48 protein-coding genes are annotated in these 57,671 nt (G+C 63.0%); 19 read left to right on the top strand and 29 right to left on the bottom strand.

Going from position 1 to position 57,671, the window contains the following annotated elements; all coding sequences use genetic code 11:
- Positions 1 to 573: 573 nt before the first annotated feature.
- From otsA to otsB, 3 genes are all read right to left on the bottom strand, one after another.
- Positions 574 to 2,064 carry an alpha,alpha-trehalose-phosphate synthase (UDP-forming) gene (gene otsA / locus QRN25_RS23310; RefSeq protein WP_285021708.1) on the bottom strand — a complete coding sequence of 497 codons (1,491 nt, stop codon included), beginning with the start codon at positions 2,062 to 2,064 and terminating at the stop codon, positions 574 to 576.
- Positions 2,065 to 2,153: 89 nt separating this feature from the next.
- Positions 2,154 to 3,968, bottom strand: coding sequence for a glycoside hydrolase family 15 protein (locus tag QRN25_RS23315; RefSeq protein ID WP_285021709.1), 1,815 nt, complete (start codon positions 3,966 to 3,968; stop codon positions 2,154 to 2,156).
- A complete protein-coding gene (gene otsB / locus QRN25_RS23320; protein WP_285021710.1) occupies positions 3,965 to 4,789 on the bottom strand; it encodes a trehalose-phosphatase in 825 nt (274 codons plus the stop codon). The genes QRN25_RS23315 and otsB overlap by 4 nt, the downstream gene beginning before the upstream one ends.
- A 228-nt stretch (positions 4,790 to 5,017) precedes the next feature.
- Here otsB and QRN25_RS23325 point away from each other — a divergent pair, with 228 nt between their 5' ends.
- The 5 genes from QRN25_RS23325 to QRN25_RS23345 all read left to right on the top strand — a co-directional run bounded on the left by QRN25_RS23325 (position 5,018) and on the right by QRN25_RS23345 (position 9,092).
- Entirely contained in the window at positions 5,018 to 6,064 is a 1,047-nt protein-coding gene (locus tag QRN25_RS23325; RefSeq protein ID WP_285021711.1) for a mannose-1-phosphate guanylyltransferase, read from the top strand.
- A 166-nt stretch (positions 6,065 to 6,230) separates the two neighbouring features.
- The gene (locus tag QRN25_RS23330; RefSeq protein ID WP_285021714.1) at positions 6,231 to 6,983 is read left to right on the top strand and encodes an HAD-IIB family hydrolase; all 753 of its coding nucleotides are present in this window, start codon (positions 6,231 to 6,233) and stop codon (positions 6,981 to 6,983) included.
- Between the two features lie 44 nt (positions 6,984 to 7,027).
- Positions 7,028 to 7,585, top strand: coding sequence for a hypothetical protein (locus QRN25_RS23335; protein ID WP_285021716.1), 558 nt, complete (start codon positions 7,028 to 7,030; stop codon positions 7,583 to 7,585).
- 88 nt (positions 7,586 to 7,673) lie between these two features.
- Positions 7,674 to 8,132 carry a Dps family protein gene (locus tag QRN25_RS23340; RefSeq protein ID WP_285021718.1) on the top strand — a complete coding sequence of 153 codons (459 nt, stop codon included), beginning with the start codon at positions 7,674 to 7,676 and terminating at the stop codon, positions 8,130 to 8,132.
- Between the two features lie 699 nt (positions 8,133 to 8,831).
- A complete protein-coding gene (locus QRN25_RS23345; protein WP_036526832.1) occupies positions 8,832 to 9,092 on the top strand; it encodes a hypothetical protein in 261 nt (86 codons plus the stop codon).
- A gap of 501 nt (positions 9,093 to 9,593) precedes the next feature.
- Here QRN25_RS23345 and QRN25_RS23350 read toward each other — a convergent pair.
- The 8 genes from QRN25_RS23350 to rfbA all read right to left on the bottom strand — a co-directional run bounded on the left by QRN25_RS23350 (position 9,594) and on the right by rfbA (position 17,370).
- Complete coding sequence (locus QRN25_RS23350; protein WP_285021720.1) at positions 9,594 to 11,111, bottom strand: hypothetical protein; 1,518 nt, start codon at positions 11,109 to 11,111, stop codon at positions 9,594 to 9,596.
- A gap of 6 nt (positions 11,112 to 11,117) precedes the next feature.
- On the bottom strand, positions 11,118 to 11,915 hold the full coding sequence (locus QRN25_RS23355) for a hypothetical protein (RefSeq protein ID WP_285021721.1): 798 nt from the start codon (positions 11,913 to 11,915) through the stop codon (positions 11,118 to 11,120).
- A 17-nt stretch (positions 11,916 to 11,932) separates the two neighbouring features.
- Entirely contained in the window at positions 11,933 to 12,193 is a 261-nt protein-coding gene (locus tag QRN25_RS23360) for a DUF6429 family protein (RefSeq protein ID WP_285021722.1), read from the bottom strand.
- Between the two features lie 359 nt (positions 12,194 to 12,552).
- Positions 12,553 to 13,443, bottom strand: a complete 891-nt coding sequence (locus QRN25_RS23365; RefSeq protein WP_285021723.1) for a M48 family metalloprotease — start codon at positions 13,441 to 13,443, stop codon at positions 12,553 to 12,555.
- 565 nt (positions 13,444 to 14,008) lie between these two features.
- The gene (rfbB, locus tag QRN25_RS23370) at positions 14,009 to 15,079 is read right to left on the bottom strand and encodes a dTDP-glucose 4,6-dehydratase (RefSeq protein ID WP_285021724.1); all 1,071 of its coding nucleotides are present in this window, start codon (positions 15,077 to 15,079) and stop codon (positions 14,009 to 14,011) included.
- A complete protein-coding gene (gene rfbD, locus QRN25_RS23375) occupies positions 15,072 to 15,929 on the bottom strand; it encodes a dTDP-4-dehydrorhamnose reductase (RefSeq protein WP_285021726.1) in 858 nt (285 codons plus the stop codon). Before rfbD ends, rfbB begins: the two co-directional genes overlap by 8 nt.
- Complete coding sequence (gene rfbC, locus QRN25_RS23380) at positions 15,926 to 16,471, bottom strand: dTDP-4-dehydrorhamnose 3,5-epimerase (RefSeq protein WP_285021727.1); 546 nt, start codon at positions 16,469 to 16,471, stop codon at positions 15,926 to 15,928. Before rfbC ends, rfbD begins: the two co-directional genes overlap by 4 nt.
- The gene (rfbA, locus tag QRN25_RS23385; protein ID WP_285021729.1) at positions 16,468 to 17,370 is read right to left on the bottom strand and encodes a glucose-1-phosphate thymidylyltransferase RfbA; all 903 of its coding nucleotides are present in this window, start codon (positions 17,368 to 17,370) and stop codon (positions 16,468 to 16,470) included. The genes rfbC and rfbA overlap by 4 nt, the downstream gene beginning before the upstream one ends.
- 362 nt (positions 17,371 to 17,732) lie before the next feature.
- Here rfbA and QRN25_RS23390 point away from each other — a divergent pair, with 362 nt between their 5' ends.
- The 5 genes from QRN25_RS23390 to QRN25_RS23410 all read left to right on the top strand — a co-directional run bounded on the left by QRN25_RS23390 (position 17,733) and on the right by QRN25_RS23410 (position 20,930).
- On the top strand, positions 17,733 to 17,948 hold the full coding sequence (locus QRN25_RS23390; protein WP_285021730.1) for a ferritin family protein: 216 nt from the start codon (positions 17,733 to 17,735) through the stop codon (positions 17,946 to 17,948).
- A gap of 173 nt (positions 17,949 to 18,121) precedes the next feature.
- On the top strand, positions 18,122 to 18,739 hold the full coding sequence (locus QRN25_RS23395; protein ID WP_285021732.1) for a 6-phosphogluconolactonase: 618 nt from the start codon (positions 18,122 to 18,124) through the stop codon (positions 18,737 to 18,739).
- A complete protein-coding gene (locus QRN25_RS23400) occupies positions 18,727 to 19,197 on the top strand; it encodes an NUDIX domain-containing protein (RefSeq protein WP_271181249.1) in 471 nt (156 codons plus the stop codon). Before QRN25_RS23395 ends, QRN25_RS23400 begins: the two co-directional genes overlap by 13 nt.
- Before the next feature lie 287 nt (positions 19,198 to 19,484).
- Positions 19,485 to 20,318 carry an FkbM family methyltransferase gene (locus QRN25_RS23405; RefSeq protein ID WP_285021735.1) on the top strand — a complete coding sequence of 278 codons (834 nt, stop codon included), beginning with the start codon at positions 19,485 to 19,487 and terminating at the stop codon, positions 20,316 to 20,318.
- Positions 20,319 to 20,477: 159 nt separating this feature from the next.
- Positions 20,478 to 20,930, top strand: a complete 453-nt coding sequence (locus tag QRN25_RS23410; protein WP_271181251.1) for a hypothetical protein — start codon at positions 20,478 to 20,480, stop codon at positions 20,928 to 20,930.
- An 83-nt stretch (positions 20,931 to 21,013) separates the two neighbouring features.
- Here the strand turns inward: QRN25_RS23410 and acnA are convergent, their stop codons facing one another.
- Together acnA and QRN25_RS23420 are read right to left on the bottom strand one after the other, a co-directional pair.
- Positions 21,014 to 23,689: an aconitate hydratase AcnA gene (gene acnA / locus QRN25_RS23415; RefSeq protein WP_285021738.1), complete on the bottom strand. Its 2,676-nt coding sequence runs from the start codon at positions 23,687 to 23,689 to the stop codon at positions 21,014 to 21,016.
- A 143-nt stretch (positions 23,690 to 23,832) separates the two neighbouring features.
- Positions 23,833 to 24,732 carry a DMT family transporter gene (locus tag QRN25_RS23420; RefSeq protein ID WP_285021740.1) on the bottom strand — a complete coding sequence of 300 codons (900 nt, stop codon included), beginning with the start codon at positions 24,730 to 24,732 and terminating at the stop codon, positions 23,833 to 23,835.
- A 175-nt stretch (positions 24,733 to 24,907) separates the two neighbouring features.
- Here QRN25_RS23420 and QRN25_RS23425 point away from each other — a divergent pair, with 175 nt between their 5' ends.
- The gene (locus QRN25_RS23425) at positions 24,908 to 26,359 is read left to right on the top strand and encodes a L,D-transpeptidase family protein (RefSeq protein ID WP_271181254.1); all 1,452 of its coding nucleotides are present in this window, start codon (positions 24,908 to 24,910) and stop codon (positions 26,357 to 26,359) included.
- 279 nt (positions 26,360 to 26,638) lie between these two features.
- Positions 26,639 to 27,820: a glycosyltransferase family 4 protein gene (locus QRN25_RS23430; protein WP_271181255.1), complete on the top strand. Its 1,182-nt coding sequence runs from the start codon at positions 26,639 to 26,641 to the stop codon at positions 27,818 to 27,820.
- Here QRN25_RS23430 and QRN25_RS23435 read toward each other — a convergent pair.
- The 6 genes from QRN25_RS23435 to QRN25_RS23460 form a co-directional block, all read right to left on the bottom strand.
- Positions 27,801 to 28,223, bottom strand: coding sequence for a GtrA family protein (locus tag QRN25_RS23435; protein ID WP_285021741.1), 423 nt, complete (start codon positions 28,221 to 28,223; stop codon positions 27,801 to 27,803). The two genes, QRN25_RS23430 and QRN25_RS23435, sit on opposite strands and share 20 nt — an antisense overlap.
- Positions 28,223 to 29,773, bottom strand: coding sequence for a hypothetical protein (locus QRN25_RS23440; protein WP_285021742.1), 1,551 nt, complete (start codon positions 29,771 to 29,773; stop codon positions 28,223 to 28,225). The genes QRN25_RS23435 and QRN25_RS23440 overlap by 1 nt, the downstream gene beginning before the upstream one ends.
- A 35-nt stretch (positions 29,774 to 29,808) precedes the next feature.
- Entirely contained in the window at positions 29,809 to 30,699 is an 891-nt protein-coding gene (locus QRN25_RS23445; protein WP_271181258.1) for an NAD-dependent epimerase/dehydratase family protein, read from the bottom strand.
- Positions 30,700 to 30,701: 2 nt separating this feature from the next.
- Positions 30,702 to 31,790 (bottom strand): glycosyltransferase, encoded by a 1,089-nt coding sequence (locus tag QRN25_RS23450; protein ID WP_285021743.1) that lies wholly within the window; start codon positions 31,788 to 31,790, stop codon positions 30,702 to 30,704.
- Positions 31,791 to 31,978: 188 nt separating this feature from the next.
- A complete protein-coding gene (locus QRN25_RS23455) occupies positions 31,979 to 33,364 on the bottom strand; it encodes an oligosaccharide flippase family protein (RefSeq protein ID WP_285021745.1) in 1,386 nt (461 codons plus the stop codon).
- Positions 33,365 to 33,501: 137 nt separating this feature from the next.
- A complete protein-coding gene (locus QRN25_RS23460) occupies positions 33,502 to 34,839 on the bottom strand; it encodes a glycosyltransferase family 4 protein (protein ID WP_285021746.1) in 1,338 nt (445 codons plus the stop codon).
- 506 nt (positions 34,840 to 35,345) lie between these two features.
- On the opposite strand from QRN25_RS23460, the gene QRN25_RS23465 reads away from it, so the two are divergent.
- Positions 35,346 to 36,704, top strand: coding sequence for a hypothetical protein (locus QRN25_RS23465; protein WP_285021747.1), 1,359 nt, complete (start codon positions 35,346 to 35,348; stop codon positions 36,702 to 36,704).
- Between the two features lie 101 nt (positions 36,705 to 36,805).
- Here the strand turns inward: QRN25_RS23465 and QRN25_RS23470 are convergent, their stop codons facing one another.
- On the bottom strand, positions 36,806 to 37,354 hold the full coding sequence (locus QRN25_RS23470) for a hypothetical protein (protein ID WP_285021748.1): 549 nt from the start codon (positions 37,352 to 37,354) through the stop codon (positions 36,806 to 36,808).
- A 750-nt stretch (positions 37,355 to 38,104) separates the two neighbouring features.
- Here QRN25_RS23470 and QRN25_RS23475 point away from each other — a divergent pair.
- The gene (locus tag QRN25_RS23475) at positions 38,105 to 38,392 is read left to right on the top strand and encodes a hypothetical protein (RefSeq protein ID WP_285021749.1); all 288 of its coding nucleotides are present in this window, start codon (positions 38,105 to 38,107) and stop codon (positions 38,390 to 38,392) included.
- A 17-nt stretch (positions 38,393 to 38,409) separates the two neighbouring features.
- Here the strand turns inward: QRN25_RS23475 and recQ are convergent, their stop codons facing one another.
- The 7 genes from recQ to QRN25_RS23510 form a co-directional block, all read right to left on the bottom strand.
- On the bottom strand, positions 38,410 to 40,290 hold the full coding sequence (recQ, locus tag QRN25_RS23480; RefSeq protein WP_285021751.1) for a DNA helicase RecQ: 1,881 nt from the start codon (positions 40,288 to 40,290) through the stop codon (positions 38,410 to 38,412).
- A gap of 61 nt (positions 40,291 to 40,351) precedes the next feature.
- Positions 40,352 to 40,927, bottom strand: coding sequence for an NUDIX hydrolase (locus QRN25_RS23485; RefSeq protein WP_285021753.1), 576 nt, complete (start codon positions 40,925 to 40,927; stop codon positions 40,352 to 40,354).
- Between the two features lie 67 nt (positions 40,928 to 40,994).
- On the bottom strand, positions 40,995 to 43,631 hold the full coding sequence (metH, locus tag QRN25_RS23490; protein ID WP_285021755.1) for a methionine synthase: 2,637 nt from the start codon (positions 43,629 to 43,631) through the stop codon (positions 40,995 to 40,997).
- A 19-nt stretch (positions 43,632 to 43,650) separates the two neighbouring features.
- A complete protein-coding gene (locus QRN25_RS23495) occupies positions 43,651 to 44,169 on the bottom strand; it encodes a GNAT family N-acetyltransferase (protein WP_285021757.1) in 519 nt (172 codons plus the stop codon).
- Positions 44,169 to 45,227: a homocysteine S-methyltransferase family protein gene (locus tag QRN25_RS23500; protein WP_271181282.1), complete on the bottom strand. Its 1,059-nt coding sequence runs from the start codon at positions 45,225 to 45,227 to the stop codon at positions 44,169 to 44,171. Before QRN25_RS23500 ends, QRN25_RS23495 begins: the two co-directional genes overlap by 1 nt.
- Positions 45,224 to 46,132, bottom strand: coding sequence for a methylenetetrahydrofolate reductase [NAD(P)H] (gene metF / locus QRN25_RS23505; protein WP_285021759.1), 909 nt, complete (start codon positions 46,130 to 46,132; stop codon positions 45,224 to 45,226). Before metF ends, QRN25_RS23500 begins: the two co-directional genes overlap by 4 nt.
- Complete coding sequence (locus QRN25_RS23510) at positions 46,132 to 47,115, bottom strand: ArsR/SmtB family transcription factor (RefSeq protein ID WP_271181284.1); 984 nt, start codon at positions 47,113 to 47,115, stop codon at positions 46,132 to 46,134. Before QRN25_RS23510 ends, metF begins: the two co-directional genes overlap by 1 nt.
- Before the next feature lie 168 nt (positions 47,116 to 47,283).
- On the opposite strand from QRN25_RS23510, the gene QRN25_RS23515 reads away from it, so the two are divergent.
- The gene (locus QRN25_RS23515) at positions 47,284 to 47,457 is read left to right on the top strand and encodes a hypothetical protein (RefSeq protein ID WP_170065941.1); all 174 of its coding nucleotides are present in this window, start codon (positions 47,284 to 47,286) and stop codon (positions 47,455 to 47,457) included.
- Between the two features lie 235 nt (positions 47,458 to 47,692).
- Positions 47,693 to 49,348 (top strand): NAD+ synthase, encoded by a 1,656-nt coding sequence (locus tag QRN25_RS23520; RefSeq protein ID WP_285021762.1) that lies wholly within the window; start codon positions 47,693 to 47,695, stop codon positions 49,346 to 49,348.
- Positions 49,349 to 49,455: 107 nt separating this feature from the next.
- Here the strand turns inward: QRN25_RS23520 and QRN25_RS23525 are convergent, their stop codons facing one another.
- Both QRN25_RS23525 and mqo read right to left on the bottom strand, forming a co-directional pair.
- The gene (locus QRN25_RS23525; protein WP_285021763.1) at positions 49,456 to 51,609 is read right to left on the bottom strand and encodes a TonB-dependent siderophore receptor; all 2,154 of its coding nucleotides are present in this window, start codon (positions 51,607 to 51,609) and stop codon (positions 49,456 to 49,458) included.
- 165 nt (positions 51,610 to 51,774) lie between these two features.
- Entirely contained in the window at positions 51,775 to 53,451 is a 1,677-nt protein-coding gene (mqo, locus tag QRN25_RS23530) for a malate dehydrogenase (quinone) (protein WP_285021765.1), read from the bottom strand.
- 304 nt (positions 53,452 to 53,755) lie between these two features.
- On the opposite strand from mqo, the gene QRN25_RS23535 reads away from it, so the two are divergent.
- From QRN25_RS23535 to QRN25_RS23545, 3 genes are all read left to right on the top strand, one after another.
- The gene (locus QRN25_RS23535; RefSeq protein ID WP_285021767.1) at positions 53,756 to 54,937 is read left to right on the top strand and encodes a benzoate/H(+) symporter BenE family transporter; all 1,182 of its coding nucleotides are present in this window, start codon (positions 53,756 to 53,758) and stop codon (positions 54,935 to 54,937) included.
- Between the two features lie 33 nt (positions 54,938 to 54,970).
- Complete coding sequence (gene gltX / locus QRN25_RS23540; protein ID WP_285021769.1) at positions 54,971 to 56,302, top strand: glutamate--tRNA ligase; 1,332 nt, start codon at positions 54,971 to 54,973, stop codon at positions 56,300 to 56,302.
- 331 nt (positions 56,303 to 56,633) lie between these two features.
- Positions 56,634 to 57,662, top strand: coding sequence for an aspartate-semialdehyde dehydrogenase (locus QRN25_RS23545; protein WP_271181290.1), 1,029 nt, complete (start codon positions 56,634 to 56,636; stop codon positions 57,660 to 57,662).
- The last annotated feature ends 9 nt before the right edge of the window (positions 57,663 to 57,671 follow it).

Genomic DNA, 57,671 nt, shown 5'->3' on the forward strand with positions numbered 1-57,671 from the left:
GCTGACTGCGCTTTTGCGCGCCCTCATCGCCGCCTGGCTATCCCCAGTCCTGCCCAAAATGGCCGCTGCCTGAAAGCCGCGTACCAGTTCGATAAACCCCTCACGGCACATCGGACGCAATCTACCCGCCGCCGAAACGAACATCACATTGTTCACGGCCGACTCGCTACTCAGTCCTCTCGCGATATGAAACCAGAACGACTTACGCTCATCACGGGCCGCAGCACTAGGCCGGCCAGGGGACCGTAACGGCGGTCGCCCACTTCGATCTGCACCTTGCCTTCGCTTCCCCATCGCAACCTCCAATTTGTTTGGTGTTGCGACGACCGGTGAAGTCCGCTCTGGCTACCCTGATCGGTATTGAAGATATTCGGCTTGCCAATCCTCTTTACAAGCCCACGGCGCCAGACGATCTTATGGCCAAAGTCGACGACGTCCTATATTATGCCAATGATGTGTCGCAACCAGACAACTAATAGCTTAACGACGCCTTCTTTCACCAGTGTCGCGCGCAGGCGCACCAGTTTGTCAGTCACACCCTTGGCCGACGAGCCGTGCATCCTCGGTGTCAGGTTAATGGCTGCCGGCTATCTCGGTGGCACCTAACGTGGCCGATTCCTCTTGCGCGGCGAGTTCTGGGTCAGCGGAACTCGGTCCGCCGTCCGACTTAAGCGCACCGCTGCCCTTTTCCACGCCGGACAATGCAAGAACGTACTGCTTCAGCCAGTGCAGGACGTCCATTTCCTTCACGGAAGCGAGCAGCGCCGCATGCCGGCGCTTACGTTCCTTCAACGGCATATCCAAGGCGCGGCTGATCGTCTCGGCGACATGTTCCACCGAGTGCGGGTTGACCAGCAGGGCGTCCTTGAGTTGGGTGGCCGCGCCGGCAAACTGTGAAAGGATCAGCACGCCGGGATCCTCTGGATCCTGGGCTGCCACGTATTCCTTTGCCACAAGGTTCATGCCGTCGCGCAGTGGAGTCACCAACCCGACATTTGCTGCGCGATAGAACCCTGCAAGTTCAGCCCGGGGATAGCCCCGGTTAACGTACCGGATGGGTACGAAATCGACATTGGCATGAGCGCCGTTGATGTGCCCTGTCTTTCGCTCGAGGTCCTCGCGAATCTGCTGATAGCTTTCAACGTCGCCCCGACTTGGCGGCGCGATCTGAAGAAGGACTGCCTTTCCGGCCATATCGGGGTGATCGGAAAGAAAACGGCTGAAGCTCTCGAAGCGCTCACCGAGCCCCTTGGAGTAGTCCAGTCTATCCACGCCGATAAGAATTTTCCGGCCCCTGACGCTATCCCTGAGCCGCTGGTGCGCTTCCTTGGCAACGTCGCTCTTCGCCGCCTCCGAGAATTCGGCGTAGTCGATCCCTATCGGAAAAGCGCGGGCGATCACGCGGCGGCCTTGATAGTCGATTGAATTGTCGAGGTTGACCGTCAGACCCATTTCCTTCTGGACATAATGAAGGAAGCTTTCGAGCCATTCGGTCGTTTGCAGGCCAATCACGTCGTATTCGAGCATCGATGCGACGAGGCGCTCATGGAAGGGCAGCGACGCCAAAAGCCGGGTTGGCGGCCACGGGGTGTGCAGGAACAGGCCGATGCGGTTCTTGATGCCCTTGCGGCGCAAGATTGAGCCCAACGGAAGCAGATGGTAGTCATGCACCCAGACGAGATCATCGTCGGCGATCAAAGGGTAGACCGAATCCGCAAATCGCTCATTGACGCGCTCGTAACCTTCACCGAAATTGCGATCATATTCTGTTAGATCAATTCGGTAGTGAAATAACGGCCAAAGAGTTCTGTTGGCGTAGCCATTATAGTACTCTTCCACATCTTGTGCTTCGAGGTCGATTGTCGCTGTTGTCACGCCCTCATTGCGTTGCATATCGAGGTGGCCCGTAAATTCCTCTGTTTCCTGACCGGACCAGCCAAACCAGATGCCGCCATGTTCGCGAAGCGCCGAATTCAAGGCGACAGCAAGACCACCTTGCGCCCCCGCCGCGCCTGCGGCGCTTGGCACGCTTACGCGGTTCGAGATGACGATCAATCGGCCCATGTTCTGTCCTTCGTATTACGCGTCGCACCTTTCACACGTTCCCATCGAACGCTTGAGGGCTCGCAGCAGCTGCGGGTAGTTTGTGCGCGTTAACGCCAGTCCCGCCACGACCGGGACAATTGCCCGGCGCAATTTATGATACCTACCAGCGAGTAGGTTTGGGGAAAGTTCCCCCAAAGCTCTGAGGTTTCAAAATCCATATCCTCGGAAAGGAGGCCGGAGCGCGTGCGGTGAGCCAGCATCGCTTCGAAGAGTCGCCGGGCCTCCTCATCCTCTCCGCTGCGGTGAAGCGCCTCGATCAACCAGAAGGTGCAGATGTTGAAAGCTGTCTCGGGAAGCCCGAAATCGTCTTCGCTATCATAGCGAAGCATGTGCTCGCCTCGGCGCAACGCCTTCTGAACGGATTTCAGGGTCGCACGAAATCGGGGATCCTCAGGCGGCAGATAGCGCAATTCCACCATCTGCAGGAGGCTTGCGTCGAGTTGCGACCCGCCGAAACTGGCCGCATAATGCCCGCCTGCGTCATGACCTTCCACTTCGTGCCAAGCACCCGCATCAATGTTGGCACGTATGGTGTCCGCCCGGTCGCGCCAAAAGGCAGCGCGCTCGTCCAGACCGAGATACTGCGCGGCGTTGGACAGGCGGTCGCACGCGGCCCAGCTCATGACGCTGGAATAGGTGTGGACCGCAGTTCGGGTGCGCAATTCCCACAGGCCGGCGTCGGGCATATCGTGAGTCTTCCATGCCATTTCGCCGACCTGCTCGAGGCTGCGAAAATCGTCCTCGTTGGCGATGCGCAGCAGGCGTTGGTCGAGGAAGCTTTGAATCGAAGGCAGCACGATCTGGCCGTAGCAGTCGTTCTGCACCTGGTAATAGGCCGCGTTGCCGACGCGGACGGGTCCGGTGTTGCGATAGCCCGGTAGGTCGGCGGCCTCCCACTCGATGATCTCCTTGGCGCCGCTGACCGCATAAAGGGGCTGGATGACCCCGTCAGGTGCATCGGCAACGATGTTGCGCAGATAGGCAAGGTACTTCTCAAGGACGTCCAGGGCACCGAGATGGTTGAGGGCCTGAACGGTGTAGTAGGCATCGCGTATCCAGCAGTACCGGTAGTCCCAGTTCCGCTGGCTGCCAGGCGCTTCGGGGATGGAGGTCGTCAAGGCCGCGACGATCGCGCCGGTTTCCTCGTGCTGGCACAGCTTGAGCGTGATGGCTGCCCGGATTACCGCATCCTGCCAGTCGAGCGGAGTGGCAAGGCCGCGCACCCACAGGCGCCAGTAATTGCCGGTCCGCTGGAGCATCGTCTCAAGATCATGCTCGACGTTTCCGGCAAACGGCTCGTCCGGGCCAAGAAAGAAGTGCAGCGGCTTTTCCAGGCGGAACCAGCGCTCGTCGAGCACGTAGCCGACCGGCGCATCGGTGGTCAGGCGCAGGGAATTGCGCTCGACCAAATAACGAATGTGGTTCGAACCCTGCGTGATCGGGGCGAGTTTCGCGCCATATCCGCTCATCGGCGTGAGGATAGTGCGAATGCGCGGGGCTCCGGATACGGGCCGGACTATGCGCGCGAAGGCAACCGGGCGGTACATGCGGCCAGATCGTTCAAAGCGGGGCGCGAAATCGTAGATTTCCACCGCTCCTCCGCTCGCGTCTTCAAGCCGGGTCACGAGGATGGGTGTATTGCGCAGATAGTGTTGCTGGACGGAGACTTGGTTCTCCAGTTCAAAGCGCCACGTGCCAGCATCCTGCCCCCCGTCTCCGCGAAGCAGGGCGCAGAAAGTGGGATCTCCGTCGACGCGCGGAACGCAGCCCCAGACGATGGCGCCGGACTCGTTGATGAGAGCGCTGACCTGGCAGTTGCCGATCGGCCAGAGTTCCAGCGAAGTCGGTACGGGCGACGTCATGGGCGGAAATCTCCTTTATGAACGGCCTCGAGGCCGGCTTGCAGCCATCTGTGCACTTCGGCGACGCCGTCGAGGCGAGAAGTGGCTGCGGTGGGTCGAGGGGCGCCAACCAGCACGCCATGGCCATCGTACCGGCGCACGGCCGCAAATGCGTCCTCGTCGGTCACGTCGTCTCCTATGAAGATCGGGATGGCGCCATCGAACGCCGGAAGGGCCATGAAGCGCTCTACGGCCGAACCTTTGTCCGACCCGGGCATCGTCACTTCGATCACCTTTTTGCCGTGCTTGATGGCCAGGCCGAATTTGGCAGCCAGGTTTTCTGTGCAGGCACGAAGATCAGGCAGCACTTCAGGATGATGGCGGTAATGGATTGCCGCGCTGAATGGCTTGGGTTCAACAAGAAGTCCGCCGCTTGCCCGGGCGAAGCGGTTGAGCTCGTCAATAACGGCGCCAGGCAGCGGGGCGGCGAGGGGCTCGATCTCGGCATCTGCCGCGGGCCGGAATTCGCCGCCGTGCGATCCTGCGATAGCCAGGCCGATCGGCCCCAGCAAAGCCTCGAGGGCAGCGATAGACCGGCCGGTGACGATCGCCAGACGGCCGTCGAGCTTGCGGGAAAGCTGCACGAGAAGCGCAGGCAGGAATTCCGAAACGACGACGTCGTCCGGGTGATCGGCGATTTCGACCAAGGTTCCGTCGAAATCGAGGAAAAGGGCTGTCGATTGCGAAAGGCGCAGGCGTGGAGGCCGGCCGAGGACAGTATCTGTGGAGAAAAAACAGTCTCGATGCGCCGCCTGTGACGGACCGTCGCTCGAATTGGTCATTTATATTTCAGCCTTGCACCAAGTTCATGCCCTTCTCAAAGGGCTGCCAGATGGTTCAATCACATGCTGCGCCGCAATTGCTCACCGGTCAACGGACAACAAGCCGTTCTGTTCCAGTCCGATATGGCAGCGCAGGAGTTATTTAGCACTTCCCTGTTGCATCGCAGCACGTGGCAGCTATTACCGGTTTTCCCAAAGTACCCCGCATCCGTGAGTGACCTTTCGGCCATGTCTATAATCGTACCGGTGATCCTCTGCGGCGGTAGCGGCACGCGGTTGTGGCCGCGCAGCCGGGCCGCGATGCCCAAGCCGTTCCTGCCGCTGGTCGGCGACAGCACCCTGTTCGAAGCGGCGCTGGCGCGGTGCCCCGGTTCCGAGGGTTTCGCGGCCCCGGTCGTGGTGACCGGTCACAAGCACCTGGCCCATGTCGAAGCGCAGCTCGGCGCGGTCGAGGGGGCGCAGGTCATCGTCGAACCCTCGGCGCGCAACACCGCCGCCGCCATTGCGCTCGCCGCCTGTCGCCTGCCCGAAGATGCGGTCATGCTCGTGTGCCCGAGCGACCACCACATCGGCAATACCGAAGCCTTCGCCGTCGCCGCAGCCGCTGCGGCGGGGCTGGCGCAGCAGGGGTGGCTGGTATCCTTCGGCATCGAGGCGACGCGGCCCGAGACCGGCTTCGGTTACCTCAAGCGCGGCGAGGCGATCCCCGAGCACGGGGCCTATCGCACCGCGCAGTTTGTCGAGAAGCCGGACCTCGAACGCGCCAAGGCGTTTCTCGCCGAGGGGATCTACGCCTGGAACGGCGGAATTTTCGCGTTCCGGGTGAAGGATTTCCTCGCCGAACTCTCGGAGCACCGGCCTGACGTTGCCGCCAGCGTCGCCGAGGCGGTGGTGAAGGGCGCCGAGGACGGCCAGCGCTTCCATCCCGACGTGGCAACCTTCGCCGAGGTGCCCAGCGTCTCGGTCGACTACGCGGTGATGGAGAACACCAACCGTGCAGCGATGGTGCCCGCCGACATGGACTGGTCGGATATCGGCAACTGGCAGGCGTTGCACGAGGCGCTGGAGACTGACGCGGACGGCAATTCGGTGCGCGGTTCGGGCGCGGTCGAGATGGTCGACTGCCGGGGCGTGCTGGTCGACAGCGACGGCCCGCGCGTCTCGGTGATCGGGCTGGAGAACGTGATCGTCGTCGTCGATGGCGACGACATCATGATCACCACGATTGCGGGCGTGCAGAAAGTGGGCAAGCTCGCCGGTGCAGTCAACCAGTAGGCGCTGACCGAACGGCGCTTGTGCCTGATCTCAATCTTTCCCAATGACCGGGCATGGCAGTGTACGGCCGATTGGTTATCACAAGGTCGGTTTCGGCGATACCACGGAGGCCGAACCATGAACCTTCTGATCATCGGGTTTCTCGCCGGTTCTTAAAGGATGTGGAATGAAGAAAATCGTTGCGTTCGATCTCGACGGTACCCTGGCGCTGAGCAAGCAGCCGCTGACGGAGGAGATGGCGGAGCTTCTCGCGCAGTTGCTCACCGTTGCGCAGGTGGCCGTCATTTCGGGCGGTGACTGGCCGCAGTTCGACAAGCAGGTCGCCAGTCGTCTCCCCGCGCATGCCGATCTCTCGCGCTTGTGGATGATGCCGACCAGCGGCGCCAAGCTCTACCTGCACAGCGACGGCGCGTGGTCGCCGGTCTATGCGGAACTGTTCACCGAGGAGCAGAAGCGGGAAATCCTCGATGCCTTCGACGCCTCGCTGGCCGCGACCGGTTTCACGCCCGAGGAGACCTGGGGTGAGCGTATCGAGGACCGCGGCAGCCAGATTACCTTCTCGGCACTGGGCCAGCAGGCCCCGCTGGAGGCGAAGGAATACTGGGATCCGGACTTCGCCAAGCGCAAGGTGATCCAGGCTGATCTCATCAAGCGCCTTCCGGGCGTGTCGATCAACCTCGGCGGTGCGACTTCGGTGGATGTCACTCAGCCCGGCGTTGACAAGGCGTGGGGTCTGCGCCGCCTTGCCGAGCGCAGCGGGGTGGCGGAAGCGGACATGCTGTTCATCGGCGATGCGATCTTCCCGGGCGGCAACGACTATCCGGCCAAGGCGATGGGCCTCGACACCGTCTGCGTGCGTGATCCGGCCGATACCGCCAATGTGATCACCGCGATCGTCGCCTGCCAGAAGGCGGGCTGAGAGGGCTCGCCCGGAGTGCCGGACGCGGGCATGGTACAGGCCTGATGCCCGCTTTCTACCTCACCTTTCTGGCCGTCCTGCTGGCGGGGCTCGGCGCGCGTGACCAAGTCACGATCGCCGGGCTCGCGCTCGGTCAGGGACGGCGTCCGGCCGTTCTGGTCGTGGCAATCCTCACCAGCATCGCGACCGCGACGCTGGCGGCCTATGCGGCTGCGCTCATGCTCGTCCAGTTACCGCCGCCCGCGCGCACCATTTTCGCGGCCATCGCCCTCGGCATGGCCGGGCTTGAATCCATGGTGCTGGCGCCCCGCCGCGATCCGCGCGAGCCGACCAACTCGCTTGGCGCGCTCGCACTGGTATTGCTGGCGCATCAGGTCACAGATACGCCGCGCTTTCTCGTTTTTGGCATGGGTGTGGGACTTGCCGGTCCGTGGCCGGCAGGAGCCGCCGGAGCTATAGGAGGCACGGTGCTTGTCGCTTTTGCGTGGGCGAGGCCCGGCCTTCTGGCGACGCCGGTGGCGCACGGGATGCGCCGGGTGGTCGGCGCCCTACTGCTGGTCACGGCGATCACCGTGTTCCTCCGGCAAATCGGCATTCTGTGATCGATTTTTGCAATCGAACCTATGCTTTCCAATCGCGTTTCTTGGGCTTAGTTCTGTTCACAACACGACAAATCGAGGGAAACCAAACATGACGTCCAAGGACAACTCGCAGGCCGCGCTCATTGACAGCCTCAACGGGCTGCTGGCGGACACTTTCGCGCTCTACGTGAAGACCAAGAATTTTCACTGGCATGTTCGTGGCCCGCAGTTCCACGACCTGCATCTGCTGTTCGATGCCCATGCGACCGAGATCTTCGGCCTGACCGACCTTATCGCCGAGCGGGTGCGCAAGCTCGGTGGCAAGACCCTGACCTCGATCGGGGCGATCGGTGCCAAGGCCACCATCAAGGACGAGGACGACACCAGCCTCGACGCTACGGCGATGGTCAAGGCGTTGTTCGAGGACAACACCGCCTATGTCGCGACCCTGAAGGCGACCAAGGAACTGGCCGGTGAAGCCGGCGACAACGCCACCGACGGGATCATCGACGACTGGACTGACCAGGCCGAGCAGCGCGCCTGGTTCCTGCGCGAGATTCTCGCCTAACCCATTCCGCAGTGGGACGGGAGCGCCAGGGCGCTCCCCGCGCTCAGAGCGAAATGATCGAAGGCGCAGGCGGCGTCGCTATTGCCATGCGGTTCGCCGAGGGCGTGAGCGCGGCGGCGGGCGTCCCGGATGATATCGCCGGCCACGGCCGTGCGCGCTCCTCGCCCATCTGAGATATTTTACCTGCTTGTTGCAGAAGCACTGTGGTCGCGGCTGCGTCAGTAGCCAATAGGCTGCCGCTGAAGCTTCAATACACAAATGGGCGCATTTTCTTCGGTGCAACATGGGTGTGGCTATGTGCTGGAGCCCCAACAACGCCCACATCCGGCACAATAGTGGCTTTACGAATTTTTGGGATTTACCGCCGGCGCGACTTTCACACATATCCTTCTTCGGCGAAAACGCGCAGCTGTTATGCCAAATTACGCAGAATCCCATTTTTCCTTTGATCGAGGATCTACTGTCTCACGCTAACTTTGCAGTGATCTTTAGCTAATTCAAATTATCCAAAGCGATTCATCGCTGGCAGAGCACGCTTCGTCCATCCCCGCTTGAGTTGCGATGGACCTTTCCGCACCCATTGTGCACTGCAGCGAATAGTGTCCGATCCTCCCGGCCAACTTGAACGTATGCTGCAGGTCACTTCGGTGAAATCAGGGCGGCAGTGAGGATCCCTTTCTCGACGTCGAAAGGATATTTATGATCAAGAAAACTCTGCTCTCTCTGAGCGTCGCGGCTATGGTTGCCGCTCCTGTGGCGGCCCAGGCTGGCACCACCGCTTCGGCTTCGGTTGGTAAGATTTCCAACCTCAGCGGCGTTGGCGCTCGTCAGTCGTCCGTTGTTAAGAAGAAGAACAACGCTGAATCCGGCACCATCATTCTCGCCGCTGTTGGCGTGGCTGCGGTAGGCGCTGGCATCTACGTCATCGCTGACGATGATAACAAGTCGAACGGCTCCTGATCTTCTTCGGAACCTCAGACTAAGAGTGGGATGGCCGGGGCGGCATACCGCCCCGGCCATTTCGTTTTGTGAAGGCTTTCGTACCGAGCAGACAAGTCGGCACGTAGGTCACTGGCCTGGGCATTGGCTGGAATTGTGAGGGAATCCAGGCGGGGCCCCGTCAGGCGCGCACCAGACGAGCCGGAAGGAGAGGGGGCGGGTGGTGGAACACCTCAACGAGTAAGGGCCCGCTACTTCGAGATGCGCCTGTCGCCGTTGACCCCCGGCTGTGACGTACCCCTGTCTCACGGCACCCGCGCCGTCAGATGTACTGGTACCGGCGCCGGACATCAACATCGCCGCGCAGGCAATATTCGCCGAATGGGGTACGCCCAGATCCGTTGGGGCGAGGCGCAAGACACTTTGCCTCACAGACGATCCCCGCCGCACCTTTAATGCCCGACGCCGGGGCAGCAACGTCTGATCCGCACGCTCGACGGCGGTGGCTCGGCGCGCGGCGCTTCACGAGCGCGAGCGTAAAGATCTGAGAAAGCCCATCAGCCTGTGCTTGCGTCGATGCGTCGTCATCAATTCGTCGAGATAGTGATGCCACTCGGCGGTTTTGCCAAGCGTTATGAACCCGCACGCAGCCCGCTCGAGCCAGAAAGCGGCAAGGTCGTATCGGCTCGAGCGCCCGCTCTCGATGATGGGGGATGCCATCTTCACCGCAAAACCGGCAGCCCATTCAGGGCGCGCCTTGAGCGCGGCATTCGTTAGCCTGACGAGCGCTTCGTCGCGCGCATAATGCAGTCGTGGATTGTTTTGTTCGATGCTCGCGATCGCGTCATCGAGCCTGGCTTCATCAAGCAGGATGTCGATGCGGTCGACGGCGTAAGCGGCGGCGATCAGGCGACCGAGCAGTTCTTCTCGCACTGTGTCCCACTGATGGGGCTCGCAGATTTTCGCAGCCGCCCTAAAATCCTCGCGGGCCAGGCTCGTTTCAAACGCGCCGATGGCGGCTGACAGCGCCATTGCGGGCTGACCTGCGAGCGCTGCCCGATCTCGCACCCAGCGACACAGCGTCAGCCATTCGTGAGCGCTTGTGTGGGCCGCCGTATCGGGATCAGGCGGCATCGATATGCCCCAGCCGCCCAGATCGAGCGCGGCGTCACACCGCCCGGTGTCCCACACGGCGTTGGCAAGTCCGAGAACATCTTCGGGCGCACGCAAATGGGTTCTGGCAACGTCCATGGCGTCCACGATCCGGTCAAGGCGTACCAGCATTCCTGCATGCGCTGGGAAATGCTTCGCGGCGAATGAAAAACGCAGGAACTCCTGATGGCGATCCATCACGTCCAGCGCCGATAGCCGGGCTGCGGTAAGCCGCTCCTCATCGGCATCGCTGCTGCCGATCAGCGGCCAGGTCGAGCCGCGACCGGCCAGGAGATCCTCGAGGCCGGGGTCGTCCCATCGGCGCGAAGCAGCGGCAATGGCGAGTTCGAATGCACCGCTATCGCTGTATTTGGCAATTTCGTGCTGGCAGCGGCTGAGCGAGTCGCACGCATCGTCGCAGGACTCCCGGGTGACGCTCTCGAGAAGAACGGCGACCGCAATCCGCTCGTTGAGAATCGCCAGCAGGTCCTCGAAGCAGCCATCGCGCTCGTCGCAATGGCCTACGACCTCGGCAAGCCCTCGTGCCAAAGGGATCAGGATCGCCAGAGCACTGACACCGTCTTTCGCGGTAAGCAATGTGTTCGCCTGCGCAACCAGTTCATCGAGTGCTTCGTAGTCGACTTCCAACAGGGTATCGTGGCGATAGCCTCCTCGGAACCCTACGAACGGAGGCGCGAGTAATGCGGCAATCCGGGCTTCGAACGGTGCCGGATCCAGCCCGGCACCGTCATTCAGCGAGGTCTGGATAGCCAGTTGCGCCGCGAGCCAGGCCTTGAAGCGGTCGTCGTCACGGGCGTGACGGTCAATGAGGTCAATCAGCGCTGCGTGGCTGAGCCTCTCGAGCTCGGTCCTGATATCGCTGCTCAAGCGGGTTCACCTGTCGTTGGCGTTCTTGTTGTCGGCCTGCCCACCGGCGCGCCGCAAAGGGAAGACCGGTGCCAGGGATTTCATGGCCGCGTCGAAATCCTCTTCCATGTCGATGCCCATCGCGATGGCGGAGATCATGGGTTCAACGGCGCGCATGACCAGATCCTCACCCATCAGGTGCGACTGGTAAATCAGTTCATGCAGATCGTGACGCTTCTCCTCGATCTCGTCGGGATCGCCATCACTTGCGGAAAGTGCGAGCATGATCGCAAGGCTTTCACTTTTGCGCAAAGGAACGATGATCCCGAAGCCGACATACCAGGGGCCAAGATCCACGAAGCGACCCGCTATCAGCACTTCGCCGATCACCTGTACCTGCTGGGCTAGCGCATGATCCATGATATGGATGGGGCGCTGGCGATCCAGCAAATCCAGTGCGTGTACACCCCCGTCCTTGTGGAGACCGATCACGCGAAAGATCGAGAAAATGGCTGCAGGCAGGCGCGCAGCGATCGCGGATTTGAGCGGATCGCGCTTGACCGGCAGCTTGCCGGCGATCCTGTCGATAGCGCGGCGCGCGCGTAGCGGGTCGCGCCGCGAGAATAGAGCGGTGTCGCTCAGCATTTCTATGGCCGCCGTGTCATCTTCATCGAGGCCGGCGAGATCGAGGACCTCCCACGCGAACCTGCGATCAGCCTGCGTCAGCTTGACGACACACAAGTCAAGAACATCGTTGAAAGCCTCCCGCACTGCCGCATAGCCGGTCACTGCGATGACCTCGCTCTCGGTCTCCAAAGCCGCCATTGGGTGCCTTTCCTCGACTACGGCGTCGTTCTTGACCCGGAAGTCTCGTCATTTCCAGAGCTGAACAGCGATCTAAACGCTTTTTCCGCAGCGGCATCACCCTCCTCGGTGAACCACACCGACTTGCGTCGCCGTGCGGGGTCGGAAATGAGCCCGCGCTCGTGAAGCCGGTTCATCGTTGCCCAGTCGAAGCCTTTCCACGCCACTCCCGTTACGTGCTGGTTGAGCCACAGCAATGCGAGTATGGCTTCATCCACCTTGTCCTTGGCAATCTCCATGCTTCTCGTCCTGGCGCGCGTATGGCTAAAGGCCGCATTGCCGCTCGTGCCTGATCGCGCGAACTTGGCGGCCACAAGACTCCGTCGTCTGGCAATGGGACGATAGCATGACGAGGTCAGGAGGGGAAACCTCGGTCCTGACGATTGCCGGAGCATCACGTGGCGCGGGAGCTCGTAGCTGGGGCGGCGAGGCGATGCATGATCGCTACCGGTAAGCATTACAACGAACTGTGCCAGGCCGGATCCGATCAAGCCGCGCATGCGACCAGATGTCAGGAGCTTCGCGAGGGTGCCGCGCGGCTTGCAGGGGAATCAGAAAGGGCGGGGTAGCGGCGTCAGGACCAGCGGCTGTGAGCACCTCACAAGCGAACCGGACAGTGAACTTTCGGTATCTCCGCCTTCATGAGTTCGACGCGCGCCTTGCGCGAGCGGTGCGTCGGGTCGCGCAGCAGTCGCAGCATGTCCTGCTTGTCCCGGCGTAACCAGAACTGCAGTCCGATTTCGGGATCAAAGCCGGCGCATGTCGCAAGCTGCAAGCCCAGGGCATCCGCGCGATCTTCCATTCGGCGACGTTCGGCAATGTTCGGCGCGGTGCCGTCCTGATAGGCAACGTGTCCAAGCTCGTGTCCCGCAACAAGCGCCAGTTCGTCGTCGTTGATGGTAAAGTCGATGAGTCTGCTCGAAATCGCGACATTGTTGCCGTCCGAGAAAGCGGTGATCCCCTGACCGGTCTTGATGACGAAACGAGCCGCGCAGGTACGCTCGGGCCGCACTTGCGCTTGGACGTCCTTTCCGTCGCGGCGCAGGCCGAGCGTGAGAGGCGCGGTGGCGGGAAACTGCGCGAGCCGCTGCTCGAGTTCGTCGGCGATCAGCGCTTTGTCAGGTGATGAGGCGATAATGTCGCGGACCGCACGGCCATCGATGGAAACCAGTGCATCGCCGGCATGGACTCCCGCGATATCGGCAGGCCCGCCTTTGACGACGACCGCGATCTGAGGATCCTCGCCCATGTCCAGAAGCTGGGAAATCGCGGAGCGATCGCTTTGTTCATAGGCGCCGAGATCATCGATTGCCACACCGATCGTAGAAGCCTGCTTCTCGCAGATGCCGACAGCAGCGCGGTCCAGCCGGTATCCAATCGAAGTTACCCGCGCCATCTGCTGTCGCAAGGTAATGGGCCACGGCTCATCGCGCGCTGCCGCGACGGCCGGGGATGACAGCGCTTCGCTGCCAAGGACGAATGACAGCACGGCCCAGCCACAGAGCCGGAGTATGAAACAATTCGTTCTGCGTACCCGCAAGCGGTCTGGCCTCATTTCTCATGCCCATCGCCAGCAAGGCGACTTACGGCTACGGTCCAGTTGGATGTAACACTACTGCTTTGCATCCAGCCAGGAAATACCATCTCCTGTCGCACCCTGCTAGAGCGGTTTGTGATCCGATTCTATCAGATGGAACGCTATAAGATTTTGATGTACATGATTTTTTAGCTCTCAGGTGATTCAGCCTGTTGAGACAATGCGTTAGCTGCCTTTTTGCTCATTGACCATTTTGGTTCGTTTTATCGGGCCTTTACCGCCCGTGTCTTTGTTTCAATCAGCAAGCAGCTGCGACATGCGGTTCACGGATGTCGGCGCATGCCGGATGGTTCGTCGTCCTTTCCGATCATGAGGCATCCGGTGTCGCCGCCCGCCGACCAGAATTGGCACGATGCTGTATCAAGCATCCGCTCGGCGCGACACTGATGAGGCGGTGTGCGCCGAATTGGACGAACATATGCGTTGATGTCAGCTCGGATCGCTGACGCGGGAAGGATCAGCGAATGATGGCTGCCCTTTCGAGGAGCGGCTGCCACCAGTCCTGGCGCGCAAGGAACCAGGACAGCGTCTCCGTGAAGCCCTGCGGGAAATCGCGTGCGGGGGCGTATCCGAGTTCATTGCGAGCCTTGGTCTCGTCAATCGCGTAGCGACGGTCATGACCCTTGCGATCGGTTACGAAGGCCTTGAGTTCCTCGCTCCTGCGCCCCCGTGCGGCCGGGGCATTGGGAAACCGCTCGGCCAGCGAGGGGTCTGCGGCGAAGGCATTGTCTACCGCGCGGCAGATTTCCTCAATCACTTTCAGATTCGGCAGTTCCTGCCCGCCGCCGATGTTGTAGACTTCACCCGGCTTGCCATTCTGAAGGCAGGCCTCGATGCCCCGGCAGTGATCCTCGACGTGCAGCCAGTCGCGCACGTTCATGCCGTCGCCGTAGATCGGCAGGGACTTGCCGTTCAGCGCGTTGAGGGTGAAAAGCGGGATCAGCTTCTCGGGAAACTGGAAAGGGCCGTAATTGTTCGAGCAGTTGCTGGTCGTGGTTTCAAGCCCGTAGGTATGGTAGTAGGCGCGTACGAGATGGTCACTGCCTGCCTTGGACGCAGAGTAGGGCGAATTGGGTGCATAGGCAGTGGTCTCGCTGAAGGCCGGATCGTTCGGGCCGAGCGAGCCGTAGACTTCGTCCGTGGAGACGTGGTGGAAGCGATGTGGTTTTCCGCTGCCTGTGTCGAGCCACGCCGTCTTTGCCGCCTTGAGCAGGCTGTGCGTGCCGATCACGTTTGTCGTGACGAAAGCATCGGGGCCGGTGATCGAGCGATCGACGTGGCTTTCCGCCGCGAAGTGGACGATGGTGTCGATGTCATGGTCATCGATGATCGACGAAACGAGATCGGTGTCGCAGATATCGCCTTCGACCAGGAGGACATCGTCCAGTCCGTCGAGGTTGGACTTGTTACCCGCATAAGTCAGCAGGTCGAGGACGACGATTTTGTCCTGCGGCGCGATGCGATTGCGGTAATGGACGTAGTTTGCGCCGATGAAGCCTGCGCCGCCGGTGACGATAAGATTAGCCATTGGTCCTGATCTCGGTAATCATCTTGCGAAGGTTGATGCGCCAATGCAGCGTGGGGCCGCCAAGGGCGGTGAACGTCGAGGTCTTGTCCAACACGGAATAGTGTGGACGGCGCGCGGGCGTGGGATATTCGATTGCGTTGATCGGAATCACCGGTACTGCCGTGTCCAGAAGCCCGGCCGCGAGTGCCTCTTCCTGGATTGCGACGGCAAAGTCGTACCAGCTGCACGCCCCTGCGTCAGTGTAGTGGTGCAATCCGGTCACCCCGTTGGACGAGAGCGTCCACAATGCTGCAGCAAGACCCGGGGCATATGTCGGGGTTCCGATCTGGTCGGCAACCACGCGCACTTCCGGACGCTCGCTCATGAGGCGCAGCATGGTGCGGACGAAATTGCCACCATGGGCGGCATAGACCCAGGCCGTACGCACGATCAGCGCGTCCTCGCCTGCGGCGACTTCGCCGGCGAGCTTGGTGCGGCCATAGGCACTGATGGGCGCGGGCCTGGCGTCGGGTGCGTAAGGCACGCCGGACAGTCCGTCGAACACGAAGTCGGTGGAAACGTGCACGAAGCGGGCGCCGACACTGCGCGTGGCATCGGCGAGGTAACCGACCGCCGTCGCGTTTACCGCAAGCGCGGCGTCCTCGTCGCCTTCGGCCTTGTCCACCGCAGTATAGGCGGCGGCGTTGAACACCACATCGGGTCTAACCTCGGCAACGAGCGCCGATACTGCAGCGGGGTCGGTGATATCGAGGGTGTCGATGTCATGGCCGACGATGTCGGCTTCGGCGGGGGCGGTTGCGGACAGGCCCTTCCCGAGTTGCCCTTTGGCCCCGACGATCAGCGCCTTCATGCGAAAGGCTCCACTTGGTTCAGCGGCTTGCCGATCATGTCCTTCGCAGAAAGCTGGGGATCAATTCCCTCGAGCGGCCATTCGATGCCGACTTCAGGATCGTTCCACATGAGCGAATGCTCGTTGGGAGGATCGTAGAAATCAGTGCATTTGTAAAGGAAGTCGGTGCCGTCTTCCAGACTGACGAAACCATGAGCGAACCCCGGTGGCACCCATAGCATCCGCTTGTTCTGGGCAGAAAGTTCGATACCCTCCCATTTGCCGTAGGTCGCCGAGCCGGCGCGCAGATCCACCGCGACATCCCAGGCGCGACCGGCAGTGACGCGCACGAGCTTACCTTGCGGCTTGGGCTGCTGATAATGCAGGCCACGCAACACGCCCTTGGCGGAACAGCTGTGGTTGTCCTGCACGAAGTCTAGATCCAGGCCGAGGTTGTCAAAGGTCTTGCGGCTCCAGCTTTCCATGAAGAAGCCGCGATCATCTCCGAATACGCGGGGCTCGATGACGACGAGGCCTTCGATGTCGGTGGGTATGACGTTCATGCTCCGACCTCGGTCGCGAGCAGCGCGTCGGGGTTATTAAGCAGGTTGAGCAGATAGGCTCCGTAGCCGCTCTTAACGAGCGGCGCAGCGATCTCCTCCAGTCTGCCATCATCGATGAAGCCCTTGCGCCATGCAATTTCCTCGGGGCAGGCGACTTTCAGGCCCTGGCGCTGCTCGATGATGCGCACATAGTTTCCCGCGTCGAGCAGCGAGGCATGAGTACCTGTATCGAGCCAGGTGTAGCCGCGGCCCATGATTTCGACCGTGAGTTCGCCCTCTCCAAGATAGATGCGGTTGAGATCGGTGATTTCGAGCTCGCCGCGCCGGCTGGGCCTGAGGTCACGCGCATACTCGACTGCCTTGCTGTCGTAGAAATAAAGCCCGGTCACAGCGTAGTTCGAATGCGGCTGTTCCGGCTTTTCCTCGATCGTTTCAGCACGACCTTGCGTGTCGAACGAGACGACGCCGTAGGCCTTTGGATTTTTGACGTAGTATCCGAACACCGAGGCCCCGGTTTTGCGTCCATCGGCACGATCGAGCATTTGGGTCAGGCCATGGCCGTAGAAGATGTTGTCGCCCAGCACCAGCGCGGAAGGATTGCTGCCCACGAACTCCGCACCGATGTGGTAGGCCTGGGCCAGCCCCGCAGGTTCGGGCTGGATAGCATACTGCAGTTCGATCCCGAACTGCGACCCATCGCCCAGCAAGGCTTTGAACGCGGCGTTGTCATGCGGCGTAGTGATGATGAGGATTTCACGGATACCCGCTAGCATCAGGACAGACATAGGGTAGTAAATCATAGGCTTGTCGTAGACAGGCATCAATTGTTTCGACACACCTCGGGTGAGCGGAAAAAGGCGGGTGCCGGAGCCACCGGCAAGAATGATACCTTTCCTCAACTTCAACCCCTCTTTCTGACCTAGCGGCTGTGTTCGACAAGAGATCAGGCTGCTTCAATGGACATGTCGAAAAATGGTTGGGCCATCTTTACTAGGGAAGATACTTATGGATCTCGCTCTTGCATCACGGCTTCGTGACGGAAGTATAGCGGATTTGAGATGACCTCCGACCCGTGCGTAAGTCCTCATCGGAGAATCCATGTTGCAGCGCAATTAGGATAATTAATACGGCAAAAGCCTTGTCCTAAAGGATGGAGGAAATTCTAAAGGATAATTTGCGTAAGCAGGATGCTGGCTGCGCGTTTGTGTGCTCGACCTGAAAACTAGAAATTTCCACTCCCACACGCGTGGTGCGCAGTGCCATGGGCTGCACGCCTGTTGGGCGCCTATGCGACGCAAATCTCGGCCTGACCAATCTCATCGCTGAGCGGGTGCGCAGTCTGTGCGACAAGACCTTGACGTTGATCGGCGCGATCGGCGCCAAGACCACGATCAAGAAAGAGGATGACACCAGCCTCGACGCGATGACCATGGTTAAGGACTTTTCTAGGACAACACGGCCTTTGTCGCGACGCTGAAAGCGACCAAGGAACTGGCGGGAGAAGCCAATCGGCCGGAGAAGCCGGCGATAACGCCACTGTCGGCATTATCGACGACCGGGCCGACCAAGCCGTGCAGCGCGCGCGGTTCCTGCGCGAGAATCTCGCTTGGCCCATTCCGCAGCGAGCGGCGGAGTGCTAGGGCGCTCCCTATGCTCAACGTCGAAATGATCGAAGGCGCCGACGACGCTGCCATCTCCACCTGGTTTGCCGCGCGCCTGCGCAGTGCGCTGGCTGTATCTATCGAGATCGCCGTGACCGTGCCGGGCGGGTCCACGCCTTTCCCGATCTTCGAGCGGCTTGCGGCCGAGGATCTCCCGTGGCCGCGCATTGCGGTATGGCCCGGCGATGACCGCATCGTTGCCGAGGACCATCCCGCCAGCAACGTTGGCAAGATCCGCGCCCGGCTCGAGCCCGCCGGCGCGAGGATTGTCCCGCTGACCGAGGATGCGAAGCCGCCGCATTTCGCCATCGCATGGCTGGGGATGGGCGGCGATGGTCATATCGCCTCGCTGTTCCCCAATACCGACCCCCAGGTCGATGATCTGCTGCCCGTTCGTCGGCTGACTCCCGATCCGCTCCCTCCCGAGGCGCCGTTTGATCGGGTGAGCCTCACCATCCCCTCGCTCATCGATAGCGACGAGATCGTGTTCGTCATCCGGGGTGCCGACAAGCGCGCGGTATTCGACGCGGCGATTGCCGAGGAGCATGACCTGCCCGTCGCCCGCCTGCTGCGTACGACTAGCGCGAAAGTCACTTGCTTCTGCTGATCCGTTTGCCCGCGCCGCTGCACCGGGCGCTCTACCGGGCGGCGCATGCGATACGCGTGAAGATCTGGCGCCTGTGGCGTCCGCGCCTCGACGGGGTGCGCATACTGGCGCTCGATGCGGATGAGCGCATACTGCTGGTACGCCATTCCTATGGCTCGGACAAATGGATGCCGCCTGGAGGCGGCCTCAAATCCGGCGAGGACCCGGTCGCGGCTGCGGTGCGTGAAACTCTGGAGGAGACCGGCTGCGTACTCGTTGGCGCGCGCTTGCTGACCGTGAGCACCGAGGAACTGCACGGCAGCCGCAATGTTGTGCGGGTGGTGCGCGGGGCCGCCCGCGGCGAGCCGCGCGCCGACGGGCGTGAAATCGTTGAGGCGCGCTTCTTTGCCCTGGATGACTTGCCGCAGCACATGCCGCGTGGGCTGGCGGAGGAGATCAGGCGCTGGGTGGCAGCTTGACAAAGCGTGCTGGCGACGCGTCCTTGCGCAAGGGAGGCTGCTGTTCCGGAGCTTCGCAATTCGCGGGCGCCGCAGCGCGAATCCGCTGACTGGATGACATCCGATTTACGACAACGGTCATCATCGCCAAGTATCATGTCACCACTATACGCACTGGTGATTATGCGATGAGTCCGCGCTACGGTCGCAAAACGGCAGTAACAGCGTGGTTGATTGTCCCAATACCCGGTCATTTTCAGGGCTGGTATCCAGCGAGCCGGATGAACAATTGCCCGGGGCCAGAGCTGATGAAGTTGCAAAGCTTGCGTTTTCACTTTGCGCGCCTTGCTCGGGAACTCGGCAGTCAGGTTTCCATTGGTACCCGTCGCTACCGCGTGAAGGGCTACCTTCCAAGCCAGTTTGCCGTCGACATGGGGCACGAGCCGTACCTTGCCAAGCCACTGGGCGCTGCGATGGCTTCGCGGGCTGGACCGATCGTTGATGTCGGAGTGAACAAGGGGCAGACGTTGCTGCGCATCCTGTCGATCGACGCGGACAGAGAGTATGTCGGCTTCGAGCCGCAGTCTGCATGTTGCGCGCTCGCTCAGCTTTTCATCAAGGACAACGCCCTTCGTAACGCGACGGTGGTCGGCGTTGCGCTCAGCGACAGTGATTGCCTCCTGCCGTTCTACGCGGAGGGGTCTTACGATGAAATGGGGACGCTCGATGTGCAATCGAGGGCTCGGTATGTTGACACTGTGCCGCCCCAATTCGTTCCGGCGCGCAAAGGGGACGGGGCGTTGCAGGATCTGAACGTGCTCGCGCCGGCCATTATCAAGGTCGATGTCGAAGGTGCCGAACTGAGCGTATTCCGGGGCTTGTCCGAAACGATCGCACGCGCCCGGCCGATCTGCTTCTTTGAGGTATTGCCGAATTACATGGGCGACGATCGGGAAGCCATCGATAAGGATGTTGCCGCGGCCAATCGCGCGAAGGCGGCAGCAATTTTCCAGTTCTTTCGGGATTCAGGATACCGGATTTACCAGATCGACCTTGCGGGCGAGGAATCGCCGATCGATGCTTTCGATCTCGACAATCCGGGCGCTTTTCTCGGAAGCGACTATGTTGCCCATCCTGTGTAACTGATGCGAGGATGCGTGCCTTGTGATCGGCGCGAGCGGCCGCTTCGTGCACCTCTGATCCCGAATGCCGGACGGGATTGACTTGCGACGAACCGCCCGTGGCCAAGCGTGCAAGCGCAAGGTCTTCCATGTCGGCGCCGAGCCCCGTAATGTCAGGCGATGCGTATTCGCTCCCTTCTGCTCGCTGGCCTGCTGATCCCGCTCGGTCCGTCCATTTCCGCTCAAAGTACCCCGCAGCCCACCCGCATCCTCGACGCGAAGAGCGCGCAGCGGTTAGCGGCGAACAAGGGACTGGCGCTGCAGTGGATCGACTGGAACACGCGCGGCACGGCAGTGGTGCGGCAGGACGATGGCGTCTGGAAGCTGCGCGGTGCACAGGCCGAAGCGGGCGGGGCGGGGCGTCTGTTCCTCGACGGCACCATCTCCGAGATTGGCGCAGACTATTTCACTTTCGAGGGCCGCATCGCCATCACCGATACGCCCGATGCCGGACGCCAGTGCGATAAGACGAAGATCTGGCATTTTGCGATAACACAGAATCGCAGGTATTACCGGCTGCGCGAATTCGAATGGTGTGACAGCCTAACGGATTACATCGATATCTATTTTTGAGGTGCCGCGAGGCAGCATAAAAAAACCCGCCTGGATCGCGCCAGGCGGGGTTTTCGTTTCGGCATCCGACGCGCCGCGCCGGATCAGCTCGCGGCGAGGTTGCGCAGCACGTACTGCAGGATGCCGCCGTTGTTGAAGTATTCGACCTCGTTGGCGGTATCGATGCGGCACAGGGCGGTGAAGGTGAACTGCGTGCCATCCGGACGGGTCACCTCGACGTCCACGTCCTGACCCGGCTTCAGGGTGGCCACGCCCTTGATGGTGAAGGCGCAGTCGCCATTCAGCGCCAGCGAGTGGCGGCTGTCGCCCTCCTTGAACTGCAGCGGCAGCACGCCCATGCCGACGAGGTTGGAGCGGTGGATGCGCTCGAAGCTTTCGACGATGACCGCGCGCACGCCCAGCAGGTTGGTGCCCTTGGCCGCCCAGTCGCGCGAGGAGCCGGTGCCGTACTCCTTGCCGGCGATCACCACCAGCGGGGTGCCTTGCGCCTTGTACTTCTGCGCGACGTCGTAGACCGCGCCGGGCTCCTCGCCAAAGCGGCTCATGCCGCCTTCGATGCCGGGGACCATCTCGTTGCGGATGCGGATGTTGGCAAACGTGCCGCGCATCATCACTTCGTGGTGGCCGCGGCGCGAGCCGTAGGAGTTGAAGTCCGCCTTGGCGACCTGGTGCTCCATCAGCCACTTACCCGCCGGGCTGTCGGCCTTGATCGAGCCGGCCGGAGAGATATGGTCGGTGGTGATCGAATCGCCCAGGATCAGCAGCGGTTTCGCCTCGATGATATCGGTCACCGGCGCCGGGGTCATCTCTAGCCCATCGAAGTAGGGCGGGTTGGCGACGTAGGTGGACCCGGCGCGCCACTGGTAGGTTTCCGAGCCGACCACATTGATCGCCTGCCAGTGCTTGTCGCCCTTGTAGACGTCGGCGTAGCGGGCCTGGAACATCTGGCGGTCGACGGCAGCGGTCATCGTCTCGGCGACTTCGAGGTTGGTCGGCCAGATGTCCTTGAGGAACACGTCCACGCCGTCCTTGCTCTTGCCGATGGGGGTGGTGAGGAAGTCCTCCGCCACGGTGCCCTTGAGCGCATAGGCGACGACGAGCGGCGGCGAGGCGAGGAAGTTGGCGCGCACGTCGGGCGAGACGCGGCCCTCGAAGTTGCGGTTGCCCGAGATCACCGCGCTGGCGACGAGGCCGTTGTCGTTGATCGCCTTGCTGATCGGCTCGGCCAGCGGGCCGGAGTTGCCGATGCAGGTGGTGCAGCCGTAACCGACGAGGTTGAAGCCGATGTTGTCGAGGTGCGCCTGTAGCCCTGCCTTGTTGAGATAGTCGGTGACGACCTGCGATCCCGGCGCGAGGCTGGTCTTGACCCAAGGCTTGGGCTTCAGGCCCAGCTCGTCCGCCTTCTTGGCGACGAGACCGGCGGCCACCAGCACGCTCGGGTTCGAGGTGTTGGTGCAGCTGGTGATCGCCGCGATCATGACGTCGCCGTCACCGATGTCGAAGTCCTTGCCTTCGACGGGGACGCGCTGCGGGGTCTTCTTGTACGTCGCGGCCATGTCGGCGTTGAACACGTCGTCCACTTCGGGAAGGGCGACCCAGTCCTGCGGGCGCTTCGGCCCTGCCAGCGAGGGCACGACGGTCGACAGGTCCAGCTCCAGCGTCGAGGAGAAGATTGGGTCGGGCGCGCCCGGCTCCATCCAGAAGCCCTGCTCCTTGGCATAAGCCTCGACGAGGGCGATCTGCTCTTCCTCGCGGCCGGTCAGGCGCAGGTAGTCGAGCGTCTTGTCGTCGATCCCGAAGAAGCCGCAGGTCGCGCCGTATTCGGGGGCCATGTTGGCGAGCGTCGCGCGGTCGGCGAGGCTGAGCGAGGCGAGGCCGGGGCCGAAGTACTCGACGAAGCGGCCGACGACGCCGTGCTTGCGCAGCATCGAGGTGCAGGTGAGCACGAGGTCGGTGGCGGTGACGCCTTCCTTCAGCTCGCCCACGAACTTGAAGCCGACGACTTCGGGGATGAGCATCGAAACCGGCTGCCCAAGCATCGCCGCCTCGGCCTCGATCCCGCCGACGCCCCAGCCAAGGACGCCGAGCCCGTTGACCATCGTGGTGTGGCTGTCGGTGCCGACGCAGGTATCGGGATAGGCGACCAGTTCACCGTTCTGGTCCTCGCTCGACCACACGGTCTTCGCGATGTTCTCCAGATTGACCTGGTGGCAGATGCCGGTGCCCGGCGGCACCGCATAGAAGTTGGAGAGCGACTTGGAGCCCCACTTGAGGAAGTCGTAGCGCTCCATGTTGCGGGCGTACTCGATCTCCATGTTCTCTTCGAAGGCCTTGGGGTGGCCGAATTCATCGACCATGACCGAGTGGTCGATGACGAGGTTCACCGGGACCAGCGGGTTGATCTTGCTGGTGTCGCCGCCGAGCTTGGCGATCGCATCGCGCATGGCGGCAAGATCGACCACGCAGGGGACGCCGGTGAAGTCCTGGAGGAGAACGCGGGCCGGGCGGTACTGGATTTCCTCGCCGGTGACGGGGTTCTTCTGCCAGTCCACCACGGCCTGAATATGCTCGGTGCCGACGGTGAAGCCGCCGTCCTCGAAGCGCAGCAGGTTCTCGAGCAGCACCTTCATCGAGAAGGGGAGGCGGGAAACATCGCCCAGTTTCTCGGATGCCTTGGCTAGCGAGTAGTAAGCGACGGTCTTGCCGCCGACGGTCATGGTGCTGCGGGTGCCGAGCGAGTCCTGTCCGACCTGTGTCATGGTGGGCTTTATCCCCTTTTGTGTAGAGCCTGCCTCGGGGACAACACGATTTGCTGCGTCGTGTTGCAGTGCGACAGGCGGAAATCTCTAGTCCCGGACGTGGGCTCTCGGCGGCCTAAGGTCAAGGGCGCGCGGGGCTAGACTTAGGTGTTGTTTTGGGCGGGCCGCGTGCCGATCCAGCAACCCGTCACGATCAATGCCGCACCTGCGACGATCCCGGGCCCGGGGCGTTCGCCGAACACCATCCAGCCCATGAGCGCGGCCCAGAGAAACCCGGTGTACTCGACCGGCACCAGCACCTGCGCCTCGGCCCGCGCATAACCCCAGGACAGGAACAGCAGCGCGGTGGTGGCGAGCGCGGCGCCGAGCAGCGTCCATGCAAGGCTCGCGGCATCGGGCATGGTCCAGTAGAACGGGGCGAACAGGGCAAACAGCACCGTGACGCCCAGGTTCTGGAACAGAGCGATCTCGACCGGCCCGGCCAGCAGGGCCTGTTTGCGCTGCATCACCAGGTTGAGCGCATAGAACACGGCGGAGAGCACGATCGCGGCGGTGCCCTTGATCGCTTCGGCCCCATACTGCCCGGCTCCGAAGCGGTCGGCGCCGATCACCACCATGCCGACAAGACCGAGCAGGGCGGCGAAGACGGCGCGCGGGCGGATCGTTTCGCCCAGCAGCAGCGCCGCGAAATAGAGCGCGATGATCGGCGCAAAGAACGAGATCGCCATGCCTTCGGCCATCGGGATGCGCACGAGGCCGTAGAAGAACAGCGCTGCCATCACCGAGGTGACGCACGAGCGCTGGAAGTGGAACAGTGCCACTTTGCGGGTCGGGGTCGGACGGCCTTTGACCAACCACAGCGGGACTGTCAGCAGCGTCCCGAAAAGGTTGCGCAGGAGCAGCGCCGTGCCGACGCCGAGAACCAGCGAAGCGGCCTTCATCGCGGCATCCATGATGCTGAATGCGGCGATCCCGGCGACCACGGCCAGGACCGGGGCAAGCACGGGCAAACCAGGCGGGTTGGGGGTGGAAGCGGCAGGCATGACGCCTGCGCCTCTCGCCCGGCGCAAGGTTGTGCGCAAGCAATTCATCGCCGGGACATGTCGCATCCTTGAAGAATGGCGCGTAAACGGGCACATCTATGCGGCGTGGCGGCAACCTTGGAGAGCGCCGCGCGTCTTCCCCCCAAGGTCTCCATCGGGCAGGTTTCAAGGCAATATGGTGAGTTTCAAGCGCTTCGGTTCCAGCGTCGTCTCGGCGCTGACGCTTCTGGCTGTCGGCGTGCAGCCGGTTCAGGCGCAGAAAATCAAGACCGAGAAGTTGCCCGAGGACCTGCTCCCGCCGACGATCGCGACGCCGACACCGACGGCTCCTGCGACCGCGAGGCCGGTGCGTCCCGCAGCGGTCCCGACCGCGCAGCCCTCGTCTGCCCCGGGCGCCGTGCCGGTGCAGGCGCCGACCGTCTCCTCCCCTATCGTGCAGGAAGTGACGCTGGCCGAGCCCGTCATGCCCTGGACGGTGTCTGATGCGCAGGCGCTGCTCTCCACGATCGGCTACATCGGCAAGGAAGGCCTGATCCCCGCCGACTACCAGCCCGCCGCGCTCAAGGCCGCCATCGCCAAGGGTGAGGGCGATGCGCTCGACGCGCTCGCCAGCCGCGTCTTCGCCTGGCTGATCGAGGACTTGCGCGATGGCCGCACGCCGATGCCCGCGCGCGTCCAGTGGTTCGCGGTCGATCCCGACCAGGATTCCATGCCCACCCAGCAGATCATGGCGCAGGCGCTGTCCGATCACGACGTTGCCGGCGTCGTCGCCAAGCTCGCGCCGACCAACCCGGATTATGCCGCGCTCAAGGATGCGCTCAACGCCACGCCGATGGCGCAGAAGGATCGCCGCGCGCTGATCCAGGCCAACATGGACCGCTGGCGCTGGCTCGCCCGCGATCTCGGGACCGTCTACCTGATGACCAATGTGCCGGAATTCCAGCTGCGCCTGGTGGTCAAGAACAAGATCCTGCGCACGTACAAGACAGTGGTGGGCAAGCCTGGTCGTACCGCAACCCCGCAGCTGGCCGAGACGGTCAGCGCGGTGGTCTTCAACCCGACCTGGACGGTGCCGCAGTCGATCGTAAAGGGCGAGGGGCTGGGCGCCAAGGTCATGAACAACCCGAAGTGGGCCGCCAACAACGGCTACAAGGGCTATAAGGCCGAGAACGGGATGATCACCGTCGTCCAGCAGCCCGGCCCCAGCAATGCGCTTGGCCTCATGAAGATCGACATGCCCAACCCGCATGCGATCTACCTGCATGACACGCCCGCCAAGTCGTACTTCAACTCCGATGTGCGCGCCTTCAGCCATGGTTGCATCCGCACCGAGCGTGCGGTGGAACTGGGCATGACGATGGCGATTCTCGGCGCCGGCATGTCCAGCACCGATGCCGCCGAACTGTCGCGCGCGGGCGAGTACAAGAAAGTGGCGATGACCCGGACTTTCCCGGTCTATCTCACCTACTTCACTTTCGCTCGCTCGATCGACGGCACGCTCCAGGCGTTCAACGACATCTACGAGCGCGACGCGCCGGTGCTCTCCAGCTTCAAGGCCGCGCGCCAGCTCAAGACCACCCAGCGCGCCAGCGACGAGGCGATCATCCAGCTGGATAACCCGCTGTAAATGGGTCGGCTCGTCGGAAGGAAGGCAGAGACCTGAGTGAGCAACTGCCTCGGGCGAAGGCCCGGGGTCACCCTTCAGGTTGAGCCGCGCAGCTTCCTGCAAGCCGTCATCTGCCACGGCATTTTCATTAAGGATCGCCCCTCCACGATTTCCGTTGCTTGGTCCCCGGAATGGCGTCGGCGGGAATGCGATGACACATAGACACCCAAGCTGGGGAAGTCGCGTCGGCATGGCCGCGCGCCGGCACCGGTGGATTTGTTGTCATCCTGAGAGGTCCTGGTGAACATTGGATATCTTGTTCCGGAGTTTCCTGGGCAGACTCACGGGTTCTTCTGGCGTGAAATCCTGCACATCGAGAAGTCAGGGGAAGTGGTCACGATCTTCTCGACCCGGCGTCCGAAATGCAATGTGAGCCATGCCTTCTCGAGGATGGCGGCGGATAGGACGCTCTATCTGGCCGACTTTCGGGTCCGGGACGCGCTTTACTGGATCATCGCAGTTTTCCTTTCCCTGAAAGTCCTGGTTCGCCATGATGTGCGGCGACTGCGGAACGAGCAGGAATCCTGGCTCAAGCTGGCGATGCTCGCCGTGATCGGCACGCGACTGAGGTTCCTTTGCCGCCGCCAGAAGATCGATCATATTCACGGTCACAGCTGCGCTGACGCCGGCTATGTTCTGGCGTTCTGCAGATTGTCCGGCGGGCCGTCGTTCAGCCTCTCGCTCCATGGCGATCTTGCCATTTACGGCCGCGGGCATGGCTTCAAGTTCGAAAACGCGAAATTCGTCGCCTGCGTCACCGATGCGCTTTGCGGTCAGGTCCGAGAACACGTTCCGGGCCTTACGGAGGAGCCCAAGCTGATCCGGATGGGCATCGAGCTGGATCCCGACAGCCGCAAGGGAACGGACTGGAGCGCGCCGCGCGTATTGAAGATCGTCACCGTCGCGCGGCTCAACCCGATGAAGGGGCACAGACATGCGATTGAAGCGGTGCGCGCGCTCCGGGAAAGAGGCATCCTGGTTCAGTACGACATCATCGGCGACGGCGATTTCGCGAGGGACATAGAAATCGCAATCGGCCAGGCTGGCCTGGAAGATCAGGTGAGGATGATCGGGCCTGTCGCCAACGACAATATCGGCAAGTCTCTGGCGGTCTACGATGCCTTCGTCCTGCCGAGCGTGGGGTTCGGCGAGGCGGCGCCGGTGGCGGTCATGGAGGCGATGAGTGTCGGTATTCCCGTCGTGTGTTCCATTATCGGCGGCACCCAGGAAATGATCCGGCATGAGGAAACAGGGTTTCTCTTCACTCAGGGCGATGAGGCGGCCCTGGCCGACATTCTCGCACAGCTTGCCGAGCGCCCGGAAATCCGCGAGCGGGTGGGGGGCGCCGGGCAGGCGCATGCCCATGCCAATTTCCTGACTTCCGTTTCTGCGGCGGACCTCGTCACTTGTATCCGGAATTGAGAACGGCCGTTTTCAGGGATGGGCCAACCGGGCGATAGACCCATGTTTTCGAGACTATGAAAATGCAGACCGAGATCACGCCCGTCACCGCGACCTGAGCCCCGAACAGCGGGATCCGCAGGTCCGACACCAGCAGATACATCAGCCCCGAATTGCCCGCCATTGCCAGGAGATGCATCGTGCCGAAGCGTAGCAGGGCGTGTCTGGTCGGCGGCCCTGCGCGGAATGTGAAAGTACTTTGCAGGACAAAGTTGCAGGCCATGCTGAGCAGGTAACAAAGCGCGGTCAGGATGATCAGGCTATGTATCCACCGCCCAAGGGCCCACAGGGCAGCCAGATAGAAGGCGGTAGATGAAAGGCCTACCGCGATGAACCGCAGAGCCCTTCCTAGTTCCGAACGCATCAGGTGACGGTCCTTTCATAAAGCACCCCGAACGGCCCCTCGTAAGCGATCCGGTAGTCATCGCCCATGTAGCTCTTGATGGCGTTGAAGATGGGGCGTCCGTCTGTCCTCGTACGTCGAGCCGCTTCGGGGTTCTCGCCTAGGGCATCCTCCATCACCAGGATCAGCTTCGGCCTGCTGATCCGGAGGCCGTCCTCGGCCTCCTTGGTCCATGCTGCGTAATAGGCAAAGTCCGGCGAAATCTGCTCGACTGCGGGATTGATGAAGCGATACGGAGGCAGGCGCTGGGCGAGGTAAGGTATCTGATAGGCGGTGCCGTAAAGAACGACGCGTTCGTCCGGCGACGTGCGGCTGCGGATGATCTCGACGAGCCGTAACTGCTCAGCTTCGGTCAGGTTGCTATAAGTGCCTAGCGGCGCAAGGCCGTTGCGCAGATCGAGGAACTGTTCGCGATGGTGGATCAGTTTCGCTCCCGTTCCGGTGAGCGTGAGCAGCGCCATGCCTGCAAGAACAGCGCTGCCAAGCCGTCTTCCGGGAGCCGTCCGGCTCGGCTCGCTGATGAAGCGCCGGACCTCATCGAAGGCGATGGCGGTCAGCATGACCAGAATCGGCAGTACTCCGCCCAGATGATAGCCAAAGCCCTTGTGCTGCACCGTATAGGATAGCGCTATGGCTGCGGTAAGGCCCAGCAGGAGGAGCAGGGGGTACTCGAGCCTTCGGCTGCGCCATATCCACAGTCCCAGCCCGGTCAGCCCGAGGGCGAAGACCCAATGATAGGCGCCAAGCAGCAGGTCCGTCACGGTTTTGGTCATGTTCCGCGCCGGGCTTCCCATGTAGGCAGACAGCGTGAAGGAGACGGTCTGCTGATAGAAATCGTCAAGGTTGCCGATCCATGCTCCGGCAGTGGCTATCGCCGCGATCACGAGGCAGAACGTCAGCACGAGGGTGCCGACGCGCGCGATAGGGCCGGTACGACGCGTCAGCCTTGTCCACTGGGCCGGCAGTAGTTCCAGCAAGGCGAGGCCAGCCAGAAACGAAACATAGGTCGGGCGGATCAGCACCGCCATCGCGACCAGTGCACCTGCCAGGGCCATCGATCGCAGTTCCTGCGAGCGCGGGGCCAGCATCATGCTGCAGGCGGCAATCAGTACTCCCACTGCAATGATGTCGCGCTGTCCCGCCATCCAGCCACCCGCAGTCACATAGATTGCGGGGTAGAGCGCGAGGGTTACGAAGGGGGCGAGCGTAAATCTGGCCCGGTGCAGGAACAGGGCCGCCATCACGGTGACCAGTTGCATCAGGATGAAGTCGAACAGGTGCCATGCTTCCGCGCTGGGCCCGAACAGTTGAACGGCGATTTTGTGCAGGATCATCCCGCCCGGCCAATTCATGTCGAAGCTGCCCGCATAGAAGGGATAGCCTTTGGTCGCCATCCACGCCATGTAGTTGAACTGAGCCTGATCCGGAGACGGGGCGATCTTTATATAGAGCAGCCCCAGAATCGGGATCGACAGCAGCCAGATCGCCAGCAGCGGCCGGTGCGCGCGCAAGGGGTTCTCGACGTGGTCAGCCATGTCCGCCTCTCTCAGCTAAGCCTCTTGCGCACCGCGTTCACCAACTCAGCGATGCCGCATTCCAGGGCGGTCGGTTGCCAGTCGAACGGCAGCGATGAAGGCAGGAAGCTCATGTGCCGGGCATTTGATGGGTGAGGGTCGAATTGCACCAGCATCGGCAGGGCGAGTTTTGCCCTGACCAGTTCGACCATTTCGCCAACGGAGGAGGGGCGGCCGCTTGCCATCGTCATGATCTCGTCGGCAGGGCCGGGGTTCACGACGCGCCGTGCCATGAACCTGCCGATGTCGTCCGAAAGCACATAATCGCGCAAGGTGGCGGGGTTTCCCATGATCCGGGTGGTCTTGCCGGTCAGAGCATTGGCGGCGAGCGCCGTTGCCAGTCCCAGCCGTTTCGAGCGCCCACCGCCGTAAACGGAACTGGGGCGGTAGATATGGCGCCGCCGGAAGTGCGCGGACAGTAGCCGCTCTTCCTGATACAGTTTGCCCTCGCCGTAAGGGCGCAGCGGACGGGGTCTGCTGGCGGCAGTACAGTGGGTCTGGCCTTCGAACAGCCCCCCCGCCGAACTGATCAGGTGAAAATCCACCTGGTATCGGGTCTGCAATCTCTGCGCCCAGTCGATCAGTTCGCCAAGAATTTCGCCTTCCGCGAGCATCTCCTCGCGGGAAGAACCGAACCCGCTGATCCCGCCCGACCACACCACCGCGATACGTGTCGCATCTCCCAGAGCCGCCACGATCGCGGCCCGCTGGTCTTGCCTCGTTTCGCCGTCGTACCAGTCATACGGGTATTCCTGGACGGAGGCCGAGAAGCGCAGCCGCAAGGCGCGGTCCAGGGTTTCTCCGATGAGGCCGAGGCCGAAGAGGAGAACCGTGAGGCGTTCCTCACCGCGGATGCGCAGCATTCTCATGCGGCGGCAATGGAGCGAGCCGTGCTTTGCGCGCCCTCGTGCCGGGCCGCAAACCACTCGCAAGTCGCCGCGTCACCTGACCTATCGATTGTGAAATACGTCGGTTTTCCATGAGCTTTGAGCACCAGCGACGACAGATACTGGAGCGAGATCCCGAGCATGAAGATGGAAAGGCCACCAAAGAAGGTTACGGCGAGGAACAGCGACGTCCACCCATGGACCTGGATCTGTTCGGGATAGAGAAGCTTGAGGCAGATGAAATAGACCGCGGCGAGGATCGAGATGCCTACGACGGCGAAGCCGGCGATGGCGCCAAGGCGCAGGATCTTGATCTGGCTCGAGAATATCATTCGCCAAGCGTGCGCGAAGAGAGACTTCAGGCTATAGCCCGATCGCCCGGTGCGGATGAACCGTTCGTCTTTCATCTCGACGGCCAGAGTGCCGATCCTCTGGGTAAACCAGCACAAGGTTATGTCGAGGTATGTGTCGTGCGAGCAGACGCTGGCTGCGGCGCGCGCAATCGATCCGCGCATCAGGCGAAAGCTGTTGAAGCTTGTCAGGTTCGGGTTGTCGGTAAGCCACTGCATGGCGCGTTTGAAGCTGCGGGAGGAGCCATCCCGGATGGCGGCTTCATGCACCGCCGAGGCCGGCTTTGCATAGACGATGTCCAGTTGGGCGGTGACGGCTTCGCGCAGAAGCGCCGGTATGGCCTCGCACCGGTGCTGCAGATCCTCGTCCATCGTGACGACCCAGTCGCCCGAGCTGTGAAGTATTCCGACGATGGTGGCGGGGTGCTGCCCGAAATTGCGGGAGAGATGGATTGGCACGACCCACGGATGCGAGCGGCCCAGTTCGTCGAGCAGGGGACCGGATGCGTCAATGGCAGCGTCGTCGACGAAAATCGCCTCGGCGAGGATGAGCGGAGCGCCGTGTTCTTGCCATTCGAGCCGCAGCGCATCGAGTGCGGAAACAAGCGCGCGCAGATAGGCGGCTCCGGCATAGACCGGCACAACGATGCTTACCGTTGCAAGCGGTGATGGACTGGCAGCTTCCCAGTAACTTGAGGTGCGAGCAAGAGTATTCAACGCCTTCTCCACCCGGAGTTTTTCGGACTGCTCCAGTATCGGGGAATGAACTCGGCACACAATTGGCAGGGGTCATTAGCAATAATCGGAGGGGTGTGCTCCCTTCCCCATATTGCCGCAGTGTTCGTGAAGCGCGATGTCGCATCGGCTCGAACAGGATCGGCAAGAACACGCGAGACATTCCGCTTTCAGGCAAACATCGGCCGGAGCAGCCAGTCGCCGGCAGCGCCGATGGCCACGCCCGGGATGCTGGCAGCAAGGAACAACAGTTCCTTGCGCAGGTCCAGCAGGCCCACTTGGCGCAACCGGAACCATTTGAAGATGAGCGGCGGAATCTCGATCAGGCCCACGGCGGTGACAAGGCCCAGTACGCCCCACACATTGAACCCGATGAGGCCCGCGATGAGGATGCCGATGAACTTCGTCACGTTGGACTGGAACATGAGGGAGACGTAGCCCGTGGCCGTAAGCGCTTCGTTTGCGCTGTTGGAAGGCAAGGCCAGCAGGGACGAGATGGACAGCAGTTGGAGATAGATGGCCGCATCGGCGTAACGCGGGTCATAGAGTATGGCGATGATCAACGGCGCGCTTCCGATCAGTCCGCCTGCGGCGAAGCTGTAGAGCAGCGAGGGAAGGCGGCGCTTGGCATAGAACAGGGTCCGCAGGTCGGGCATCCCGTCGCGCCAGGCCTGCGCATAATAGGGAGAGAGCACGCGGCTCGCATAGCCCCAGGCGAACGCCAAGGGCGCTCCCGCAAGATTTACCGCCAGCATATAGATGCCGAACTGATCGAGCGGCATCAGGCGCGCCAAAACCAGCTTGTCGCCCTGCAGCAGGAACAGAGTGATGATGCTGGATCCTGTCACGAACCGGGCAAAACCCCAGAGATCCTTGATGTACCCGCGGTCGAGGGCAGGTCTCCGCAGCGAATTCGAGAACACCAGATAGCTTAGCAATGTCTTGAAAGCGCTGCTGATCATCCCGGCGGCAAGGATGGCCCAGTAACTGCGCCAGAAATATGCGAACACGACCGACAGCAGCACCTGGAGCGTCAGAACCGCCAGTTCCAGCAGGGACAACCGCAGGATCATGCGATGACGCAGCGCCGTGAGCATGGTGATGGAAGCCACGCCGTCGATCAGGAAAGACAGCGTCGAGACGATGATGACGATCTCGAGATCGTGCTTACCCAGCAAGGCGGCGATGGCGGGCGCTGCCGCCAGGATTGCCACGGTCACCATGACCGAACGCAACACCTGCATCGTCCAGATGGTGTCGAGGAAGCGCGGTTTGTCGCCATCGGGATGGCGTATCACGAAGCCCTGAAAGCCGAGATCGGACATCATGCCGACGGTGAATGCGATCGAACTGATGATGCCGGTGATGCCGAACACCTCCGGAACCAGCAGGCGAGTCAGGAGGACGCTGCTGACCGCCCTCATGAGATTGTTCAGGACGACCGAGATGACAACGATGTTGGTGTCCCGCAGCAGCAGGTTCCTGATGCGACCGAGGAGAACAGGGCCGGCGGGAATGGAGCCGCCGGGCACGTCTGATAGCTGGGCATGGTTCATGCAGCTGCGATCCTGATCATTGCATGCGGCCATTGAAGCCGGGGTTGACCGAAGGCGTTCGTTGCGATGCGTTCGTGCGCGCGGCCGCTTCGCGAGCGATGCGCTGCGGGGCGAGCCATGTCGTTGGCGGCTGACACTCAGCCCGCTGCCCTGATCTGGCTTTCAATCGGGACGGCTGCGAAGGCGGCGTCCGGTCGATCGAAGTATTCGAACTCCGGGGGCCCCTGGCGTTGCCCGCGAAGCCAGCGGTAGACTTCAACCAGTTGCGCGGCCTTGCGGGGCCATGTGTAGAGCGCTTCGACCCTGGCGCGTCCGCGTGCGGCCATTTCGGGCAGGTTGTGGGTTCCTGCGGCGATGTCGAGCAGAACGCAGCGGGCTCTGAAGAGCAGTTCTGCACGGGTCCCGAGCTGCAGACGAAAACCCGTGTTGGCACTGACGATCTCCCCCGGACCACCGTAATCCACCACTATGGGCACGAGTCCGAGCGCCATTGCCTCGACAACCGCGCCTCCTCCGAATTCACGGACACTGGGAAAGAGAAATACCGAGTGATCCGCCACGCGGCGCGGAATCTCGCCGTGTTCGACCCATCCGGCGAAATCAACGGCATTTGCGACGCCGAGCCGCTCGGCCAGTTCGCGCAAGGAGGACATCATCGGACCGTCGCCGATCATCGTAAGGCGGGCTTTCCCGGACCGAAGAAGATCGGCGGCGGCCTCGATTGCGATGTCGGGTCCCTTGTAAGGGACAAGGCGACCGATGAAGCAAAGATTGAGCGTATCATACCGTGCGGCAGTGCCGCAGTTGGAAAAGCGCGCCGGGTCGATCGCATTCTCCGGCACATAGACGGTCTTGCCGGCCGAACTGGCGGGAAGCTCCGTCGCGGTATGTTCCGAACCCACGACTACCGCCGAGGCATAGCGCCAGGTCTGACGGATGGCTGGCAGCACCCGGTATGCCCCGCGAACGTAAGACAGCCATTCCTTTTCGCGGCGACGCTCGCCGTCGAAGCCTTTAGGCCATGGAATTCCGCCATTGATCGGACCGACCACGAAAGGAACGCCGACGCGGGAGCATCGACGGGCGAGCGAACTGGCTGCCGTCGGGCTGAGCGGCGTGACGCGATGTACCACATCGAAGCTGCCTGCCGTGATCGCGTCTCCGAACCGATCCCACACCATCCGTTCGAACTGCGGGTACGCCAGCGCGCCGAGCGCGGCGAGGGTGGTCCAGCCTTTTCCGGCGCCTCCCCTGAGCTTTTCAGCCACGGCCCATAGCGGCCGCATCAGGGCTTCGTTGTCGATGGCGGTGAAGTCTACGCCTTCGACCAGCCCCGCGCGCAGGATTGCCGGGCGGTTGCGAACCTGAGTGACCAGATGGACGTCTGCCACCGAACGCAGGGCGTTTGCTATCGACCAGCCGACGAGAGGAACGCTGACCCATTCCGGGTTGGCCGCTTCTGCGATCAACAGCACACGATAGCGCATATTTCAGACCTTGCTCTTTGAGGCCCGGCGTTTCTTGCTGCGGGCGGGAGTTGCCACCTGACGCGCTAGGATCGTGCGATCGATCATTGCGATTTCTCGATAATTCTCGTGGCAATCCTATCCGCCCCTGGCGCGGCGTGATCTGAAAAAGCCCCTTCCCTCTGTTTCGGGCGATTATCGCTGCAAGTAAATGTCCCCAAATCATTATGGAATTTAATGATATGCCCATTGGGAAGAGCAGGAAGGACTGACGTTTTTTGCATAATTTTCCGACTGGATGCCAATTCGGCTATCCTGCGGCATGTTCGTTCGCTGCCATGCGCGGCTTTCTGCCTCAGCGGCAAATGCCCGGCGCCGGCGCTAGGGATTTTCCCCCCTCAATTCAGGCCGCTTGGTCACTAGAATGGCGCTGCCCGGGCTAGGTACGCAAATTGATCTTGTGCCGAATTCCCTGCATTTACAGGAGACGTGTCGTTCCTAATGCCTTCTCAACTGTGGTCCTGTGGCTATGGCCCTGGTTCGCCGCATTAGGTTTCCGCGCGCTCCCGCTGGACCGCGCCGTCATATCCAGCTGCATTGCCGGATTCCTGTTGCTGCCCTCGAACATCAACGTCGATCTGCCGGGGTTGCCGGATCTGTCCAAGCAGTCCGTGGTGTCCCTCGGGATCGTTCTCACATATCTCAACCACCACCACCGCAGGGGGCCGACGCTGCCTCTTCCCCGCGGGCTGATGCTGATTATGGCGCTGTTCATGATTTCGCCGGTTTTGACTGTGCTGACGAATTCCGACGTCATCCAGAAGATCAACCCCCTGCCGGCCCTTACGATGTACGATGCGCTGGGCGTGGTGTTCGAGAATGCGATCATTGCAGCAGTGATTGTCGTCGGCGTCAGGACGCTTTCGAGTTCGGCATCACAGCGAAATATCCTGCTGTTGATGGGAAGCGCGATGCTCTTGTATTCGCTGCCGACTTTGCTCGAATTCAAGATGAGCCCTCAGCTTCATCGGTGGGTCTACGGCGTGCACCCGGCCTTGTTCGGGCAGCAGGTGCGCGGAGGCGGTTTCCGGGCCACGGTGTTCCTCTCCCACGGCCTTGTCCTCGCCTGGTTCCTGGCAATGGGCTCAGTGGCGCTCATGGCGCTTCGCGGCGCGCAGATCAGGATATTCGGCTTTCGGCCCCAAATCCTGTCAGCGTATCTGTGGGTTATTCTGTTGTTCCAGAAGTCGCTTGGCGCATTGCTGCTTGGCAGTATCATGATGCTGGCCATGCTGATGCGGCCTCGTCGCCAGCTAGTGCTGGTCGCGATGGTGGCGGTAATCTTTCTGACATATCCGATCACGCGAGGGGCAGGTCTGGTCCCGGTCGACTGGTTCAACCGTACCGTCGCCGAATACAGTTCGGAACGTTCGGGCTCGTTCGAGACACGCATCACCAACGAAAACAACCTTCTGGCCAAAGCCAACGAGCGGCCATGGTTTGGATGGGGTGGCTGGGGCAGGTCGCGGGTCTACGATCCGGAGACGGGCAGGGACGCTTCGATCACTGACGGCGCGTGGGTTATTTCCTTCGGCTATTCGGGCTGGCTCGGCTATCTGACTCAATTCGGGCTTATCTGTTTTCCTCTGCTGGGGTTGTTTCGATATCGCGCGCGCATATCCCCCGAAACGAGTGCATTGGCCCTGATGCTGTCTTTCAACCTGATAGACATGATCCCGAATTCCTCGCTCACGCCGGTGACCTGGCTGCTATCGGGAGCCTTGTCGGGTGCCTTCGCCTTGGCGCGGCGAGGGGCATCACCCGCTCAGCCGGTGACCAGCGCGTCGCTTGCCCCGGCACCACTTGCATGCTGACCGCAGTTTGACTGTAGGGCCACTAGGAGATTGATCTCGATACCCCGAACATGGGCTCTAAACCAGCCGCAAGGGGGAAGCGGGCAATCCGGGCGGGCAATTCATCGTTTGCCGGGGAATGCGGATCGCCGCACTACAAGCGCGGATATTGCGGTGACGGCAATACCGCAGCGCTCAAAAACGTCATTCATCGACACGCCCATGACGGGTGAGCCCAGAAAGCTGTCTATGCTATGTAGAGAGACGGCCCGCACGCAAACGAAGATGGTCAGAAAAAAAGTGCTGAGCATGGCAATTGATAAGGCATAACCACGACGATTTATCAGAGGTATTATCCAGAATGTGATCAATAAAAACATGATTACGCATGATATGAAGAATATATGCTGAAATACTCTCCTACTATCGTACCATCCGGAGATATGTGCTTTGTCGCGCATGATGTCGGCGAACCAGGTTTGGACGTCAAAGTACTTGTTGATAGTGAGAAGCCCAACCTGAATGAATATTCCAAGCCACGCGGCAGCGTTCTCCGGCTTATCGCGCAGGACGGCATATAACGATGCAAGGCACGCGACGAGGTAGATAGCTATCGTGAGTGATCCTCCTGAAGTTGGAGCACCAAATTCTGGAGACCAGTCAGCGATCACATATCGTCTCCTTCCAGGTAGCAATCGCCGGATTGTCTATTCTAGACGTTCGATCACTGTCTATCGGGAGAACTCACCAAGGCGCACCTCCTCGTAAGGTATTCCTTTGTCAGGCCGTGACCGGAATGCGCGAATGGGGAGTTTGAGGAACTGGCAAGCGAGGCTTGTGTCAGCAAATGGAGGCCTTTAGGCTGCTGCGATGCAGCGATCGCTTACACTTGTTCGAATTGTCGCCGCGGCAGCGCTCTTCGCATTTTGCGGTGCCTTTTCCCGTTTAACGTTCCAATTGATCGAAACGCGGTGGCAGATCGCGGTATTCGTGGTCGTAGCGGCGTTGTTGGAGCTCGGAGCGAGCAATCGGGGTGGGCAACCAAGCTGGCTCAGGTTTGCCGCCAATTCGGTATCCGTCACTTGTGCAATCATCGCCGTGAAGTGGTATATCGAAGGCGTCTCTCCCCTCGTCCTTGCCTTGCTTCGATAAGGCCATGACTGGCGGGCCGTTTCGGCCGTCGGCACAACCTCTTTCAGTTACTGCTGCCGAAGCGGAAGTCCTGGCGAGTTCGCCAGTCTGCGATGCGAGCACCGCGGCGGCGATGTGATGGTGTGCAGGCTTGTCGAAAGCGCTGCCGCGTTCCTAAAAGACAGTTTGGAAGTTTGCAGAATGCGAATTTCGCGGCCGGTGCCTTGCGAAATTGCCCGGACGGGTATTGTCCAGACAGACGCATAAGTCCGTGCCCGAGGAGTGCAGCCATGACCGATCAATCCACCGATCGTATCGACGAGGTGACCAGCCGCATTGTCGATCTCGAAGCTGAACTCGAAGCCTCGGGGACCGCGACCCGCGAGCCTGAAGGTCTGACACGCGCGCGCGCGGTTCTTCATGAATGGGTTGATAGCGTGTCGGCGGTCGTGGCGACCCCCGGGGTCGGGCGCGTCGTCCTGATCCACCGGAACGGCTCGGAGTCGCGAATTGCTTCACCCGAATTACCATTTCTTCTGGCTGTCCCGGTGACCTTCGGCGGCGATGGAAGCGACTGAAGGAGGTTCGACAAGTTTCAGTGCTGGCGGACTACGGCGAGGAACGCATCGCCGTAAGCTTCCAGTTTGCGCGTACCGACTCCACCAATCGAGCCAAGTTCGTCCAGTGACGAAGGTCGTGCCGCGGCCATCTCGCGCAGGGTCGAGTCGTGGAAGATGACGTAGGGCGGCACCCCTGCTTCCTTGGCAAGTTCACGGCGCAACTCTCGCAGGGCATCGAACAAAGGCTCGCCGATGGGATTGGCGCCCGTATCACCGCTGCGCGAACGACGTTTGCGATCCTGCTTGGGCGGCACGACGATTGCCACGGCCGCCTCACCCTTCAGAATGGCACGGGCGTCGCCGCCCAGCGCAAGGCCGCCGTGCTCGGTGGCGGTCAGGCTGCCGCGGGCCTGTAGAGCGCGGGCGAGGGCCTTGAGCAGCGGCTTCTCATCATCGGTCAGGATGCCGAAGACGGAGAGCTTGTCATGGCCGCGCTGGAGCACGCGGTCATCGGCCACGCCCGAAAGAACTTTCTCCAGATGCCCCAGGCCATAGGACTGTCCGGTGCGAAAAACGGCCGAGAGCAATTTGCGCGCCACTTCGGTGACATCGACGACCCCTACCGGCTGCAGGCAGTTGTCGCAGTTGCCGCACGTCTGCGCCGGCGTTTCGCCGAAGTGGCGCAGAAGCACGGCGCGGCGGCAGTCGGCCGTCTCGACTAGCCCGGCCAGCGAATCGAGACGCTGGCGTTCGCTCTGCTGGCGGTGCGGCTCGATTTCGGCAAGCCGCTGACGGGCGCGCGCGAAGTCGTCAGCGCCCCAGAACATGACCGCCACGGAAGGGTCGCCGTCACGCCCCGCGCGGCCGGTTTCCTGATAGTAGGCCTCGATCGACTTGGGGATGCCGGCGTGGGCGACGAAGCGGACGTCCGGCTTGTCGATGCCCATGCCGAAGGCGACTGTCGCGACCATCACCATGTCCTCGCTGGCAACGAAGGCGGCCTGATTGTGGGCGCGAATCTCGGGATCGAGGCCTGCGTGATAAGGCAGGACCCGCCGTCCTGTCTCGCGCGTAAGCGTTTCTGCCAGCTGTTCGACGCGAGCGCGGGTGGGAGCGTAGATGATTCCGGGGCCGGGGTTTTCATCTACCACCGCCTTGAGCTGGCGCATGGCGCTCTCGCGCGGGCGGATGGTGTAGCGGATGTTGGGCCGATCGAACCCGGCGACGATCAGGCCTTCCTCGGGAATGCCGAGCTGGGCCAGGATGTCGCTGCGGGTGTGGTGGTCCGCCGTCGCCGTCAGCGCGAGGCGCGGGACATTGGGGAAGGCGTCGAGCAGCGGTCGCAGCAGGCGATAGTCGGGCCTGAAATCGTGCCCCCATTCGGAGACGCAGTGCGCCTCGTCGATAGCAAAGAGGCCGACGCGGGCCGACTGCAGCAGTTCGCGGAAATGGGGCTGGCTGGCCCTCTCCGGGGCGATGTAGAGCAAGTCGAGCTCGCCCGCGCGGAAGGCATCCATCGTTGCCCCGCGATCGGTGTCGGCGCTGGTCAGCGTCGCGGCGCGGATGCCGTTGGCCCGGGCCGAGCGCAACTGGTCGTGCATCAGCGCGATCAGGGGCGAGACGACCACGCAAGTGCCCTGAAGCAGCACGGCGGGAAGCTGGTAGGTCAGCGACTTGCCCGCGCCGGTCGGCATGATCGCCAGTGTTGAGCGGCCATGGATCACCCGGTCGACGACCTGATCCTGCACGCCGCGAAAGCCGGAGAAGCCGAATACCTCGTGCAGCGCCTTGGATACCGCCTCTCCGGTCGGCGGTGGCGCGGGGGCCCAATCCACTTCCGGCGCGTGGATGTCCAACATGTCGGCGTCGGGTTCGCCGTAGAAGGTCGTCTCGAAAGGCCAGTCGTCGTCGTTCACGCGGCGCTTTATGGCAGAGGCTGACGCAGAGGGGAAACCTCGCAGCCGGGTTTTCGCCAACTTAACTCGGGTCAGCCCACAAACCGGGGTGGCGAAGCAGCAGCGCCTGGGCGAGGATCAGCGTCTTGGCATCGGTCAATTCGCCGCCGAGCGCCATGTCGCGCAAGGTGTCGAGCCCGATTTCATGGACGGTGATGTTCTCGTCCTCATCGTGAGCGCCGCCGCCCTCGCCGATGCGGTCTTCGCTGGAATAGCGCGCGAGGTAGAGTTGCACGCGCTCGGTCGAGGCCGGGCAGAGCGACCACATGTTGGTCACCGGCTCCAGCGCTTCAATCCTCAAACCGCCTTCCTCGAAGGCTTCCTCGATGATGCGCGCTTCAGGCGACGCACCATCGAGACTGCCCGCGATGGCTTCCCACACGGGTGGTTCACCTGCGGCGAGCACTCCCGCGCGTGGCTGGTCGATCAGCATGCAGACGCGGCGGACCGGGTCATAGGGCAGCACCGCGACGGCCGAGCCGTTGTCGAGCAGATGCCGTTCAACGATGGCGCCGTCCGGCATTTCCACTTCCAGCCGATAGAACTTGTACCACCCGTCGTAGACGAGGGTTCGACTGGTGATGCGCGCTGCGGTCATAGGCGGCAGGGTATGGTCCGCCGCATATGTTGCAAGAGCGAAATGATGCCGTGACGCAAGAAGCCTGTCAGTCGAGGTTCGGACGCAGCCAGCGTTCGGCGGTCGGCAGGTCGACGCCGCGGCGCACCGCGTAGTCCTCCAGTTGGTCGCGGCCGATGCGGGCGACACCGAAGTACTGGCTCTCCGGGTGCGCGAAGTAGAAGCCCGAGACCGCCGCCGTCGGCAGCATCGCCTGGCTTTCGGTCAGGACGATGCCGGCGTTGTCCTGCGCTTTCAGCAGGTCGAACAGGATCGGCTTGAGCGAATGGTCCGGGCAGGCCGGATAGCCGGGGGCCGGGCGAATGCCGCGATATTCCTCGCGGATCAGGGCTTCGTTGGTGAACTGCTCGTCCGGCGCATAGCCCCACAAGGTGGTGCGGACATGGGCGTGAAGGCGCTCGGCGAAGGCTTCGGCGAAGCGGTCGGCGAGGGCTTTCAGCAGGATGTCCGAATAGTCGTCATGCGCGGCCTTGAAGCGCTCCAGGTGCGGCTCGATGCCGTGGATGCCGACGGCGAAACCGCCAAGCCAGTCGCCTGCCGGGTCGATGAAGTCCGACAGGCAGAAGTTCGCGCGGCCGCGCGACTTCTTGAACTGCTGGCGCAGCATGGGCAGGCGGGTTGCGCCGGAAGCGCCGGCATCGAGCAGAACGTCGTCGCCGTCCGAGCGGGCAGGCCAGAAGGCGCAGACGCCGCGCGCAGTCAGCCATTTCTCGTCGATGATCCTTGCCAGCATCGCCTGCGCATCGGCGAACAGGCTGGTGGCGCTTTCGCCCACGACCTCGTCGGTCAGGATCGCGGGGTAGTTGCCCGCCAGCTCCCAGGCGCGGAAGAACGGGGTCCAGTCGAAGGTTTCGACCAGATCCTTGAGGTCCCACTCCTCGAACACATGCAGGCCCGGCTGCGCCGGTGCGGCGGGCTTCTGGGCGAAGTCGGTGGGGAAGGCGTTGGCGCGCGCCTCGGCCAGCGGCAGCAGGTCGCTCTGGCCCTTGTTGGCGCGGGCCTCGCGCACCTTCTCGTAGTCGATCGCGACCGAGGCCTTGAAGCCCTCCGCCTGCGTGTCGGACAGCAGCTGCGAGGCGACGCCCACCGCGCGGCTGGCGTCGAGCACATGGACCACGGTGCCGGTATAGGCCGGGTCGATGCGCAGCGCGGTGTGGACCTTGGAGGTCGTCGCGCCGCCGATCAGCAGCGGGATATTCATCTCGGCGCGCTGCATTTCCTCGGCGACGGTCACCATTTCGTCCAGCGAGGGGGTGATGAGGCCTGACAGGCCGATGATGTCGGCCTCGTTCTCATTCGCCGATTCGAGGATCTTCGACCACGGCACCATGACGCCGAGGTCGATCACTTCGTAGCCGTTGCACTGGAGCACGACGCCGACGATGTTCTTGCCGATATCGTGGACGTCACCCTTTACGGTGGCCATGATGATGCGGCCCTTCGCCTTGGACTTGGCGTCCTTTTCCGCCTCGATGAAGGGGATCAGGTGAGCAACGGCCTTCTTCATCACGCGGGCGGACTTCACGACTTGCGGCAGGAACATCTTGCCACTGCCGAACAGGTCGCCGACCACGTTCATGCCGCCCATCAGCGGGCCTTCGATCACTTCGATCGGGCGGCCGCCGGCAGCGGCGATCGCGGCGCGGGCCTCCTCGGTGTCTTCCACCACGTAAGCATCGATGCCGCGCACCAGCGCGTGCTCGATGCGCTTGGTCACGTCCCAGCCGCGCCATTCCTCGGCGGCCTTCTCGGCGACGGTGTCCTTGCCCTTGTAGCTTTCGGCAAGTTCGATGAGGCGTTCGGTCGAGGTCTTGCCGTCCTCGCCCACGCCGGGGCGGCGCATCATGATGACGTCTTCGCAGGCCTCGCGCAGCGCCGGGTCGATCTGGTCGTAGACGTCGAGCTGGCCTGCGTTGACGATCGCCATGTCCAGACCCGCCGGGATGGCGTGGTACAGGAATATCGAGTGCATCGCGCGGCGCACTGTCTCGTTGCCGCGGAAGCTGAACGAGAGGTTCGACAGACCGCCCGAGAAGTGGACGTGCGGGCAGCGCGCGCGGATTTCCGCCACCGCCTCGATGAAGTCGAGCCCGTAGCGGTCATGCTCCTCGATGCCGGTGGCGACGGCGAAGACGTTGGGGTCGAAGATGATGTCTTCGGGCGGGAAGCCGATGCCGACGAGCAGCTTGTAGGCGCGCTCGCAGATTTCGATCTTGCGCTCCTTGGTGTCGGCCTGCCCGGTCTCGTCGAAGGCCATGACGACCACGGCGGCGCCATAGGCCATGCACTTGCGCGCATGTTCCAGGAACGGCGCTTCGCCTTCCTTCATCGAGATGGAATTGACGATCGGCTTGCCGGACACGCATTTGAGGCCCGCCTCGATCACCTCCCACTTGGAGCTGTCGACCATCACCGGCACGCGGGCGATGTCCGGCTCGGCGGCGATAAGCTTGAGGTAGGTGGTCATCGCCTCGACGGCGTCGAGCAGGCCCTCGTCCATGTTGACGTCGATGACCTGCGCGCCGTTCTCCACCTGCTGGCGGGCGACTTCGATGGCAGCGGGATAGTCGCCGGCCATGACCAGCTTCTTGAATTTCGCGGAGCCGGTGACGTTGGTGCGCTCGCCGATGTTGACGAAACGGGAGCCGGAAGGGGTGGCGGTCATGGGTGTTGTTCTCGTCAGGTCAGAGCGGTCGTGCGAGCACGAAGTCATCGTAGGTCTTGCCGCCCACGTCGAAACGGCGGGTGCCGATCGTCTCGAAGCCGTGTTTGGCATAGAAGGAGAAGGCGCGGTGGTTGTCGTCCTTGACGCCGAGCAGCAGGCGCGTCGCCCCCGCCGCTTCGGCAATCACCGCCTGCATCAGCGAACTGGCAATGGGCGAACCCTGGAAGCGTGAAAGCAGGTAGATGCGTTTCAGCTCGATATCGCCGGGCTGCGCATGCTCGATCTCGGGCTCGCACAGCAGCGCATAGCCCACCGGCGCGCCGCCGGGCTCGATCTCTGCCAGCCACGCCTTCGCGCCCTTGGCGAAATAAGCGCGGTAGGCATCGGCCGAATGCTGCTTGGCGCAGTGCGCGACGAGGCCGGCCCCGTCGATCAGCCCGGCGAAGCTTTCGAGGAACGTCGCCGCGCCCACGAGCGCAAGCGCGTCGGCGTCGTCCGGCCTGGCCGGACGCAGGCGCCAAATCGGTAGCGAATCCATCAGACGGCCGTAGAGGAGGGCATCGTGAAGGGTTCAAGGCCAGCCAGGCGCGTTACTGGCTGCAGCTCGGGCAGATGGCGCGGCGCCATGCCGGTCACCTTGTCGGCGATGGCCTTGATGTGCGCCGGGGTCGAGCCGCAGCAGCCGCCCAGCACGTTGACCTGACCCGCGATCGCCCACTCGCCGACGAAGCCCGCCGTGGTGTCCGGCATTTCGTCATAGGCGCCCAGTTCGTTGGGCAGGCCCGCGTTGGGGTAGATCATGATCAGCGTGTCGGCGATTTCCGACAGCGTCTTCACGTGCGGGCGCAGCTGCGTCGCGCCGAACGAGCAGTTGAGGCCGATGGTGACGGGCTTGGCATGGCGCACCGCGTGCCAGAACGCCTCGACCGTGTGGCCCGAGAGGTTGCGGCCCGACAGGTCGGTCAGCGTCATCGACAGCATGATCGGCACTTCGCGGCCGAGGTCCTGTTCGAGATAGCGCACCGCCATCACGCCCGCCTTGGCGTTGAGGGTGTCGAACACCGTCTCGATCAGGATGAAGTCCGCGCCGCCTTCGACGAGGGCCGCAGCCTGTTCCTTGTAGACATCGACCAGCGTGTCCCAATCGATCTCGCGGTAGCCTGGATCGTTGACGTCGGGGCTGAGCGAGAGCGTCTTGTTGGTCGGCCCGATCGCGCCCGCCACGAAGCGCGGTCGGCCATCCTTTGCCTGATATTCGTCAGCGAGGCGGCGGGCCAGCTTGGCCGATTCGACGTTGATCTCGCGAACCAGATGCTCGGCGCCGTAGTCGGCCTGGCTGATGCGGTTGGCCGAGAAGGTGTTGGTCTCGGCGATGTCCGCTCCGGCTTCGAAGTAGGCGCGGTGGATGGATTCGGGCACCTCGGGCTTGGTCAGCGCGAGGATGTCGTTGTTGCCCTTCTGGTCGTGGGACAGGCCGAGGTCGCCCGCGTAGTCGGCTTCCGAGAGCTTCCAGTTCTGGATCTCGGTGCCGAACGCACCGTCGGTGATGAGGATGCGCTTGGCTGCCTCGGCGAGGAAGGTTTCACGGACGCTCATGCGACAAGTTCCTTGACGGGACGCAGGCCGAGAAGCTGGCAGATCGCGTAAGCCTGCTCGGCGCGGTTGAGGGTGTAGAAGTGGAAATCGCGGGACCCGCCTTCATACAGGCGCTTGCAGAGGTCCGCCGCCGCGACGGCGGCGACCAGCGCCCGCGGGCCGGGGCGATCGTCGAGGCCGTCGAACATCGTCTCCAGCCAGCCGGGGATCTCGGTGTTGCCGGACATGCGCCGGATCGCGGCGAAGCTGGTGACCGGCATGATGCCCGGCAGGATCGGTACGGTGATGCCTGCCGCCAGCGCCTTGTCCACGAAGCGGAAATAGGCGTCGGTCGAGAAGAAGAACTGCGTGATCGCGCGGGTGGCGCCGGCGTCGATCTTGCGCTTCAGGTTGTCGAGATCGGCCTCGGCGCTCACTGCTTCGGGGTGGACTTCGGGATAGGCCGCGACCGAGACTTCGAAATCGCGGCGCCTGCGGATGCCTTCGACCAGCTGCGCGGCGCTGGCATAGCCTTCGGGATGCGGCACGAAGCGGCCGCCGTCCGACGGCGGCGGATCGCCGCGCAGCGCGACGATGTGGCGCACGCCCGCTTCCCAGTACTGATCGACCACTTCGTCGATCTCGCCCTTGCTGGCCGCGACGCAGGTGAGGTGCGCGGCGGGGACCAGCGCGGTCTCCTTCACGATCCGCGAAACGGTGGCGTGGGTGCGCTCACGGGTGGAGCCGCCCGCGCCATAAGTTACCGACACGAACGCCGGGTCGAGCGGGGCAAGCTGGGTGATCGCGTCCCACAGCTGCTCCTCCATCTTCTCCGACTTGGGCGGGAAGAATTCGAAGGAGACGGAAATGTCGCCGGGCAACCCTGCGAAAATCGGGGTTTCTGCGGCGCGTGGGGAAGCGGTCATCAAACGGTCTCTCGGTTTTCAGGGCGCGCGGTTACACCATCGCGCCGCGCAGTCCAGATTTTAACGGTGAGCGGGTCACCCGGCAGAGCGACGGGCTCGGCCGGGGTAAGGCCCGCGGAAGCGAGGTGGGCGAGCATCTGCTCGTCCGAAAAGCCGAGACGGGCGTGGGCATGGCGCTCGCGCATTTCCTCGCGCTCGTGCGCGGCAAGGTCGACGACGGCGATGCGCCCGCCTGGGCGCAGCACGCGCGCGGCCTCGGTCAGCACGACGGCGGGATCCTGCGCGAAGTGGAGCACCTGATGGAACAGCACGGTGTCGAAGGCGTCGGGCGCGAAGGGCAGGGCGGTGAAGTCGCCCTGCACCAGATCGACCTTGTCGGCGGGCAGGTCCTGCAACCGGGCGCGGGCAATGCGCAGCATCTCGGGGCTCTTGTCGAGCGCGGTCACGCGCCCCGCGCGCGCGGACAGAAGCTGTGCCATGCGCCCAGTGCCGGTGCCAACGTCGAGCAATCCGCCGATCGTCTCCTCGCCCAGCGCGCGGAGCAGCGCGGCCTCGACCGGCTCGTCGGCGCCGTGGAGACGGCGCAGCGTGTCCCATTCGGCGGCGTGGCGGGCGAAGTAGGCCTCGGCGCTCGCCTCGCGTCCGGCGCGGATCGCGGCGAGGTGGCGGCGGTCCTCGGCGCAGCGGGCGGCGAACTGGCTGTCGTCACGCTCGGCGACGTTGAGGAGACTGGCGGCCGCCGTGCCGAGCGACGATTCGCCCTGTTCGGACACGGCAATTCTCAGGAAGACCCAGCTTCCTTCCTTGCGGCGCTCGGCCAATCCGGCGTCGCACAGAATCTTTATGTGGCGCGAGACGCGCGGCTGGCTCTGGCCGAGGACTTGGGCAAGCTCCCCCACGGCAAGCTCCATATGTGCGAGCAGACGCAGCATACGCAGGCGCGTCGGCTCCGAAAGAGCGCGCAGAAGAGGGTCGATCCGCATGCCGGATCATATAAAGATATCTTTATATGTGCGCAAGCCCTAGGAATTCTGCGGATTTCCGCCTGTCGTATTCCTATTTGCGTTGCACCATTGTCTCGTCTAAAGAATGCCACTGCAGGCTTGCCTGCAAGCGTTGGCCTATGCGCCAAACAATGCAAGGGGATTCGCATGAAGAAGATTGCTTTCGCCGCGTTCGCGTCGGTTGCCGCACTGTCGCTCGCTGCTTGCGGTGGTGAGCCCGCCGCCGAAGCTACCACGGATTCGGTCGAGACCGCTCCCGAGGAGCTGATGACCGGTGACGCCACCGACGTTCCGACCGAGGCTGCGTCCGAGGCGATGTAATCGGCTCGGGGGTTCGGCGCTACCTTTCGGTGCACTGGCCCCCGCCGCTTTCCGCTTCCGGGTCCAACCGGCTTGTGGAAAGTCCGTCTCACGACGGACAGAAGCCCTCCCCGATGGGAGGGTTTTTTGTATCTGCATTACGCGTTTACGCGGGTGCGGAGCAGCAAGACCCGCTCTTCACCGAAGGGCGGGTTTTTGTTTGCACTGCCTCCGGGGGCGGGGCATCAACCGGGCCATGCCCGATACGCTGAAGATCACGCTCGCGCAGCTCAACCAGTCGGTCGGGGACATTCCCGCCAATGCCGCCGGCATTGTGGCAGCGCGCGAGGCGGCGAAGGGCAGCGACCTTGTCGTTTTCCCGGAACTTCACCTTATCGGCTATCCGCCAGAAGACCTGATCCTCAAGCCCGCACTGATCGAGCGCGCGGCGGCCCAGCTTCAGCACCTCGCCGAATCGACCGCCAGTGACGGTCCGGCGATGCTGGTCGGGTCGGCCTTCGTACTCGATGGTGCGCTGCACAATGGAGTGGCCTTGCTCGATCAGGGCAAAGTCGCGGCAGTTCGCCTGAAGCACGAGCTGCCCAATTACGGCACTTTCGACGAGATGCGCCTGTTCCAGCCCGGTCCGCTGCCAGAGCCGATTATCCTGCGCGGGACGATGATTGGGGTGCCGGTGGGCGAGGACATCTGGCGTTACGAGGTCTGCCGCCATCTCGCCGATTTCGGAGCGGAAATCCTCATCTCGATCAACGGCAGCCCTTACGAGATCAACAAGGAGGCCCTGCGCATCGAGGGCGTGGCCAAGCGCCGCGCGGTCGATACCGGGCTGCCGCTGGCCTATCTCAACCGCGTCGGCGGGCAGGACGAACTGGTGTTCGACGGGGCCAGCTTCGCGGTGAACGGCGACGGTGCGCTGGCGGTGCAGCTGCGCGACTGGGAGGAGCAGGTCGTGGAGACCCGCTGGACCAAGACCGCCAAGGGCTGGCGCTGCGATCGCGGCGCCTTGGAGCCGCTCGCACAGCATCCGGAGGACATCTACAGTGCGATGGTCCTCGCTTTACGCGACTACGTGAAGCGCAACGGCTTTCCGGGCGTGGTTCTGGGCCTGTCGGGCGGTATCGATTCGGCGACTTGCGCGGCCATCGCCGTCGATGCGCTGGGGGCCGACCGGGTCTGGGGGGTGATGATGCCCTCGCGCTTCACCAGCGGGCAGAGCCTAGACGACGCGGCGGCCTGCGCCAAGGTGCTGGGGATTCGCTATACCGAGATGCCGATCGGCGCTGCCGTCGATGGATTCGATGCCATGCTGGGCGAGGCATTCGAAGGCACGCAGCGCGATCTGGCGGAGGAAAACCTCCAGTCGCGGGTGCGCGGGGCGGGCTTGATGGCGCTGTCCAACAAGTTCGGCCCTATGCTTCTCGCCACCGCCAACAAGAGCGAGCTGAGCGTCGGCTATGCGGCGATTTATGGCACCATGGCGGGTGGCTACGCGCCGCTCAAGGATGCGTACAAGAGCACGGTCTATGCGCTGGCGCGCTGGCGGAACGGACAGGTTCCGCGCATCGGCCTCGGCCCGGGTGGTCCGCTGGTGCCGGATGGCGTGCTGACCCGTGATCCCACCGCCGAGTTGTACGACGGCCAGCGCGACTGCGACAGCCTGCCGCCCTACGACGTCCTTGATCCGATCCTCGTGGGTCTGGTGGAGCACGACAAGAGCGTGGCGCAACTGGTCAACGAAGGCTTCGAGCACGGCGTTGTGCGCCACGTGGAGTTCCTGCTCCACCGTGCCGAGTACAAGCGCCGCCAGTCGCCCCCCGGCGTCAAGCTGACCGCGCGCAACTTCGGGCGCGACCGGCGCTATCCGATCACGCACGCGTTTCGGAGCGGGTAAGGGGGCGGGAAGCTTGCCGGCTTTTGGCACCATCCGTCGCTGCGCTCGCAATGACGAACAGATGGCATGAGGCGGGCAAAATAGAGCTGCCTGCTTCGCTTTCGCTCTCAGTACTCGACGCTCAGCGTCACCACTGCGCTGCGCGGGGCACCGTAGAAGGCCTGGCCCCACTTGAGGCTGTTGAGGTACTTCGCGTTCGTGACGTTGCGCACGTTGACGCTGGCGCGCACGTGCTCGACCACGCGCACCCCGGCCATGAGATCGAGGATGGCGTAGCCCTTCTGCTTCAGCGTCACGTCTCCCTCGACGCCGCCATAGGCGGACAAGTCGCTGACCACGGCCGTCGTCGCATTCTGCACGCGTAGCTGTGCGCCCAGCTTGAGGTCGTTCAGTTCAGGCACCGAATAGGTGCTCGCCAGCTTGAGGGACTTGGTCGGGATCCAGGTGCGGGTATCGTCGCCGTCGGCGTTCTCGATGTCGAGGTACGTGAAGCCGCCCGATAGAGTCCAGTTGTCCGTGACCTGGCCTGAAAGCTCCACCTCGAAGCCGGTCGAGGTGGTGTCCTGCGGGTCGTAGTAGCTGCCGCCCGCCTTGCCGTTGCAGGCGACGCCGTCGACGCCGACGGGGCAGCCGTCCTCATCGAAGTAGCCGGCATACTCGGCGAGGCCCTTCTGCTTGGCCTTGAATACGGCAGCCGTCGCGTAAAGCCTCCCGTCCAGCCAGGTGCTCTTGATGCCGCCTTCCAGACTGGTGCCCTTCGCGGGATCGAGGCGCGTGCCGTCGATGCCCACTTCGACCTGCGGGTTATAGATGTCGGTGTAGCTGGCATAGAACGAGACGTTCGGGGTTAGGTCGTAGACCGCGCCGACGTAAGGGCTGACCTTGCTGTCCTTGCGCGCCTGATCCGCGTTGTAGGAGAAGCCGGTCGACTTGATCCACATCGCGCTGGCACCGACTACGGCCTTGAGCCGGTCGGTCAGGCTGAGGTGCGCGGCGCCATACACACGGGTCAGGCGGTCACTGTAGTCGGCGGCGAGGTAGCTGCCGGGATAGCTGGGCTCGGGGATCCCGGTCTCGCCCCATTCGGAAGGGCTTGGGTAGACGATGGTATCCTCGGAGAAGTTCTCGTACTCCTTGGCGTCGGACTTCGAGACCGAGACGCCGAAGGCCAGCTTGTGCTCGCGTCCGAAAAGCTGGAACGGGCCGGAGACGTAGACGTCGCCAAGGTACTGCTTGTAGTCCGAAGGATAGATACCGGCCATGCCGTAGACGCCCTCGCCGGTCTCACGGTCAGGGTAGCCGTAGGCATAGAGCAGCTTGGCGTTCTCCTGGAAACGGCGGTAGGTCGCGATGCCGGTGGCCGACCAGCCTCCGCCGAAATCGTAGACCAGTTCGCCGAACACGCTCTGGTCCTTGGTATTCCAGTAGGTCCAGTCCGCCGAGGTCGTCGCCGAGCGCTTGAGGTCGATGCGCGTGCCGTCGGTGTAGACCAGCGGGATCGCGCCCCACAGCACGCCATCGGCGTCGTTTTCCTGCCGGGTGTAGCCCACCGTTGCGCGCAGGGACGGGGTGGCCTGCCAGCGCAGGACGGCGCCGTAGACGTCGCGGTTGACGTGGTTGTACGAAAGGTAGCCGTCGCGGTCCTCGTGCGCGTAGATCGCGCGCACAGCCAGCGTGTCGGTGAGAGGGATGTTGGCATCGCCCTCGGCGCGCCAGTAGTCGCGCGTGCCCAGTTGCGCCGAACCGGTGAACTTCAGCTCGTCGGTCGGCCGCTTGCGCACGTAGTTGATGGTGGCCGAGGGGTTGCCGATTCCGGTCATGATCGCGTTGGCGCCGCGCACGATTTCGACGTTCTCGAACAAAGCGGTGTCGAGGTCGCCGAACTGGATGCCCCAGGCCAGCGGCAGGCCGATGCCGTCGACCTGGAAGTTCGACACGTCGAACCCGCGCGAGGAGAAATAGGTACGGTCGGTCTCGACCCGCTCGACATTCACGCCCACGGCCTGTTCGAGCAGGTCGTTGACGTTGGTGATCGCGAAATCCTCGATGCGCTTGCGGTCAATTATGGTGACCGACTGCGGCGTTTCCTTGACCGGCAGCGCCAGCGCGGTGGCCGAACTGGACTGTTCGAGGCCCGCGGTGACGATGATCGTGTCGGCATTCGTCGCGGTGTCCGCCTCTTCGGCATGAGCCGTGCCGCAAAGGGCAGGCGCGATCAGAAGCGTGCTGGCGAGCAGGGATTGCCGGGCGGGCAGGCGCATAGAGACCCTCAGTATTGTTGCTGGACTTTTGCGCGCACCTAAATTGACTGTAAATGCGAGTCAATCGCAATAATGTAGCGCTTATGTTTCCTTCCGCTGTGCGCTCAGATACGAAAAGGGCGGCCGGATTGCTCCGACCGCCCGAACTTTCGCGGGGTCAGATGCTTAGAGCGCCTGTTCCTCGGCGTTGAGATTGTGCCCGGCTTTGGCCTTCGGCGCCGGAGCCTTTGCGGCAGGCATGAGGTCTGCTGGCACTTCCAGATAAGGCAAGTGCAGCGCCTGGCTGGTCATGCGGCGAATCTCGTTGGTGAGCGCCGGGCTGTCGTTGATCTTCCTGCCGATCGAGGGGACCATGGCGCGGATCTTGTCTGCCCAGATACCCTTGGTCTGCTGCGGGAAAGCCTTGTCCAGCACCTTGAGCATGATGCCCGGCGAGGTCGAGGCGCCCGGCGAGGCGCCGAGCAAAGCCGCGATGGTGCCGTCCTTGTCCGATACGATCTCGGTGCCGAACTGCAGGACTGCGCCCTTCTTGGGATCACGCTTGATGATCTGGACGCGCTGGCCCGCAGTGATCAGCTTCCAGTCGCTGCGCTTGGCCTGCGGGAAATACTTCACCAACTGCGCCTGACGGTCGGCGTCGGTCAGCGACGCCTGCTGGGCGAGGTACTTCACGAGATCGAGGTTCTCGACCCCCACCTTGGTCATCGGCACCACATTGGTATCGTAGACCGAGTTGAACAGGTCGGTCCACGAGCCGTTCTTGAGGAACTTGGTGCTCTGCAGCGCGAAGGGACCGAACAGGGTCACCGCCTTGCCGTCGAGCTTGCGCGCGTCGAGATGCGGCACCGACATCGGCGGGGCGCCGGTCTCTGCGAGGCCATAGACCTTCACGTGATGCCTTTCGGCGACCGCCGGGGTCTCGAACGCCAGGAACTGGCCGCCGACCGGGAAACCCGCGTAGTCCTTCGCCTCGGGAATTCCCGAAAGCTGGAGGAGCTTGAGCGAGGCGCCGCCCGCACCGATGAAGACGAAGCGCGACTTGATCGTATGATCCTTGTTCGCCTTCAGATCGTGGATCGTGACGTTCCAGGTCTTGTCGGCGTTCTGGTGCAGCCCGCGTACTTCGGTCGACAGGCCGAGGTGGAAGTTGGGGTTGCGCTGCAGCGATTGGGTCAGGCTGCGGGTGATCACGCCGAAGTTCACGTCGGTGCCCAGCGGCATGTAGGTCGCGGCGACCTTCTGCGCCGGGTCGCGGCCCTGCATCACCAGCGGTGCCCACTGCGCGATCTGCGCGTGGTCGGTAGTGTACTGCATGCTGTAGAACATCGGGTTCTTCACAAGCGCGTCGCGGCGCTTCTTCAGGTAGGCGATGTTGTCGTCACCCCACACGAAGCTCATGTGCGGCGTCGGGTTGATGAAAGCCGACGGCTCGGGCAGGCGCCCCTGGGCGACTTCGTGCGCCCAGAACTGGCGCGAGACTTCGAAGCTCTCGACGATGTCGACGGCCTTTTCGGTCTCGATCCTGCCGTTCTTTTCCGGCGTATAATTCATCTCGGCATAACCCGAGTGGCCGGTGCCGGCGTTGTTCCAGCCGTTCGAGCTTTCCTCCGCCACATTGTCCATGCGTTCGTAGAGATGGACGTTCCAGGTCGGCTCCAGCTCCTGCAGGTAAGTGGCGAGCGTAACGCTCATGATGCCGCCGCCGACGAGGACGACGTCGACCGGCTTCTCGTTCTCGGCTTGGGGATTTCCGCCCCAGCTTACCGGGCGGAACAGGAAGGCAAGGCCTGCCACGGCCAGCACCAGAACGGCAAAGCCGATGATCTTGAGCGCCTTTTTCATGACGCCGCCTCGCTTGCGACCGCTATGGGTGAGCTTGAATGCATGGGGTTTCGCTTCTCGTATTCGTGAAATGTGTCCGGGAGACACCCGGCCGGTCGCCGGACTCGTACGGGCGTGACTATCTTCGCGAGGGAGAGGCGGGTCAAATTGTCCTATTACGGATAATTATCATTATAATGCAGTATCTTAAACCTCATAGAGACATGTAATTGTGTCAATTCTTGCCCTATTTGATTGAGGTATGTGCCAAAAATCGCACATCGACGCGGGTTTCTTCGAAAGGGAAATCTGTCATAGGGCGGCGATGTCTTCCCGTACGCTATCCGGCTTTCCGCCGCTCGCCGCCTGGACGTCCGCCTTCATCGCCGCTCTCGTCGGGTTCGGGGGGACCGTCGCCCTCATCGTCCAGGCCATGCGGGGCCTCGGAGCGGACGCGGGGCAAGTGGGCTCGGCGGTCACGGCGCTGTGTCTGGGCATAGCCGTTTGCGGCGCGCTGCTGTCACTGCGCCTGCGCGTGCCGGTGGTACTGGCATGGTCGACGCCGGGCGCGGCCCTGCTCGTTGCCAGTGCAGGGTCGGTCAATTGGCCGGTCGCGATCGGCGCTTTCGTGGCGGCCGCAGCGATGATGTGCATTCTTGCCGTGGTGCCTGTGCTGGAGCGGGCGGCACGCCGAATTCCGGCCTCCGTGGCTTCGGCCATGCTGGCGGGCGTGCTGCTGCCGTTCTGTCTGCAACTGTTCCGCACACTCGAAAGCGACGTGCTGCTGGTCTGCGTGTTGCTGGCGGTCTTCGTGATCGCCCGCCAGCGCTTGCCGCTCTACGCGCTGCTGCTCGTGCTGGGCGCGGGCATCGCCGTGCTGCTGCTGCGCGGCGATCTGGCCGGACACCACGGCGGCCCCTTGCTGGGCAGCCTGCAGCCCGTCGTCCCGCAATTCGACTGGCGGGCCGTGACGTCTATCGGTGTGCCGCTGTTCCTCGTGACGCTGGTGTCGCAGAACTTGCCCGGTCTCGTCGTGCTGCGTTCGGCGGGGTATGCACCGACGCCTCGCCCGCTCTTGCTGGGGACCGGCCTCGCGACGCTGGTGCTGGCTCCTTTCGGTGCGCATGGCGTGAATCTTGCGGCGATCACTGCCGCGATCTGTACGGGCTCGGACGCGCATCCCGATGCTGCAGGACGCTGGATCGTCGGCGTTATCTACGCGGGCTTATACTTGGTGCTGGCGCTGTTCGCGACGCCGCTGGTTCTGTTTTTCCTGGCGATGCCGGCTTCTGCAATCGCCGCGCTGACGGGAATCGCGCTGATCGCCCCGCTGTCGGGCGCGGTCGAGCAGATGCTGGTCGAGAAGAGCGAACGTGATGCTGCGATCCTGACGTTCGCCGCCACGGCATCGGGTGTCTCGCTGCTGGGGGTGGGCTCGGCGTTCTGGGGGCTGCTGGCGGGCTTCGCGGCGCTGGCGGCGAAGTGGGCATTTGCGCGCCGAAATTGACCTGACGGCCAGCGCCCCGTAATCGCGGGCGCCATGACCGTCACACGCTTCGCTCCCTCGCCCACCGGGCACCTTCACGTCGGCAATATCCGTACGGCGCTGCACAACTTCCTGCTCGCGAAACAGGCAGGCGGGCGTTTCCTGCTGCGCATTGACGATACCGATGCGGCGCGCTCGAAAGAGGAATATGTCGAGGCGATCCGTGCCGATCTCGCTTGGTTGGGCCTCAATCCCGAAGGCGAGGAGCGCCAGTCCGCGCGCTTTGCCGTCTACGAGGAAGGCTTCGCGAAGCTGGAAGCAGCGGGCCGGGTCTATCCGTGCTGGGAGACGCCGCAGGAACTGGATTTGCGCCGCAAGGTGCTGCTGGGCCGCGGTCTTCCGCCGATCTACGACCGCGCGGCGCTGAAGCTTTCGGCCGAGGAAAAGGCCGCGAAGATCGCTGCCGGGGACCTGCCGCACTGGCGCTTCCTGCTCGACCATGACGAGCCGATCGGCTGGGAGGACGGCGTGCGCGGAGCGCAGAAGTTCGACGCCGCGCAGATGAGCGATCCCGTCGTGCGCCGCGCCGACGGCTCGTGGCTCTACATGCTGCCCTCGGTGATCGACGACATCGCCATGGGCGTCACCGGCATCCTGCGCGGCGAGGACCATGTGTCCAACACGGCCGCGCAGGTGCAGATGTTCACCGCGCTCGGCGCTCCGGTGCCTGCGTTCGCGCACGAGGCGCTGCTGGTGGGCACCGAGGGGAAGCTGTCGAAGCGTCTCGGCTCGCTGGGCGTCGCGCATCTGCGGGAAGTCGGGATCGAGCCGCAGGCGCTGGTGGCGCTGCTCGGGCGGCTTGGGACGAGCGATCCGGTCGATGCGGCGCTGGGGCTGGAGGAGCTGGCGGGGGCCTTTGATCTTTCGCACTTCGGCCGCGCACCGGCGCGGTTCGACGAGGCGGAACTGGAGCGCGTCAACGCGGCCGTGGTCCATGCGCTCAGCTTCGATGCCGTGGCCGCGCGGCTGCCCGAGGGGATGGACGCGGCGGCTTGGGAAGCGATTCGTCCGAACCTCGCCAAAGTGGGCGAGGCGGCCGACTGGTGGGCGGTCGTGACCGGGCCGGTGGCTGCGGGGGATATGTCCGATGAGGACCGGGCCTATTGCGCGCAGGCGTGCGATACGTTGGCCGGGCTGGAGTGGGGCGAGGGGATTTGGAAGGCGCTGACAGGGGCGCTCAAGGACGCCACCGGACGCAAGGGTAAGGCGCTGTTTCTGCCTTTGCGGCAGGCACTTACGGGGATGGAGCATGGGCCCGACATGGGCGCGCTGCTGCCGTTGATCGGGCGCGATGCGGCGTTGGAGCGGCTGCAGGGGGCCGCGTAAAACGCGGGGGCTTCGACAAGCTCAGCCTGAGCGGAATTCCAAATTGGTCTATCGACGCCGCTCAGGCTGAGCCTGTCGAAGCCCCCGCTGCACGCGCAACATAAATTCCATTTACACCGACCGCGCTTGCCGCTAGTGGCGCGCTCATGTTCGTGAAGCCGATCATTATTACCACCCCGAAACCGACCGCGTCCGCGCGGTGGGCGTCGGTGTGCTGGTACTGAACGGCACGGAGCGACACTCACCCCGCACTTAACGGCACGCGGGGCTCTCCTAACGAAGACACCAGACCCTCGCGCTGCTCCACTACCAGGTAGGAGACGCATAGGTCATGGCAGCTAAGTTTACCCCCGGTCAGAAGCTCAACGTCGGCGTCGTCGGCGCGACCGGGCTCGTCGGTTCGATGATCCGCGAGATCCTCGCCGAGCGCAATTTCCCCGTCGCCCAGCTTCGCCTCTTCGCTTCGGCCCGTTCGGCGGGCAAGGCAATCGACGGCGTGGTCGTCGAGGATGCGGCGACCGCCGATTTCTCGGGGCTCGACGTCGTGCTGTTCTCTGCCGGTGGTTCGACCGCCAGGGAACTTGCGCCCAAGGCCGCTGCGGCGGGGGCGATCGTGATCGACAACTCCTCGGCCTTCCGTTCGGACCCGGAGGTGCCGCTGGTCGTCGCCGAAGTGAACCCGCATGCGCTGGCGAACCTGCCCAAGGGCATCGTCGCCAACCCCAACTGCACCACCATGGCGGCGATGCCGGTGCTGCGTCCGCTCCATGACGAGGCTGGGCTCAAGCGCCTGATCGTCTCGACCTATCAGGCGGTGTCGGGCGGTGGTCTCGAAGGCATCGAGGTGCTGGCCAGCCAGATCGAGCACGTCGGCGACCGTACCCGCGAACTCGCCGCCGGCGATACCGCGCCGCTGCTGCCCGAGGCGAAGAAGTGGGCGGTGCCGATGGCGCACAACGTCGTGCCGCTGAACTACGTCTATGCCGAGGACGGCTACACCGAGGAAGAGATCAAGCTGCGCGACGAAAGCCGCAAGATCCTCGAAATCCCGGGCCTGCCGGTTTCGGGTACGTGCGTGCGCGTGCCGGTGTTCACCGGCCACTCGCTCTCGATCAATGCCGAGTTCGAGCGTCCCGTCAGCGTCGAGCGTGCGCTCGAACTGCTGGGCAGCGCGCCGGGCGTGGTGGTGACCGAAGTGCCCAACCCGCTGGAAGCCACCGGCAAGGATCCGGTCTTCGTTGGCCGCGTGCGCAAGGATCCGGGCGTGGAGAACGGCCTCGCGCTGTTCCTGTCGAACGACAACTTGCGCAAGGGCGCGGCGCTCAACGCAGTGCAGATCGCCGAAGCGCTGATCGGGTAAAGTGACAAG

It is taken from the genome of Novosphingobium sp. fls2-241-R2A-195 (assembly GCF_030209485.1).
Lineage (GTDB): Bacteria > Pseudomonadota > Alphaproteobacteria > Sphingomonadales > Sphingomonadaceae > Novosphingobium > Novosphingobium resinovorum.

Excerpts from the sequence above, each read along its gene's own strand:
- otsA (WP_285021708.1), bottom strand. The coding sequence starts at position 2,064 with ATGGGCCGATTGATCGTCATCTCGAACCGCGTAAGCGTGCCAAGCGCC.
- QRN25_RS23315 (WP_285021709.1), bottom strand. The coding sequence starts at position 3,968 with ATGACGTCGCCCGTACCGACTTCGCTGGAACTCTGGCCGATCGGCAAC.
- otsB (WP_285021710.1), bottom strand. The coding sequence starts at position 4,789 with ATGACCAATTCGAGCGACGGTCCGTCACAGGCGGCGCATCGAGACTGT.
- QRN25_RS23325 (WP_285021711.1), top strand. The coding sequence starts at position 5,018 with ATGTCTATAATCGTACCGGTGATCCTCTGCGGCGGTAGCGGCACGCGG.
- QRN25_RS23330 (WP_285021714.1), top strand. The coding sequence starts at position 6,231 with ATGAAGAAAATCGTTGCGTTCGATCTCGACGGTACCCTGGCGCTGAGC.
- QRN25_RS23335 (WP_285021716.1), top strand. The coding sequence starts at position 7,028 with ATGCCCGCTTTCTACCTCACCTTTCTGGCCGTCCTGCTGGCGGGGCTC.
- QRN25_RS23340 (WP_285021718.1), top strand. The coding sequence starts at position 7,674 with ATGACGTCCAAGGACAACTCGCAGGCCGCGCTCATTGACAGCCTCAAC.
- QRN25_RS23345 (WP_036526832.1), top strand. The coding sequence starts at position 8,832 with ATGATCAAGAAAACTCTGCTCTCTCTGAGCGTCGCGGCTATGGTTGCC.
- QRN25_RS23355 (WP_285021721.1), bottom strand. The coding sequence starts at position 11,915 with ATGGCGGCTTTGGAGACCGAGAGCGAGGTCATCGCAGTGACCGGCTAT.
- QRN25_RS23360 (WP_285021722.1), bottom strand. The coding sequence starts at position 12,193 with ATGGAGATTGCCAAGGACAAGGTGGATGAAGCCATACTCGCATTGCTG.
- rfbB (WP_285021724.1), bottom strand. The coding sequence starts at position 15,079 with ATGGCTAATCTTATCGTCACCGGCGGCGCAGGCTTCATCGGCGCAAAC.
- rfbD (WP_285021726.1), bottom strand. The coding sequence starts at position 15,929 with ATGAAGGCGCTGATCGTCGGGGCCAAAGGGCAACTCGGGAAGGGCCTG.
- rfbC (WP_285021727.1), bottom strand. The coding sequence starts at position 16,471 with ATGAACGTCATACCCACCGACATCGAAGGCCTCGTCGTCATCGAGCCC.
- QRN25_RS23390 (WP_285021730.1), top strand. The coding sequence starts at position 17,733 with ATGGGCTGCACGCCTGTTGGGCGCCTATGCGACGCAAATCTCGGCCTG.
- QRN25_RS23395 (WP_285021732.1), top strand. The coding sequence starts at position 18,122 with ATGCTCAACGTCGAAATGATCGAAGGCGCCGACGACGCTGCCATCTCC.
- QRN25_RS23405 (WP_285021735.1), top strand. The coding sequence starts at position 19,485 with ATGAAGTTGCAAAGCTTGCGTTTTCACTTTGCGCGCCTTGCTCGGGAA.
- QRN25_RS23410 (WP_271181251.1), top strand. The coding sequence starts at position 20,478 with ATGCGTATTCGCTCCCTTCTGCTCGCTGGCCTGCTGATCCCGCTCGGT.
- acnA (WP_285021738.1), bottom strand. The coding sequence starts at position 23,689 with ATGACACAGGTCGGACAGGACTCGCTCGGCACCCGCAGCACCATGACC.
- QRN25_RS23420 (WP_285021740.1), bottom strand. The coding sequence starts at position 24,732 with ATGCCTGCCGCTTCCACCCCCAACCCGCCTGGTTTGCCCGTGCTTGCC.
- QRN25_RS23425 (WP_271181254.1), top strand. The coding sequence starts at position 24,908 with ATGGTGAGTTTCAAGCGCTTCGGTTCCAGCGTCGTCTCGGCGCTGACG.
- QRN25_RS23435 (WP_285021741.1), bottom strand. The coding sequence starts at position 28,223 with ATGCGTTCGGAACTAGGAAGGGCTCTGCGGTTCATCGCGGTAGGCCTT.
- QRN25_RS23445 (WP_271181258.1), bottom strand. The coding sequence starts at position 30,699 with ATGCTGCGCATCCGCGGTGAGGAACGCCTCACGGTTCTCCTCTTCGGC.
- QRN25_RS23455 (WP_285021745.1), bottom strand. The coding sequence starts at position 33,364 with ATGAACCATGCCCAGCTATCAGACGTGCCCGGCGGCTCCATTCCCGCC.
- QRN25_RS23475 (WP_285021749.1), top strand. The coding sequence starts at position 38,105 with ATGACCGATCAATCCACCGATCGTATCGACGAGGTGACCAGCCGCATT.
- QRN25_RS23485 (WP_285021753.1), bottom strand. The coding sequence starts at position 40,927 with ATGACCGCAGCGCGCATCACCAGTCGAACCCTCGTCTACGACGGGTGG.
- metH (WP_285021755.1), bottom strand. The coding sequence starts at position 43,631 with ATGACCGCCACCCCTTCCGGCTCCCGTTTCGTCAACATCGGCGAGCGC.
- QRN25_RS23495 (WP_285021757.1), bottom strand. The coding sequence starts at position 44,169 with ATGGATTCGCTACCGATTTGGCGCCTGCGTCCGGCCAGGCCGGACGAC.
- QRN25_RS23500 (WP_271181282.1), bottom strand. The coding sequence starts at position 45,227 with ATGAGCGTCCGTGAAACCTTCCTCGCCGAGGCAGCCAAGCGCATCCTC.
- metF (WP_285021759.1), bottom strand. The coding sequence starts at position 46,132 with ATGACCGCTTCCCCACGCGCCGCAGAAACCCCGATTTTCGCAGGGTTG.
- QRN25_RS23510 (WP_271181284.1), bottom strand. The coding sequence starts at position 47,115 with ATGCGGATCGACCCTCTTCTGCGCGCTCTTTCGGAGCCGACGCGCCTG.
- QRN25_RS23515 (WP_170065941.1), top strand. The coding sequence starts at position 47,284 with ATGAAGAAGATTGCTTTCGCCGCGTTCGCGTCGGTTGCCGCACTGTCG.
- QRN25_RS23520 (WP_285021762.1), top strand. The coding sequence starts at position 47,693 with ATGCCCGATACGCTGAAGATCACGCTCGCGCAGCTCAACCAGTCGGTC.
- QRN25_RS23525 (WP_285021763.1), bottom strand. The coding sequence starts at position 51,609 with ATGCGCCTGCCCGCCCGGCAATCCCTGCTCGCCAGCACGCTTCTGATC.
- mqo (WP_285021765.1), bottom strand. The coding sequence starts at position 53,451 with ATGAAAAAGGCGCTCAAGATCATCGGCTTTGCCGTTCTGGTGCTGGCC.
- QRN25_RS23535 (WP_285021767.1), top strand. The coding sequence starts at position 53,756 with ATGTCTTCCCGTACGCTATCCGGCTTTCCGCCGCTCGCCGCCTGGACG.
- gltX (WP_285021769.1), top strand. The coding sequence starts at position 54,971 with ATGACCGTCACACGCTTCGCTCCCTCGCCCACCGGGCACCTTCACGTC.
- QRN25_RS23545 (WP_271181290.1), top strand. The coding sequence starts at position 56,634 with ATGGCAGCTAAGTTTACCCCCGGTCAGAAGCTCAACGTCGGCGTCGTC.